This window comes from Pantoea sp. T14 (assembly GCF_036663535.1).
GTDB classification, from domain to species: Bacteria; Pseudomonadota; Gammaproteobacteria; order Enterobacterales; family Enterobacteriaceae; genus Pantoea; species Pantoea phytostimulans.
The window spans coordinates 57,672-115,342 of record NZ_JAWUEB010000024.1 but is presented as its reverse complement, the minus strand read 5'-3'; the positions used below and the strand labels follow the sequence as shown (position 1 = coordinate 115,342).

Annotated in this window: 44 protein-coding genes (1 of these 44 only partly in view); 17 read left to right on the top strand and 27 right to left on the bottom strand. The window is 52.4% G+C overall.

Annotated features, from left to right (window positions below; all coding sequences use genetic code 11):
- Positions 1 to 1,513: the 3' portion of a glucose/quinate/shikimate family membrane-bound PQQ-dependent dehydrogenase gene (locus tag SC127_RS11710; protein ID WP_215847856.1), read on the top strand. The gene continues 878 nt to the left of window position 1, outside the view; 1,513 of the gene's 2,391 nt are visible here — the last part of the coding sequence; its start codon lies beyond the left edge, outside the window; the stop codon is at positions 1,511 to 1,513.
- A gap of 574 nt (positions 1,514 to 2,087) precedes the next feature.
- Here SC127_RS11710 and SC127_RS11705 read toward each other — a convergent pair.
- The 3 genes from SC127_RS11705 to SC127_RS11695 form a co-directional block, all read right to left on the bottom strand.
- On the bottom strand, positions 2,088 to 3,290 hold the full coding sequence (locus tag SC127_RS11705) for an MFS transporter (protein WP_332626558.1): 1,203 nt from the start codon (positions 3,288 to 3,290) through the stop codon (positions 2,088 to 2,090).
- 110 nt (positions 3,291 to 3,400) lie between these two features.
- The gene (locus SC127_RS11700; protein ID WP_215847858.1) at positions 3,401 to 4,297 is read right to left on the bottom strand and encodes a LysR family transcriptional regulator; all 897 of its coding nucleotides are present in this window, start codon (positions 4,295 to 4,297) and stop codon (positions 3,401 to 3,403) included.
- A 729-nt stretch (positions 4,298 to 5,026) separates the two neighbouring features.
- Entirely contained in the window at positions 5,027 to 5,395 is a 369-nt protein-coding gene (locus tag SC127_RS11695) for a helix-turn-helix domain-containing protein (protein ID WP_215847859.1), read from the bottom strand.
- A 245-nt stretch (positions 5,396 to 5,640) separates the two neighbouring features.
- Between SC127_RS11695 and SC127_RS11690 the strand changes: the two genes are divergently transcribed.
- The 3 genes from SC127_RS11690 (at position 5,641) to SC127_RS11680 (ending at position 8,797) form a co-directional block, all read left to right on the top strand.
- Complete coding sequence (locus SC127_RS11690) at positions 5,641 to 6,300, top strand: response regulator (protein ID WP_215847860.1); 660 nt, start codon at positions 5,641 to 5,643, stop codon at positions 6,298 to 6,300.
- A complete protein-coding gene (locus SC127_RS11685; RefSeq protein ID WP_243078764.1) occupies positions 6,297 to 7,652 on the top strand; it encodes a sensor histidine kinase in 1,356 nt (451 codons plus the stop codon). Before SC127_RS11690 ends, SC127_RS11685 begins: the two co-directional genes overlap by 4 nt.
- A 278-nt stretch (positions 7,653 to 7,930) precedes the next feature.
- The gene (locus SC127_RS11680; protein WP_243078765.1) at positions 7,931 to 8,797 is read left to right on the top strand and encodes a nucleoside-specific channel-forming protein Tsx; all 867 of its coding nucleotides are present in this window, start codon (positions 7,931 to 7,933) and stop codon (positions 8,795 to 8,797) included.
- A gap of 62 nt (positions 8,798 to 8,859) precedes the next feature.
- Here SC127_RS11680 and yjdN read toward each other — a convergent pair whose 3' ends face one another.
- Together yjdN and SC127_RS11670 are read right to left on the bottom strand one after the other, a co-directional pair.
- Positions 8,860 to 9,297: a VOC family metalloprotein YjdN gene (gene yjdN / locus SC127_RS11675; protein WP_243078766.1), complete on the bottom strand. Its 438-nt coding sequence runs from the start codon at positions 9,295 to 9,297 to the stop codon at positions 8,860 to 8,862.
- A gap of 75 nt (positions 9,298 to 9,372) precedes the next feature.
- Entirely contained in the window at positions 9,373 to 10,272 is a 900-nt protein-coding gene (locus SC127_RS11670; RefSeq protein ID WP_243078767.1) for a LysR family transcriptional regulator, read from the bottom strand.
- A 114-nt stretch (positions 10,273 to 10,386) separates the two neighbouring features.
- Between SC127_RS11670 and SC127_RS11665 the strand changes: the two genes are divergently transcribed.
- The 4 genes from SC127_RS11665 to SC127_RS11650 all read left to right on the top strand — a co-directional run bounded on the left by SC127_RS11665 (position 10,387) and on the right by SC127_RS11650 (position 16,329).
- Positions 10,387 to 11,700 carry a M20 family metallo-hydrolase gene (locus tag SC127_RS11665; protein WP_332626552.1) on the top strand — a complete coding sequence of 438 codons (1,314 nt, stop codon included), beginning with the start codon at positions 10,387 to 10,389 and terminating at the stop codon, positions 11,698 to 11,700.
- The gene (locus SC127_RS11660) at positions 11,697 to 13,139 is read left to right on the top strand and encodes a M20 family metallopeptidase (protein WP_332626550.1); all 1,443 of its coding nucleotides are present in this window, start codon (positions 11,697 to 11,699) and stop codon (positions 13,137 to 13,139) included. The genes SC127_RS11665 and SC127_RS11660 overlap by 4 nt, the downstream gene beginning before the upstream one ends.
- Before the next feature lie 67 nt (positions 13,140 to 13,206).
- Positions 13,207 to 14,727: a p-aminobenzoyl-glutamate transporter gene (abgT, locus tag SC127_RS11655; RefSeq protein ID WP_215847863.1), complete on the top strand. Its 1,521-nt coding sequence runs from the start codon at positions 13,207 to 13,209 to the stop codon at positions 14,725 to 14,727.
- 189 nt (positions 14,728 to 14,916) lie between these two features.
- Positions 14,917 to 16,329, top strand: coding sequence for an MFS transporter (locus SC127_RS11650; protein ID WP_332626548.1), 1,413 nt, complete (start codon positions 14,917 to 14,919; stop codon positions 16,327 to 16,329).
- Between the two features lie 270 nt (positions 16,330 to 16,599).
- Here SC127_RS11650 and SC127_RS11645 read toward each other — a convergent pair whose 3' ends face one another.
- The 3 genes from SC127_RS11645 to SC127_RS11635 are packed head-to-tail and all read right to left on the bottom strand — an operon-like array spanning position 16,600 to position 20,446.
- On the bottom strand, positions 16,600 to 17,910 hold the full coding sequence (locus SC127_RS11645) for a c-type cytochrome (RefSeq protein WP_332626546.1): 1,311 nt from the start codon (positions 17,908 to 17,910) through the stop codon (positions 16,600 to 16,602).
- Between the two features lie 11 nt (positions 17,911 to 17,921).
- Positions 17,922 to 19,706, bottom strand: a complete 1,785-nt coding sequence (locus tag SC127_RS11640; RefSeq protein ID WP_215847865.1) for a GMC family oxidoreductase — start codon at positions 19,704 to 19,706, stop codon at positions 17,922 to 17,924.
- A 2-nt stretch (positions 19,707 to 19,708) separates the two neighbouring features.
- Positions 19,709 to 20,446: a gluconate 2-dehydrogenase subunit 3 family protein gene (locus tag SC127_RS11635; protein WP_243078772.1), complete on the bottom strand. Its 738-nt coding sequence runs from the start codon at positions 20,444 to 20,446 to the stop codon at positions 19,709 to 19,711.
- A gap of 275 nt (positions 20,447 to 20,721) precedes the next feature.
- Between SC127_RS11635 and sbmA the strand changes: the two genes are divergently transcribed.
- Positions 20,722 to 21,963 (top strand): peptide antibiotic transporter SbmA, encoded by a 1,242-nt coding sequence (sbmA, locus tag SC127_RS11630; protein WP_332626543.1) that lies wholly within the window; start codon positions 20,722 to 20,724, stop codon positions 21,961 to 21,963.
- Between the two features lie 233 nt (positions 21,964 to 22,196).
- Here the strand turns inward: sbmA and yncE are convergent, their stop codons facing one another.
- The 3 genes from yncE to SC127_RS11615 all read right to left on the bottom strand — a co-directional run bounded on the left by yncE (position 22,197) and on the right by SC127_RS11615 (position 25,195).
- Positions 22,197 to 23,249 (bottom strand): 7-bladed beta-propeller protein YncE, encoded by a 1,053-nt coding sequence (yncE, locus tag SC127_RS11625; RefSeq protein WP_332626541.1) that lies wholly within the window; start codon positions 23,247 to 23,249, stop codon positions 22,197 to 22,199.
- Positions 23,250 to 23,582: 333 nt separating this feature from the next.
- A complete protein-coding gene (locus SC127_RS11620) occupies positions 23,583 to 23,792 on the bottom strand; it encodes a DUF1471 domain-containing protein (RefSeq protein ID WP_215847867.1) in 210 nt (69 codons plus the stop codon).
- A 215-nt stretch (positions 23,793 to 24,007) separates the two neighbouring features.
- The gene (locus tag SC127_RS11615; RefSeq protein WP_215847868.1) at positions 24,008 to 25,195 is read right to left on the bottom strand and encodes an MFS transporter; all 1,188 of its coding nucleotides are present in this window, start codon (positions 25,193 to 25,195) and stop codon (positions 24,008 to 24,010) included.
- A gap of 106 nt (positions 25,196 to 25,301) precedes the next feature.
- Between SC127_RS11615 and SC127_RS11610 the strand changes: the two genes are divergently transcribed.
- Entirely contained in the window at positions 25,302 to 26,267 is a 966-nt protein-coding gene (locus SC127_RS11610; protein WP_215847869.1) for an AraC family transcriptional regulator, read from the top strand.
- Here SC127_RS11610 and SC127_RS11605 read toward each other — a convergent pair.
- From SC127_RS11605 to gltP, 5 genes are all read right to left on the bottom strand, one after another.
- Positions 26,264 to 27,808, bottom strand: a complete 1,545-nt coding sequence (locus tag SC127_RS11605) for a methyl-accepting chemotaxis protein (RefSeq protein WP_215847870.1) — start codon at positions 27,806 to 27,808, stop codon at positions 26,264 to 26,266. The two genes, SC127_RS11610 and SC127_RS11605, sit on opposite strands and share 4 nt — an antisense overlap.
- A gap of 343 nt (positions 27,809 to 28,151) precedes the next feature.
- Positions 28,152 to 34,232 (bottom strand): autotransporter outer membrane beta-barrel domain-containing protein, encoded by a 6,081-nt coding sequence (locus SC127_RS11600; protein WP_332626538.1) that lies wholly within the window; start codon positions 34,230 to 34,232, stop codon positions 28,152 to 28,154.
- Positions 34,233 to 34,716: 484 nt separating this feature from the next.
- Positions 34,717 to 36,150 (bottom strand): PTS N-acetylmuramic acid transporter subunit IIBC, encoded by a 1,434-nt coding sequence (murP, locus tag SC127_RS11595; protein WP_243078776.1) that lies wholly within the window; start codon positions 36,148 to 36,150, stop codon positions 34,717 to 34,719.
- Positions 36,150 to 37,061 (bottom strand): N-acetylmuramic acid 6-phosphate etherase, encoded by a 912-nt coding sequence (gene murQ / locus SC127_RS11590; RefSeq protein WP_243078777.1) that lies wholly within the window; start codon positions 37,059 to 37,061, stop codon positions 36,150 to 36,152. Before murQ ends, murP begins: the two co-directional genes overlap by 1 nt.
- Before the next feature lie 388 nt (positions 37,062 to 37,449).
- Positions 37,450 to 38,751 carry a glutamate/aspartate:proton symporter GltP gene (gene gltP, locus SC127_RS11585; protein WP_332626535.1) on the bottom strand — a complete coding sequence of 434 codons (1,302 nt, stop codon included), beginning with the start codon at positions 38,749 to 38,751 and terminating at the stop codon, positions 37,450 to 37,452.
- 586 nt (positions 38,752 to 39,337) lie between these two features.
- Here gltP and acs point away from each other — a divergent pair.
- From acs to actP, 3 genes are all read left to right on the top strand, one after another.
- On the top strand, positions 39,338 to 41,293 hold the full coding sequence (acs, locus tag SC127_RS11580; protein ID WP_332626533.1) for an acetate--CoA ligase: 1,956 nt from the start codon (positions 39,338 to 39,340) through the stop codon (positions 41,291 to 41,293).
- A gap of 133 nt (positions 41,294 to 41,426) precedes the next feature.
- A complete protein-coding gene (locus SC127_RS11575) occupies positions 41,427 to 41,756 on the top strand; it encodes a DUF485 domain-containing protein (protein WP_215848356.1) in 330 nt (109 codons plus the stop codon).
- A complete protein-coding gene (actP, locus tag SC127_RS11570) occupies positions 41,753 to 43,408 on the top strand; it encodes a cation/acetate symporter ActP (RefSeq protein ID WP_215847875.1) in 1,656 nt (551 codons plus the stop codon). The genes SC127_RS11575 and actP overlap by 4 nt, the downstream gene beginning before the upstream one ends.
- A 45-nt stretch (positions 43,409 to 43,453) precedes the next feature.
- On the opposite strand, the gene SC127_RS11565 is transcribed toward actP, so the two are convergent.
- The 4 genes from SC127_RS11565 to SC127_RS11550 form a co-directional block, all read right to left on the bottom strand.
- Positions 43,454 to 43,999: a YfaZ family outer membrane protein gene (locus tag SC127_RS11565; RefSeq protein ID WP_215847876.1), complete on the bottom strand. Its 546-nt coding sequence runs from the start codon at positions 43,997 to 43,999 to the stop codon at positions 43,454 to 43,456.
- A gap of 141 nt (positions 44,000 to 44,140) precedes the next feature.
- Positions 44,141 to 44,413: a hypothetical protein gene (locus tag SC127_RS11560; protein ID WP_332626530.1), complete on the bottom strand. Its 273-nt coding sequence runs from the start codon at positions 44,411 to 44,413 to the stop codon at positions 44,141 to 44,143.
- 90 nt (positions 44,414 to 44,503) lie between these two features.
- The gene (locus SC127_RS11555) at positions 44,504 to 45,199 is read right to left on the bottom strand and encodes an LrgB family protein (RefSeq protein WP_332626528.1); all 696 of its coding nucleotides are present in this window, start codon (positions 45,197 to 45,199) and stop codon (positions 44,504 to 44,506) included.
- Positions 45,192 to 45,617, bottom strand: a complete 426-nt coding sequence (locus SC127_RS11550; protein WP_332626526.1) for a CidA/LrgA family protein — start codon at positions 45,615 to 45,617, stop codon at positions 45,192 to 45,194. Before SC127_RS11550 ends, SC127_RS11555 begins: the two co-directional genes overlap by 8 nt.
- Positions 45,618 to 45,722: 105 nt before the next feature.
- Here SC127_RS11550 and SC127_RS11545 point away from each other — a divergent pair, with 105 nt between their 5' ends.
- On the top strand, positions 45,723 to 46,625 hold the full coding sequence (locus tag SC127_RS11545) for a LysR family transcriptional regulator (protein WP_215847880.1): 903 nt from the start codon (positions 45,723 to 45,725) through the stop codon (positions 46,623 to 46,625).
- Positions 46,626 to 46,764: 139 nt separating this feature from the next.
- On the opposite strand, the gene SC127_RS11540 is transcribed toward SC127_RS11545, so the two are convergent.
- The 4 genes from SC127_RS11540 to soxR form a co-directional block, all read right to left on the bottom strand.
- Positions 46,765 to 48,414: a Na+/H+ antiporter gene (locus tag SC127_RS11540; protein WP_243078782.1), complete on the bottom strand. Its 1,650-nt coding sequence runs from the start codon at positions 48,412 to 48,414 to the stop codon at positions 46,765 to 46,767.
- Positions 48,415 to 48,564: 150 nt separating this feature from the next.
- Entirely contained in the window at positions 48,565 to 49,914 is a 1,350-nt protein-coding gene (locus SC127_RS11535; protein WP_243078783.1) for an NCS2 family permease, read from the bottom strand.
- Positions 49,915 to 50,264: 350 nt separating this feature from the next.
- Positions 50,265 to 50,930 (bottom strand): glutathione S-transferase family protein, encoded by a 666-nt coding sequence (locus tag SC127_RS11530; RefSeq protein ID WP_332626522.1) that lies wholly within the window; start codon positions 50,928 to 50,930, stop codon positions 50,265 to 50,267.
- Between the two features lie 40 nt (positions 50,931 to 50,970).
- Positions 50,971 to 51,456, bottom strand: a complete 486-nt coding sequence (gene soxR / locus SC127_RS11525; RefSeq protein ID WP_215847882.1) for a redox-sensitive transcriptional activator SoxR — start codon at positions 51,454 to 51,456, stop codon at positions 50,971 to 50,973.
- A gap of 100 nt (positions 51,457 to 51,556) precedes the next feature.
- Here soxR and soxS point away from each other — a divergent pair, with 100 nt between their 5' ends.
- Both soxS and SC127_RS11515 read left to right on the top strand, forming a co-directional pair.
- Positions 51,557 to 51,982: a superoxide response transcriptional regulator SoxS gene (gene soxS, locus SC127_RS11520; RefSeq protein WP_215847883.1), complete on the top strand. Its 426-nt coding sequence runs from the start codon at positions 51,557 to 51,559 to the stop codon at positions 51,980 to 51,982.
- Between the two features lie 281 nt (positions 51,983 to 52,263).
- Positions 52,264 to 52,545, top strand: a complete 282-nt coding sequence (locus SC127_RS11515; RefSeq protein WP_215847884.1) for a YjcB family protein — start codon at positions 52,264 to 52,266, stop codon at positions 52,543 to 52,545.
- Between the two features lie 54 nt (positions 52,546 to 52,599).
- Here the strand turns inward: SC127_RS11515 and SC127_RS11510 are convergent, their stop codons facing one another.
- Together SC127_RS11510 and SC127_RS11505 are read right to left on the bottom strand one after the other, a co-directional pair.
- Positions 52,600 to 53,550, bottom strand: a complete 951-nt coding sequence (locus SC127_RS11510; protein WP_215847885.1) for an ATP-grasp fold amidoligase family protein — start codon at positions 53,548 to 53,550, stop codon at positions 52,600 to 52,602.
- Between the two features lie 8 nt (positions 53,551 to 53,558).
- Positions 53,559 to 54,815, bottom strand: a complete 1,257-nt coding sequence (locus SC127_RS11505) for an oligosaccharide flippase family protein (RefSeq protein ID WP_215847886.1) — start codon at positions 54,813 to 54,815, stop codon at positions 53,559 to 53,561.
- Between the two features lie 527 nt (positions 54,816 to 55,342).
- On the opposite strand from SC127_RS11505, the gene SC127_RS11500 reads away from it, so the two are divergent.
- Positions 55,343 to 55,738: a transposase gene (locus SC127_RS11500; protein WP_215847887.1), complete on the top strand. Its 396-nt coding sequence runs from the start codon at positions 55,343 to 55,345 to the stop codon at positions 55,736 to 55,738.
- Positions 55,739 to 56,671: 933 nt separating this feature from the next.
- Here the strand turns inward: SC127_RS11500 and SC127_RS11495 are convergent.
- Complete coding sequence (locus tag SC127_RS11495) at positions 56,672 to 57,631, bottom strand: DMT family transporter (RefSeq protein WP_243078786.1); 960 nt, start codon at positions 57,629 to 57,631, stop codon at positions 56,672 to 56,674.
- Positions 57,632 to 57,671 lie beyond the last annotated feature (40 nt).

The window sequence follows — 57,671 nt, the reverse complement described above, 5'->3', positions numbered from 1 at the left end:
CTATCTGCCAGTGAACGATGGTCGTCTGTTTGCGTTGGACGCAGAAACCGGTGAGCGTTGCCCAGCATTCGGCAATAACGGCGAGCTGGATCTGCAGCACAAGCAGCCGGTTACTACGCCGGGCCAGTATGAGCCTACTTCTCCGCCAATCATCACCGATACCACTATCGTGATGGCAGGTGCCGTAACAGATAACTACTCTACCCGTGAACCTTCAGGTGCTATTCGTGGCTTTGATGTGAACACCGGTAAACTGTTGTGGGTGTTTGATCCAGGCGCGAAAGATCCTAACGCGATTCCGGCTGATGAACACACCTTCACCATGAACTCGCCGAACTCGTGGGCCCCTGCGGTTTACGATCCAAAACTGGATACCGTTTACCTGCCGATGGGCGTTACCACGCCAGATATCTGGGGCGGTAATCGCACGCCAGAGCAGGAGCGTTACGCGAGCAGCGTGCTGGCTCTGAACGCCACTACCGGTAAACTGGTATGGTCGTATCAGACTGTTCACCACGATTTGTGGGATATGGACTTGCCTTCACAGCCAACGCTGGCTGATATCACCGACAAAGATGGCAACACCGTTCCGGTGATTTATGCTCCGGCTAAAACCGGTAACATCTTCGTGTTGGATCGTCGTACGGGTAAGCCAGTGGTTCCTGCGCCAGAAACGCCGGTTCCACAGGGTGCCGCCAAAGGCGATCATGTCTCTGCCACGCAACCGTACTCTGAACTGACCTTCCGTCCTAAACAGAATCTGACAGACAAGGACATGTGGGGCGCGACGATGTATGACCAGCTGGTGTGCCGCGTGATCTTCAAGCGTCTGCGCTATGAAGGTCCGTTCACGCCGCCGTCAGAGCAAGGTACGTTGGTGTTCCCAGGTAACCTCGGCATGTTCGAATGGGGCGGTATTGCGGTCGATCCACATCGTCAGATCGCGATTGCTAACCCAATGGCGCTGCCGTTTGTGTCGAAGCTGATCCCGCGTGGTCCCGGCAACCCAATTGAGCCACCGAAAGGTGCTGAAGGCGGTTCCGGTACAGAAACCGGTATTCAGCCACAGTACGGCGTGCCTTACGGCGTTGAGCTGAATCCGTTCCTTTCTCCGTTCGGTCTGCCGTGTAAGCAACCAGCATGGGGTTACGTTTCTGCTGTTGACCTGAAAACCAACGACGTAGTGTGGAAAAAACGTATCGGTACCGTCCGCGACAGCGCACCGGTTCCAGTACCGTTCAAAATGGGCATGCCAATGTTGGGCGGCCCAATCACTACCGCCGGTAAAGTCTTCTTCATTGGTGCAACCGCAGATAACTATCTGCGCGCTTTCAGCACCGATACCGGTGAAATGTTGTGGCAGGCACGTCTGCCAGCAGGCGGCCAGGCAACGCCGATGACCTATGAAGTAAATGGCAAGCAGTATGTTGTCATTGCTGCTGGCGGCCACGGTTCGTTTGGTACCAAGCTGGGTGATTATGTGATTGCCTATGCATTGCCAGACAGCAAGTAATACGCATTAAGCGAATGACACAAGGCGGACTTCGGTCCGCCTTTTTTTATGGCTAATGCTTTCCGCATGCGGCAGCGTCTCCTTGCCTAAATAGGGCAACGTCTCCTTCCTCAAATACGGCAACGTCTCCTTCCTCAAATACGGCAGCGTCTCCTTCCCCAAATACGGCAGCGTCTCCTTTCCCAAATATGGCAGCGCCTCCTTTCCCAAATATGGCAGCGTCTCCTTTCCCAAATATGGCAGCGTCTCCTTCCCCCGCTTCGCGGGGGAAGGCCGGGATGGGGGACAGCGAGTACCTTACCAAAGCAGCGAATACCTCACCAAAGCAGCGCATACCTCAGTAAGCTCAGTACGGAGCCGCCTGTCCCCCACCTCAGTCCTCTTGAGTGCGAGGTCGTTTGTCCCCCACCTCGGTCCTCCCCCACGCGTGGGGGAGGAAGATGCTGCCATATGCGAGTAGTGAAGCTGCATGTGGCAACGTCTCCTTACTCAAATATGGCAGCGTCTCCTTCCCCCGCTTCGCGGGGGAAGGCCGGGATGGGGGACAGCGAGCTCTGAGCGAACGCCAACCCCATTAATCTCGGCTACGCCGCCAGTTCAGCCAGCTACACATTGCCATCACTACGCAGGTGGCTAAAAATACCGGCCTCATTCCAAAAGCGCCGCCGACAAATCCACCAAACAGTGGCCCGCTGACCTGACCGATATACTGCGCCGAAGTCGAATAGCCCAGCATCCGTCCGACCTGCGTTTCCGGCACGTTGTGGCGGATAATCGCGGTGATGCAGGGCATTAATCCGCCCAGCGCCATTCCCATCAGGAATCGCAAAACCACTAATTGCCATGCCGCCGTGATAAATGCCTGCGGGATTAATAACAGCGCACACACCAGCAAACCTGCGGTTAACACACGCCAGTGGCCAATACGATCCGCCAGCTTACCCAGCCTCGGTGCAGAGAGAATGCTGCCCAACGCGGCGGCAGACATTACCAAGCCCGCCATGAATGTCACTGCCTGATCACCCTGCACAAACTGACCGATATAAAGAGTAATAATCGGTTCAATCGACATATTGGCGAAAATCAGCAGCATGCCCGAAAGCCACATTAACCGCACCAGCGAACGATTCACAGGCTGTTCCGCTTCGTGCTCTGTCGTGCTGGTTTTTTCTCTCGTTTTTGGTTTAGGGACTTCTTTTAATAAAAAGGTCGTCGCCAGGAAAGCGAGGAAAATCACCGCACCGGTCAGCCAGAAAGTTTGTCGAATGCCAATCAACGGCGGCAACGCACCGCCCAGCAACGGACCCACGACGTTACCGGCCATAATCCCTGAGGCCAATATTCCCAGTGCCCAGCCGGTCTGCGATTTGGGTGTTTGTGAGGCGACTAAGATGGTCGAGCCAGAGGCATAACCGCCTAATAATCCTGCCAGTAAACGTAGCGCAACCAGTTGCCACGGCGCGGTTGCCATACCAATCAGCGACATCGCCACCGCCATGCCGAGGCTGGCGCGGATCAGCATCAGTTTTCGTCCGTAGCGATCGGCCAGTTTTCCCCAGAGCGGCGCGGTCAGGGCAGCTGTAAAAAACGTGGCGCCATAAGCGATGCCTGACCAACGAGCAATTGCAGCTGGTTCACTTACGCCTAATTGCTGAACATAAAGCGGCAAGAACGGCAACAGCAGTGTCATCGCTACAATGGTGCTGAACGATCCCAATACGCAAACCCATAAGTTGCGCCGCCAGTATTGAAACTCCACAACTGCACTCTGTTCCATAGCAAATTCCCGATAATGATCAGGGAGTCAGGCTACCAATGGTGCATATTAAACAACAGTCGCGGCGTGATATTTACTCTGTAGCCCTTTCTGTTGCTACTGAACAACAATCACGCCGATGCTAATGCGTTAATTAACGTGTCGCAGAGTAAGCTGATGGGCGAAGTCGGCTGTTCTGCATCGTGTAATAGCAGATAGCTTTGCAGGCGATCCATTTGCCATTCCGGCAACAGCTGCTGAATTTCTCCCCGCGCCACTGCTTCCTGCGCCATATAGGAAGGCAGATAAGCAATACCGCTACCGGCGAGTGCGGCGTTTAATAGCGCCATGCTGTTGTTAGCACGAAAACGGCTGCGAACTTCCACCACCAGTCGCTGCTTATCTCGGCGAAACGGCAGTGCCGCCGTGTGCGCAGGGCCATGAAACATCAGCAAATCATGGCGTGGCAACATATCAGGATGGCTAATAGCAGGATGCTGCATCAGATAACCTGGCGCGGCGTACAATCCCCAATCGATATCGCTGAGGACGCGAAAATTGCCCTGCTGAGGTGCACGGGCGCGGATAACAATCGCCACATCAACCTGATCGCTGATTTCATCACTGTTGCGATCGGTTAAATCAAGATCAATATTGATATGCAGGTGGCGGCGAAGAAAGCGATTAAGCAGCGGCACAATACATTGGCAGCCATACGTTACCGGTGCTTGCAACCGCACATTGCCTGTAAGTTCCTGATGCATCTGCTGCACGAAGGCATCCGCACGATGCATCTCAGCTAGCATCCGCATGCAGAAAGGATAATAGGCCTGCCCCAGTTCAGTGAGCGCCATTTTGCGGGTGGTGCGTTGTAAAAGTTTGATACCAAGCCGCACTTCCAGCCGGGCAATTTCGCGACTGACGTGAGATTTAGATAATCCCAGTGCGCGTGCCGCCTCGGTGAAACTTTTTAACTCTACGACACGCGCAAACAACAGCATGGCGGTCAGGTTATCACTGTTATCCATTACTCATCCCTGGCTGATCTCTTTCGCATCATTTGAAATAAAAATATCATACGTTACGCTCAGGGCGTTAATTCGCGTTTATCGTGAGTTTATATTTAAATCAATGTCGTTTCACACGCTGAACTAACCAAGAAGGAAAATAAGAGAGTGGAGTCTTAAAGCGGTATTTTTTTGATCTGCTATCGGTAATTATGTCGATAAACCTGCCCAGAAACTAATAACGGACATTAGCGTATAAGGTTTAATTGAAGGCGATAAAAATGGCATTATCAATGCGGCAACAGGCGACGAAACCAGCAGAACCTCACCCGGTTAAAAATGCCAAAAAGTAGGCACAGCGGTGCTTAGGATGGTGCTATCTTCAGTGAAGCCTTCAACAGTGACTTCAACAGCAATGCCAATGCAGGAGCTCATTCAGAGGGAAACTGCAACCGAGCGAAAATATCCTCATCGCGGAAAAAAACAATAAAACTAACCAATGAGAAACAGCCTTTACTGTATTTTTTCATGCTCGCCGTTCTGTTATTTTCTCTTGCTCTGTCTAATACAAACGAATTTCATCTTGGCTAATATGTCTTACTCTCGTCAGTATCCCGCCTGTTTATTATTATTCGGGTACATGCCGAATTCGTACACCTGCCAATACCATCATTTGGCCAAAGGCGATCATTCCGACGTTCTCGATCAACAGCGTTTGCAACGCATGCCATGGCAAGAACGTCGGAATTTTCAGCTTGCCATAGCCAGCGGGAATAAAAGACGATCGGGTTCGACGCGTCTTTGACGACGCAGTTGCCCTGGCGTCACCATAAAATAGTTTTTAAAGGTACGCGTATACGCCTGCTGCGTATCGAAACCATAACTCATCGCCACCTGTAAAATGGCTTCATTGCTACTGAGCAAGGTCAACGCAGACTCGGTTAAACGCCGCTGACGAATATATTCAGCCAGTGAGAAACCGGTGTGCTGCCGGAATAATCGTTGCAGGTGCCAACGGGAATAGCCGGATCGACGTGCTACCTCGTCCAGATGCAAATCGTGTCCTAAATTGCCTTCAATCCACTCCAGCAAACTACGAATAAACTCGCGCTGATTCATGGGTTCCTCCTGATATCGCCTGATGTGCAGTGAACCCACTTTAACGCGTTAAATTTATCCCTTAATTAGCAGAAAATTAGCGCAGAATTAGCATCTGCGCTTTTCGGGTCTTAAACCTGACCTAAAACGTGCTGCGGCCACCTGTCTACCGCGTGAAGGTTAACGGCTATAATTCTGCGCTAACTATCCAGCGCTAAACTGCTGCCAGCGCTACACTGCCAGCAACTTTTTAGAGGACATCATCCATGCGTGTGTTGTTAGTCGAAGATGATGAAATGATTGGCGCAAATTTACAGCAGGCGCTGGAAGCAGCGGGCTGGTCAGTTGACTGGGTTCGTGACGGTGTTTTTGCCCATAATGCCTGGGCTGAGGGCGGCTACAGCTGCGTATTGCTCGATCTCGGTTTACCGCGTGATGACGGTTTGCAGGTGTTACGCCGGGCGCGCAGCCGTGGCGATGCGACGCCAGTGCTGATTCTCACCGCACGCGATACCGTGGCGCAGCGCGTACAAGGGCTGGACACCGGCGCAGATGATTACCTGCTTAAACCTTTTGATCTGCAAGAAGTGCTGGCAAGAATGCGTGCCATTACCCGACGTCGTCACGGCGCGGCAGATTCGGTGTTAGGCAGCGGCGATGTGCAGCTAGACATGTTGACGCGTGAAGTGATGTACAAAGGCCAGCGCGAGCAGCTTACCGCGCGTGAATATGCGCTTTTGTATGCCTTACTGGAGCGTCCGGGCGCCATTTTGTCTCGTGAGCAGTTGGAAAACCGCATTTACGGTTGGGGCGAAGAGGTCACCAGCAACGCGGTGGATGTGTTGATTCACGGTATGCGCCGCAAATTAGACAACGATGCAATCCGCAATGTGCGCGGGTTAGGCTGGCGAGTACCGGCAATATGAAACCTTTCACTTTTATGCGATCCCTGCGTAATAAATTATTGAGCACGCTGCTGATTATCCATTTATTGATGATTGGCGGCGTGAGCTGGTATTTCTTCAGCTGCTATGGCGACATGATTGGCACTATGAAGGATGATCAGCTCTCTAAAATCGCCGATGCCTGGGCAACCAACAAACAAATTCCTGCGTTAATGCCCCTTATGGTGCCAGCCGACAAGCTGAAAAGCGCGTTTGTGGTTCAGCTCTGGGATGCCGATGGTCAACTGCGCGCCAGCTCCTGGCCAGAGCTGCACGCCCCGCTGCAAGCGAAAAAAGGCTATCACGATGCCGATGTCGGCGGTTGCCATGATTGCGAATGGCGTATTTATACGCGACCCGGCCAACCCGGCAGCGATATCAAAACCATTCAGGTGATGCATAACCTGAGCTATATGAAAGAGTTGATGGTGAAGCGGGCACTCTCAGCGATCGTACCATTGATCCTAATGATGCCGCTTTCGCTGCTGGTGATCTGGTTGGTAGTGCGTAAGATCACCCGCGATCTCCGCGTCGCGTCGCGCCAGATCGCCGCCCAGGAAACACATCATCCCCACAATGTTTCGCCCGATGGCTTACCGGATGAGATCCTGCCGCTGGTTGCGGCTTACAACTCGCTGCTCGATAAACTGCGCGCAGCCTGGTCGGCCCAGCGTCAATTTTTGGAAGATGCTGCTCATGAACTGCGAACGCCTGTCACCGCTGTTACCTTACAGCTAGAAAATTTACGCCAACATATTCAACAGGGTGAAGCCAGCCGCCAGTTTGATCAGCTTGAAGCGGGCGTGACGCGCACACGTCATTTGGTCACACAGTTACTGAATATTTCACGTCAGGAAGATCAAACCGTGGTCGCCAGCATCGAGAATATTGAACTGGACGATCTGCTGAAAGAGAGCATTGAGCAGCTCATGGTTGTGGCAGATAAGCGTGGTATCGACATCGGTTTCAACGGCTCTACCCATTATCGTTTGCAGGCGAGCCGCTCCGAACTACGTAGCCTGTTCGATAACCTGATTGGTAACGCCATGTTACATACGCCAGAAGGCAGTTTGGTGGATGTTTTACTGCATCGCGTTGCGGGACAAACGGTGGTCGATATTGTTGATAACGGGCCGGGTATACCGGAATCGTTTATTGAGCGTGCTTTTGATCGCTTTGCCCGTTCGCCAGATGTGAAAGCCCAAGGCAGCGGTCTGGGTTTATCGATTGTGCGTAGCGTGGCGGAAAAGAACAGCATTCATGTCGCACTTTCCAACTGTTTCAATCCACAAGGCGCCATTTGCGGCTTGCAGGTTCGCGTTACCCTTCCCTGATCTCACCTGTTCAAAACGGAACCCGACAACGTAAACGGTTGCCTGGTTCCGTTCGCTACCCGCTATTAATGTGATCATCATCACATTTCAGCTGAATTATCATGCAACACATTTTGACAAACGTGAGCAAAATCTATTTTCTATCCCCTTGTTGCAGGCACGCTACGCGAGCTTAAAAACGCCTTTGGCTGATTAAAACAATTCACTGCCCATCAAGGGATCGATTTCACTCTGATCGCGCCAGTCGTGCAGCGGTCAAAAGCATGTGGTTAATGATAATGAAATTTAAAACGTTGGTAGCAGGTGCCTTGCTGGCATGTTCCATGAGCGGCGCTGCACAAGCGGCTGAAAGCGATCCGCAGTATGTTTCTGACTGGTGGCACCAAAGCGTCAACGTGGTGGGCAGCTACCACACGCGTTTCGGACCCCAGTTCAACAACGATGTTTATCTGGAATATGAAGCTTTCGCCAAGAAAGATTGGTTCGATTTTTATGGCTACCTCGACCTGACAAACTTCTTCGGCGTGGGCAACAGCAATGCCAACGGCATTTTTGACCACGGCTCACCGATGTTCATGGAGATCGAACCGCGCTTCTCTATCGACAAACTGACCGGCACCAGCCTGGCGTTTGGTCCATTCAAAGAGTGGTATTTCGCCAATAACTACATCTACGACATGGGCCGTAACAGCGATAATCGCCAAAATACCTGGTACATGGGTTTAGGAACCGACATCGATACGCACAGCGATGTTGGCCTTTCATTGAACGTTTATGCGAAATATCAGTGGGAAAACTACGGCGCGGCGAACGAAAATAGCTGGGATGGCTATCGCTTCAAAGTGAAATACTTTGTACCGATCACCACGCTGTGGGGGGGTAATCTGGGCTACGTGGGCTTCACTAACTTCGATTGGGGTTCAGACCTGGCTGAAAAAGGCGGCTCTTCACGTACCAGCAACTCTATCGCCTCTAGCCACATCCTCTCTTTGGGTTACGATCACTGGCATTTCTCTGCCGTGGCGCGTTATTTCCACAATGGCGGACAGTGGGCTGATGGCCGTGAGCTGAACTTTGGTAACGGTGATTTTGAAGTGAAATCTACCGGTTGGGGTTATTACCTGGTTGCAGGTTATAACTTCTAATGCCACAGGCGGCATTCGCCGCCTGCCTCGCTCTTCCCCACTTGGGGAAGAGCGCTTTGCCTTTATTCATGCGGCTTCAAAACATTGATGCGCCATGGAATTCCGAACTTATCGATGAACATACCAAACCCTTTGGCCCAGAATGTTTCCTGCCAAGGCGTTGTGATTTTCCCCCCGGCTGATAACTTTTCAAACCAGGCTTCACCTTGCGCCGTATCGGTTGTCGCCAGGCTGACCGCGTAACCTGCGTGCTCAGAAGCGGGCGGCTGATTAGGGTTGCCGTCACTTAACATCAGCTCCCCTTGCCCGATACGCAAATGCGCATGCATGATTTTTTCAGGGGGTAGCGGCGGCGCTGATTTATCGCCGACCTGCTCGCCCTGCTCCGGCATATCGCCAAAAGTCACCTTATAGAGCAGCTCGCCACCCGTCGCATTCAAGTAAAACTCGATCGCCTCTTCACAACGGCCGTAGAGAAACAGGTAAGGACTCACTTGCATCGTAACCTCCATTGGTGGGTTGGATGGATTAATTCACCACACTCCAAAGTGTAGACGATGAGAGCTGGTCACTTGTCACTGCTGGCAATTTCTACGGAATAACTGCGCCATGTAGCTGCTCATCGGCGTTAGCGCAGCGTCTTTTCGTTGAATCAAATAAAAGGTCGCTTTCGGCAGCGGTTCATCCAGCTCTAATGCCACCAACTGTCGGCCTAAAATAGGATCATCAATCACATCCACCGACAAGATAGAGACGAAATCGCTCTGCGCCACCAGGCTGGTGCAGGCCATAAAGGTTTCGCAGGTAACGACAATTTTCGGTGCCATGCCGCGATCGCCAAACAGATCATGCAGCAAGCGATAATAGCTGCCTTTGGGCGTTGGCATGGTCCAGTCACATTGCTGCAACTCTGCCAGCGAGCGCGCTTTCTCTAGCGGATGCCCTTTCCGCACGACCACTTTGTATTCGCGCTCCATCATGCGCTCGTACATCAACTCCTGATCGAGATGGCTTTGATCATAGGTATTGATGGTGAAATCCAGCGCGCCCTGGCGCAATTCATGCACCATCGACACCAACTGGCCTTCAACAATGCGTACTTTGACCAGCGGATATTCACGGTGAAATTGATTGATTACCTGCGGCATGATGGTGCGCGCAACGCTGCCGCCTACACCAATATTCACTTGCCCACCGCCCAACCCCAGGCGCTGCTGAATATCTTCTTGCGCTACCCGCAACTCCTCCAACACCAGACTGGCGTGACGAAAAAAGTTATCACCGATGTCGGTCAACACCACACCTTGCTGGCGGCGAACAAACAGCCGTGCGCCAAGAACCGACTCCAGTTCCTGAATCGCTTTCGTCAACGCGGGCTGTGAAAGGCCCGATAAACGGCTAGCCGCGCGAATACTGCCCTGACGCGCTACGTCAACAAACGCGCGTAATTGATGAAGTTTGAGATTAGCAGGCATGATTTTTGTGATAACCGCTGTTTATCAGACACAAGATATTCGCATCTTATGTGGGTGTTTACCATTGTGTAGATTCAGAACAATGCATAAAAAACCAACACCAGGAGATTGCCGATGAACACCCTTTCCGACCACGTCAGCGCATTGATTCCGCAGATGAAAAGCTGGCGCCGCGACTTCCATCAATTTGCAGAGTCAGGCTGGCTAGAGTTCCGCACTGCTACATTGGTCGCCGAAGCGCTACACAATCTCGGTTATCAACTGCAACTGGGTCGTGAAGTGATTAATGCGGATGCACGCATGGGCTTGCCCTCTGCCGAAGTGCTACAGCTTCAGGAAGCCCGTGCGTTGCAACAAGGTGCGCTCCCGCAGTGGTTATCTTACTTCTCGGGCGGATTTTGCGGCATCGTTGCCACGTTGGAGACCGGTCGTCCCGGCCCGGTAATGGGTTTTCGCGTTGACATGGATGCGCTGGATTTGAATGAAAGTCAGGCCGCGGATCACCTGCCGCAGCGCGAAGGCTTTGCATCCTGCAATCCAGGCATGATGCACGCCTGCGGACATGATGGTCACACCACCATCGGCCTTGGCGTTGCCTCACTGTTAATGGCGATGAAAACGCAGTTGAGCGGCACCATCAAACTTATCTTTCAGCCTGCTGAAGAAGGCGTGCGGGGTGCCAAAGCGATGGTTGAAGCGGGCGTGGTCGATGATGTTGATCTGTTCACTGCCATTCACCTCGGCACTGGCGTACCGGCAGGCGAACTGGTGTGTGGCAGCGACAGTTTCCTCGCCACCACCAAGCTGGACGTGAGCTTTACCGGTGTGGGCGCGCATGCAGGTGGCCGCCCCGAGGAAGGCCGCAATGCGCTGTTAGCGGCGGCGCAGGCCACCTTAGCGCTGCACGGTTTAACCCAGCACAGCGGCGGCGTGGCGCGCGTCAATGTCGGCGTGTTGCAGGCGGGAACGGGGCGTAATGTAGTCGCCGATTGTGCGCTGATGAAGGTGGAAACACGCGGCGTCAGCAATGAAGTTAACGACGACATTTATCAGCAGGCGCTGCGCGTCATCGCCGGTGCAGCCACTATGTATGGCGTTGAATATGAGGTGAAGCTGATGGGCGCTGCACGCAGCTCTACGCCAACGCAACCTTGGGTAGATTTCATCCACCAGCAGGCTGAAGCGCTCGGTGTGTTCAACTCGGTTGTCGATCGCAAACAGCAAGCCGCTGGTTCGGAAGATGCCACCTACATGATGGAGCGCGTTAAGCAGCGCGGCGGACAAGCCTCCTACGCCATTTTTGGCTGCGAGCTGGCCGCGGGCCATCACAACGCGAAATTCGATTTCGATGAGAAGGTGATGGCAACCGCCGTCACATTGCTCTCTACGCTGGCGCTGAATCAGGCGCAGTTTGGCGGTGCACGATGATTGAATCGTTTATTGCGGATTATATCGAGCAGCATCAGGCCCGCTTTAGCGCACTTAGCGATGCTATATGGGACGTGCCGGAAACCCGCTTCGCCGAAACCCGCTCCTCCGCGCTGCTGGCTGATGCGCTGGCAGAAGAGGGTTTTGACGTTGAGCGCGGTGTCGGCGGCATGGATACCGCGTTTATCGCCAGTTTTGGCAGTGGCAAACCCATTATCGGCATCTTGGGGGAATTCGATGCGCTGGCGGGCCTGAGCCAGCAGGCTGGCTGTGCACAACCGAAACCGCTGGTGGAAAACGGTAATGGTCACGGCTGCGGCCACAACCTGCTGGGTACCGCCGGGCTGGCTGCGGCGTTTGCGGTGAAAGCCTGGATGCAGCAACACAACACCGGCGGCACGCTGCGCTTTTATGGTTGCCCAGGCGAAGAAGGCGGCTCCGGCAAAACGTTTATGGTGCGTGAAGGTCTCTTCAACGATGTAGATGCCGCAGTGACCTGGCATCCTGAAGGTTTCAGCGGCATGTTCAACCTCAGCACGTTAGCCAATATTCAGGCGGCGTTTCACTTCAAAGGCGTCGCGGCACATGCCGCTAACTCACCGCATTTGGGGCGTAGCGCACTGGATGCGGTGACGCTGATGAATACCGGCGCCAATTTCTTGCGTGAACACATTGTGCAGGAAGCGCGTCTGCATTATGCGGTGACCAACAGCGGTGGCGTCTCGCCTAATGTCGTGCAGGCCGATGCCGAAGTGCTGTTCCTGATTCGCGCCCCTGAATTGCAACAGGCGCAGGATATCTATCAACGGGTGATCAATATCGCCAAAGGCGCGGCGCTGATGACAGATACCCAGATGTCAGTGCGTTTTGACAAAGCCTGTTCCAATTATGTGCCAAATCGCGCACTGGAAGCTGTGATGGAGCGTTATTTGCATCAGTTTGGCTTACCCGATTACAACGATGAGGAGCGCGCGTTCGCGGCAGAGATCCGCGCCACGTTAACGAAAGATGACTTACGCAATGCGCAGCTGAATGCGGCACGCACGGGTGGCGAAGCGGGTCAGGCGTGGGTTGAGACGCTGGGTGACAAGCTTTTCATGGATGAGGTCGCCCCGTATGCGATCACGCGTGAAATGCTGTATGGCTCAACCGATGTCGGCGATGTGAGCTGGGTTACGCCCACTGCGCAGTGCTTTGCGCCCTGCTTTACCTTCGGTACACCGCTGCATACGTGGCAACTGGTGGCGCAAGGCCGCACCAGCATCGCGCATAAAGGCATGTTTTTGGCGGGAAAGGTGATGGCGGCAACGGCATTAACCCTGCTCAACGATGACGATGCGCTGGCGCGCTGTCGCGACGAATTCAGCAAGGCACGTCAGGCGCAGCCTTACGCATGCCCAATACCGGACGGCATCACGCCGTCAAAATTGGCCGATTGAGCCACCGGCCGCGCCTCATGGCGCGGACCGAGATAAAAACAAGCAAACACAAGACGAGGAAGGACGGATGGAAGTCGCATCGGAGAACCGCAGCCCGGGTAAGGTATTCAGCTGGATTGAACGCGTTGGCAACAAAGTACCCAATCCCTTTTTACTGTTTGTTTATTTGATTGTGGCGTTGATGGTGGCAACCGCCGTGATCAGCGCACTGGATTTAGCCGTTAAAAACCCCAGTAACGGCGAGATGGTACGGGTCAATAATTTGCTTAGCGTGGCGGGCTTACAGTGGATCCTGCCGAATATCATCAAGAACTTCAGTAGTTTTACGCCGTTGGGATCGATTCTGGCGCTGGTGATTGGCGCTGGTCTGGCGGAAAAAGTCGGGTTGCTGCAATCCCTGATGGTGAAAATGGCCTCACGCGTTAGCCGCCGTTATGCCAGCTATATGGTGCTGTTCATCGCTTTCTTTAGCCACATCTCTTCTGATGCAGCTTTAGTGGTGATGCCGCCGCTCGGCGCGCTGATTTTCCTTGCGGTCGGGCGTCATCCGGTTGCCGGGTTATTGGCCGCGATCGCGGGCGTTGCATCCGGTTTTACCGCCAACTTACTGATTGTGACCACCGACGTGTTGTTATCGGGCATCAGTACCGAAGCAGCAAAAGCAGTGAGCGATACCGTGCACGTCAGCGTGATCGATAACTGGTTTTTCATGGCGTCGTCGGTGATTGTGCTGACCATTGCCGGCGCGCTGCTGACCGATAAATTCGTCGAGCCGCGCTTGCCGCAGTGGAAAGATGGCAGCGGCGAAAAACTTGCTGCATTGACACCGCTGGAGAATCGGGGCCTACGTACAGCGGGCATTGCCGCGCTGCTGTTTATTGGCTTAATGGCGCTGCTGGTGGTGCCCGAACATGCGCCGCTGCGCGATCCCAAAACCGGTTCGATCATTCCCTCGCCCTTCATTCAAGGCATCGTACCGATCATCATCCTGTTCTTTTTCGTGGTGGCGATTGCTTACGGCGTGGTCACAAAGCAGATCCGTCGCCCGGATGATATTCCGCAGCTGCTGGTCGATCCGATGAAGAATATGGCGGGCTTTATCGTGATGGTGTTTCCGCTGTCGCAGTTCGTGGCGTTCTTTAACTGGAGCAACATGGGCAAATTCATGGCACTCGGTCTGACCGACGTGCTGGAAAGCGCAGGAATCAGCGGTGCACCTGCGTTTCTGGGCCTAATGTTCCTTTCAGCATTTCTTTGTATGTTTATCGCCAGCGGTTCGGCCATCTGGTCGATTCTCGCGCCGGTCTTTGTGCCGATGTTTATGCTGCTCGGCTTCCATCCCGCGTTTGCCCAGATGATTTTCCGTATTGCCGATTCCTCCGTGCTACCGCTGGCACCCATGTCGCCGTTCCTGCCGCTGTTTCTGGCCTTTCTACAGCGCTACCAAAAAGATGCACAGCTTGGCACTTACTACATGCTGATTTTCCCCTATCCGCTGGTGTTCTTTATCAGCTGGATTGCACTGCTTCTGGTCTGGTACGCGTTAGGTTTACCGATTGGTCCAGGCGTCTATCCACAACTGCATTAATCCCGATTCGCCATGGACGGCGAAAACTGCAACGTACGTTGCTAAATACTCACCAACTTGCCTCTCGGCAACGATCCTCGAATTTATTATCCTGCTATCTCTTCGCTTGCTAACGGTTAATTATTTTTAAATCTAATCAAGACCGCTAGCGAGATTTGCAAACACTGCCACACCGAGGTTTACGTAAAAATGACAACAGCCTGCCCAACAGGGATGGCGCCGACGCACGCTTCGTCGGCACCCAACAACAGCTTAGCGGGACGCATTGATGCGCTGCCTTCCTCCGCCGGTTTGTGGCGTTTCATTTCTTTGCTGGCGCTAGGCGGCTTCTTCGAACTCTACGACCTGTTTGAAACCGGCTACATCAGTTCTGGCTTGCTGGCCACCGGCGTTTTTCATACGGGCAGCGCAGGCGTGTTTGGCTTTTCCGATCAGGCCGCTTTTGCTTCTGCAACGTTTCTGGGTCTGTTTTTTGGCGCAAGCCTGCTGGCGCCCTACGCCGATCGCTTTGGTCGCCGCCTGACGTTTATGTGCGCACTCATGTGGTATGGCCTGTTTTCGCTGCTGATGGCTTTTCAGCAAAGCGCCGAAATGATCATCCTGTTCCGCTTTTTAGTCGGTATTGGCTTGGGCATTGAGCTTGTCACCATCGATACCTACTTGTCGGAATGGGTGCCTACGCATCTGCGTAGCCGCGCCTTCGCGTTTTCATTTTTCATTCAGTTTCTCTCAGTGCCTGCGGTGGCTTTGATGTCGTGGTGGCTGGTGCCGCAAACCATCCTCAGCCTGGAAGGCTGGCGCTGGGTGGTGATTGCAGGCGCGCTCTGTTCACTGGTGATTTGGTTTATTCGCAAAAACCTGCCGGAATCGGCACGCTGGCTGGCGCAACAAGGCCGTCATCAAGAGGCGCATCAGGTGCTCTCGGCAATGGAAACGCGTTGTGGCATGACGCCGGGCGCAGATTTTCCACCCGATGATGCCGCGGCACAACTGCCGAAAAAAGGGCGTTTCAGCGAGATTTGGGCACCCGCTTATCGCAAGCGCACCCTGATGCTGGTGGTGATGAATTTCTTCCAGGCAATTGGTTTCTTCGGCTTCGGTAACTGGCTGCCCGCGCTGCTGTCGGGCAAAGGCACCACGGTCACACACAGTTTGCTTTATGCCTTTTTTATCACGCTGGCCTACCCGCTCGGTTCATTGATTTGCAGCCGTTACGCCGATAAGTTTGAAAATAAATGGCAGATTGTGATGTCGTCGCTGATGACGGTGATATTCGGCACGCTGTTCGCCTTCCAGACCAATCCGGTGCTGCTGATTATTTGCGGCTTTTTGATCACCTATTCCAACGCCTGGCTGACATTTAGCTATCACGCTTATCAAACTGAGATCTTCCCGACGCATATTCGCGCCCGTGCGGTTGGCTTTTGCTACTCGTTCAGCCGCTTATCGACAGTGTTCAGCAGCATTTTGATTGGCTTGATTTTGCAGTACGCCGGCACGCAAGGCGTGATCGCCTTTATTGTGCTGAGTATGCTGATGGTGATGTTGTCGGTGGGAATTTATGGCCCGAAAACGCGCGGCATTGATTTAGAGAATATTTAACATCTGCGCTTGTTTTTCTTAAGTGCGAGGTCGTTTGGCCCCCACCTCGGTCCTCTTGAGTGCGAGGTCGTTTGTCCCCCACCTCGCTCCCCATAAGTGCGAGGTCGTTTGTCCCCCACCTCGGTCCTCCCCCATACATGGGGGAGGAAGATGCTGCTACATGCGAGTATTGAAGCTGCATGTGGCAGCGTCTCCTTCCCCCGCTTCGCGGGGGAAGGCCGGGATGGGGGACAGCGTACTCCGTATAAAAAACGCGTACGCCGCCAAAAATCACTTGCCTTCCAGCACCTTGATATCTGCGCTACCAGTGCGATCCTTCACATCTTTACGCTGTTCGGCAACGTCTTTGGCGCTGACCTGTTTGTCGGACTTATTTCCCCAGCTGGTGCGGATAAAGTTCACCACATCCGCGACCTGCTGATCATTCATGCGCCAGCCAAATGCAGGCATGGTGATGGTTGATGGCGCACCTTTCACACCCGGCAATTCGCCGCCCACCAGCACGATATGAATCAGCGAGGTTGGATCGTCAGCCAACACCACCGGATTGCCGCGCAACGCAGGATAAAAACGTTGATAACCGCTGCCATCGGTTTTATGACACGCTGCACAACTGTCGACATACAGCGAGGCACCCGCCTGATGATCATCCCCTTTCCACAGCGCTTTCGCCGTTGCCTCATCAACGCTGAACACCGTTTGATGCGGATCTTTCGCACCCAATGATTTCAGATAACGCGCAATCGCCGTGATGTCGTTGTCGCTCAAGTGCTGCAAGCTATGCTCAACCACTTCGGTCATGCCGCCAAAGGCTGCGGTGTGATCGTTACGACCGTAACGCAGGAACTGGCTCAAATCGTCTTCACTCCAGCGGCCTAAACCATCGCGGTTGTCGCCGCGCAGGTTGCTGGCGGTCCAGCCGTCAACCGGTGCGCTGCTGCCAGACAGATAATCATTCCCTTCGTTATTGGTCAGGGCTTTCTCTTGCATAGTGATGCTACGTGGCGTGTGGCATGCGCCGCAGTGGCCTAAGCCTTCAACCAGATAACGTCCTCGTGCCAGCGTGGGATCTTCCTGCTCAGCCGGCTTGAAAGCCTTCACTTCCGGTGCAAACACAGTACGCCAAATCGCCAGCGGCCAACGCATCGAAAGCGGCCAGGGAATATCGCTGTCTTGATTAGCTTGATTAACTGGCGCAACGCCATGCATGAAGTAGGCATACAACGCCTTCATGTCGTCATCATTGACCACTGCATAAGAGGGAAATGGCATCGCCGGATAGAGCGTATCGCCATTTTTCGCCACGCCGTGACGCACCGCTTTTTGGAAGTCGTCGTAGCTGTAATCACCGATCCCAGTCGATTTATCCGGCGTGATATTGGTCGAATAAATAGTGCCGATCGGAGTGACCATCGGTAAGCCACCCGCAAAGGCTTTTCCGTCTTTGCTGGTGTGACACGCCACGCAGTCACCGGCACGCGCCAGATACTCGCCGCGCTTTACCAAATCGCTGTTGCTGTCGTCCGCCAGTGCAGAGAACGTCAATGTGCCCAGAATCAGGGCCAAAATGCCTTTTTTCATCGCCATGTTCCTTATGCCTGCACCAGTGGACCTGGATTTTTCAGGTACTGCTCGCGGATGGCTTTCGCGGACCAATACGTCAGCGCCGCCACCATGCCTGTTGGGTTGTAACCCAGCCCTTGCGGGAAGGCTGACGCGCCAGGTACAAACACATTCGGCACATCCCAGCTTTGCAGATAGCGGTTAACCGCGCTGGTGTTGGGATCTTCACCCATGATCGCCCCGCCATTCATGTGCGTGGTTTGATAAACGGTGGAATCGAAATGGCTGTCAGCGGTTTTCGCGGCGCCCATGATCAATTTAGGGTTCATCGCTTCCGCAATTTTGTGCATTTTGCTGACCATGAACTGCGCCATCTTGATGTCATTTTCCTGCCAGTCAAAGGTCATGCGCAGCAGCGGCTGGCCGTGGGCATCTTTGTAGTTAGGATCGAGATCAAGGTAATTGGCACGATAAGATTGGTGCGCGCCGTGGGCATCCATCGACACGTGATGGGTGTAAGTGTCCGCGACGGCGGCTTTCCACTTACTGCCCCAGTTTGGCGTGCCGGTCGGCGTCGGCAGACCCGAAATCGGTTTGGTACCCGCCTGGTTAACCCAGAACGGCGAACCACCGACAAAGCCGTGCGGGCCGTGATCAAAGTTGTCGGCATTAAAGTCATCCACACCTACGCCTGCGCCACCCGCACCAATAAACGGATTGGTGGTGGTGTTTTTGTCGAACAGCGCTTTAAGCGTGGAGATGTTTTGGTACGCGAAGTTGCGACCAACGGTGCCTTCATTGGTAATCGGGTTATAGGGCTTGCCAATGCCCGACAGCAGCATCAGATGCACGTTGTGGAACTGGAACGCAGAAAGAATCACCAAATCCGCCAGCTGCTCAACTTCACGGCCTTGACCATCAACGTACGTCACGCCGGTGGCGCGCTTTTTGTCATCGGTCAGATTAACGCGCAGCACGTAAGCGTTGTTGCGTAATTCAAACTTCGGCTCCTGACGCAGCGCGGGCAGGATGTTGACGTTTGGCGATGCCTTGGAATACATGTAGCACGCATAACCGCTGCAGTAGCCGCAGAAATTACACGGGCCCATTTGCGCGCCGTAGGTGTTGGTATAGGGGCCAGAGGTGTTCGCTGAAGGCAAGTCATAAGGATGATAGCCAACCGATTCTGCCGCCTGGGAAAAGAGCTGCGCCGAGTAGGTGCGCTTTTGCGCTGGCAGTGGAAACTTATCTGAGCGATCGGGTGCAAACGGGTTGCCACCGATCTCTTTGCCCACCACTTTACCGTTGATGCTCCACGGCGTACCGGAGGTGCCAAACACTTTCTCAGCCTTGTCAAAAAAGGGTTCCAGCTCGTCGTAGTTCACGCCGAAATCTTGAATCGTCATGCCTTCAGGAATGAAGTTTTTGCCGTAACGCTCTTCGTAATGACTGCGCATACGCAATTCAGTCGGATCAACACGGAAATGCACGCCAGACCAGTGCAGGCCCGCGCCGCCGGTGCCGGTGCCGGGTAAAAAGGCAGCCAGCTGACGATAAGGCACGGCGGTTTGCGACGCGTTATGGCGAATCGTTACGGTGCTTTTTGACAGATCCTGGAACAGCTTTTTGCGGATGTTATAGGTCAGTTCATCAATGGATTGCGGATACGATCCATCAGGATACGTATCGCGATGCGGACCGCGCTCTAGCGCCAGCACGGTTAACCCGGCTTCGGTCAGCTCTTTCGCCATGATTGCGCCAGCCCAGCCGAACCCAACAATCACCGCGTCTACTTTTTTATTTTCGTTAGCCATGCTTACGTTCTCTCTCCGCGAATCGACACTGACGGGAACGGATATTGTTCGCCGCGCTCTACCCAATCCATAAAGTCGGCGCGGGCGCCTGGGAAGCCAATCAGCTTCCAGCCCACCATGCCTTGATTGCCGCCGTGGATCGGATCGCTGAAGAAGCCTTCGCGGGTGTTTTGAATCAGGAACGCAAAGAAGGTTTTACTTGGCAGTTGTTTGAACTCGGCTTTGCCGCTTTCCATTGCCTGTAACAAGGCGTCTTGCTGGTCGCCAGTCAGCTCAGCGAACACTTTTCCATGCTGCTGTTTGCTATAGTCATCCGCATCGGCGAGGCCCAGCCGATAGATTTGCTGCGGTACCAGCGGTAGCTGATAACCCAGCTCTTTCGGCAAGTCAGGATTGAACGGTCCCTGCATGTACCAGGTTGCACCGGTCGCATAAGGGGTATTCATCTGACGATCGATAAATTCCGGTACGCCCGCTTCCAGTGCGCCGGGACCCCGATCATCGTTGGGGATCAGGCGCGCGACCGCCGCCTTAATAAAAGCGAACTCTTCGGCAGTAAACCAGTTGGGTTGATAATCACGCGCCTGTTGCGGGCCGGTTGAATTTACTTCTGCAGCCTGCGCTGCCATTGGTGTTGTGAATGCACCCATAGTAGCGCCACCCACCGCCATTGCTGGCGCCAGGGTGATGGTCTTCAGCAAAAAATCCCTGCGTGAATGACCCTTTTTTTGTTCTGACATGACATTGCCTCAGTACCGCATACAATGCGGCATGAAAGAGTAATTGATTGCGTTGTAATGGTTTTTATAAGCGGTTTTAGGGTTACAGCTTCATTGTTACCGGTAACAATTGCCGTTAGTGTAACACCGTTAGCCACAAAGATTGAGGGGATGGAAACAAAATCGCACAAATTCATTAACATCCATCGCCACGCATTCATTGTCTGATACATCACATCACTTACAGAGAGCAGCCAAAAACGTTATAACAGTCTGCACACAACAGCGGAGAACCTATGTTTAAGTCCTTTTTCCCCCGGCCAGCGCTGTTTTTTAGCTCAGCAGCGATTTGGAGCTTGCTGGCTATTTTTGCGTGGTTCGGTTTTGCCGATCATATACCTGCGTTATGGCCAGCTTTTGATGCCGCAATGAAACAGCCTTTACCGACCACGGCAGCACGCTTTATCGCTGCCAGTCAGCTATGGTTTTATGCCTATTACTGGATCATGGTGACCGTTTTCGCGCTGGCCTGGCGGGTGATTGATAATCATCCCTGGCAGCGTTGGTCAGTGTGGGGTTCAGCCCTGATTATCTTTGTGACCTGGTTTGGCGTGCAGGTTGGCGTGGCGATTAACGCCTGGTATGGGCCTTTCTATGACCTGATCCAGAAAGCGCTGACTAAAGCCGGTTCGGTACAAATCAGTGAATTTTATGGTGAAGTCAGAGCATTTTTAGGCATCGCATTGATTGCCGTAGTGATTGGCGTGATGAACTCATTCTTCATTAGTCATTGGGTGTTCCGCTGGCGTACCGCGATGAACAATTACTACATGCACAACTGGCAACGCCTGCGTCATGTCGAAGGCGCCGCTCAGCGTGTACAAGAAGACACCATGCGCTTTGCCACCACGCTGGAAGATTGGGGCGTGAGCTTTATTCAGGCAATTATGACGCTGGTGGCCTTTTTACCGGTGCTGGTCACGCTGTCACATCACGTTAAAGATGTGCCGTTTCTGGGTAACATTCCCTATGCGCTGGTGATCGCCGCGGTGCTGTGGTCAGTGTTTGGTACCGGGCTGTTAGCATTGGTGGGAATTAAACTGCCGGGGCTGGAGTTCCGCAATCAGCGGGTAGAAGCAGCATATCGTAAGGAGCTGGTTTACGGCGAAGATGATGCTTCACGCGCCTCGCCACCCACCGTGCAGGAGCTATTCAGCCGAGTACGGACTAACTATTTCCGCCTTTACTTTCACTATCTCTATTTCAACATCACCCGCATTCTTTATTTGCAGGTGGATAACGTCTTTGGCTTGTTCCTGCTGTTTCCGTCGATTGTGGCAGGCACCATTACGCTGGGATTGTTAAACCAGATTACCAACGTATTTGATCAGGTGCGTAGCTCGTTCCAGTATCTGATTACGTCGTGGTCAACGCTGGTGGAGTTGATGTCGATCTACAAACGTCTGCGCAGTTTCGAGCAGATTTTGCAGGACATTCCGCATGAAGAGATGATGCGTGAGGCGTCCGAAGAGGTGTAGTTTGGGCTTGGACTGTGGTCTAGTGCGAGGTCGTTTATCCCCCACCTCGGTCCTCTTGAGTGCGAGGTCGTTTGTCCCCCACCTCGGTCCTCCCCCATACATGGGGGAGGAAGATGCTGCAATATGCGAGTAGTAAAGCTGCATGTGGCAGCGTCTCCTTCCCCCGCTTCGCGGGGGAAGGCCGGGATGGGGGACAGCGCGCAGAGGACAGAGGACGCGCGCAGAGATCAGACTTAAAGCGCTATACGCATCACGCTGTCTGGATTTTTCGGTGGCTCTTTACGCGAACCCGGCTGCTTGACGCTAACAAACAGCGCTTTGCCATCGGCTGACAGCGCCAGGCTGTTCGGCAGACCCGGCGTTTTCACCGTACGCTTCACCTTGTAGCTGCTGGCATCAATGATGCTCACTTCGCCCGCTTTACGGTGTGTTACATACAGCTCATCGCGATCGGCATTGAACAGCACCGCCAGCGATTCCGGCACGTCAATCTTATGAATGACTTTTTGATCGCGTAAATCAACGACCAGCACCTGCGACTGTTTTGAATCGCTGAGGAACGCACGCTGACCTTTTGTATCCAGAGCAATATTCAGGAAGAAATGCTCTTTTTCCGCATCAATCTTCTGCTTTTTCTCAATGGCATTGGTACGCGTATTGATAGTGACCAACTCGCCGTCGCTATTGGTGACATAGATTTTTTGCGCGTCAGAATCGACGGCTAAACCGGTGCCCATTTTGCCGGTGTTCGTCACGGTGCTGATCAGTTGCAGCGTTTTACCGTCAACGACCCACACCACGCTTTCAGGGCCTAAACCCGTGACGTAGACGCGATCGGTTTTCGCATCAACGGCCACTTGACGCGGCTGCAGTGGACGCACGTTTTCGCCACGCTTGCGGCTGTCCAGCACCAGCGTGTTCAGCACTTTGCCGCTGCTGGCGTCAACAGAGGTTAACGAGCCATTCACGGTATTGCCGAAGTAAAGAATATTGGTTTGCGGATTAATCGCAGCGCCAAAGGTTTTCAGCTCAGTGTTGATTGATTGCTTCACCGCTAAATCCTGCGGATCAAGACGGAAAACGGTGCCGCCTTTGCCGTCAGCGTTTTGCGCAGTCGCCAGGAATAGTGCGTTATCTTTCTGGCTTACTGCCAGCTCGTAAGCACCTTTACCAATCGGTTGATTCAGATCTTCAGCTTGTGCAGCCAGTAGACCCGAAACAGAAAACAGTGCTGTTGCCAGCAGCAGAGGACGCAGCGCCCATTGCTTAGTCGTTAAAGCTTTCATAACTTCTCCATAGTAAATCCACCGCGAAAAGCAGCGGAAAGAAAGCCCATCATTGCAACCTGATAAATAAAGCAAAAATTCCCGTCATACTTCTCATAGCAGGCACGTTGGCTGCTCTCATTCACGCGAATCACTGACTTCAATATGCTCATCAGGATTTACGGATTTGCCGCCTTCCTACAACGCGAATTATTCAGGGTATAAAAAATGAGAATGGATATTATTTGAGAATAATAATTATTTCGGTGGGAAAGTGACAGGATTATTATTGCCAGGTACTGGCAGAAACGCCGACAGGACGCCCAAAGGCGTCCTGTCGGCGCAAGAGATAACTTATTTAGTCAATTCAGCGGTCATGTGTACGCCGTTATTGAAGTAAGCTTCAGTCACTTTATAGGAAGCACCAGTTTCCTGAGCCTGTGCAGCGATTTTCGCTTCTGCACCATCCAGCGTAGTGCCGGTAGCGGTCACGGTTTGTGCAAAACCAGCAAAAGGCAGGAGTGAAAGAGTCATTACAGCAGCAAAAGTTTTGATGGTATTCATGGTCAATTCCTTGGTCAATTTTTAAGAAGTTAGGCGTTGTCGCCTTGTTGATAGATATATTAGGTGAGAAGTTGATCAAGAAAAAGCGGAGAGATTTGCTGAACTCATTCAAAATAACTGATTATAAAAAGCACAATTAGCGCAGTAAAGACGCAAAAGGTTAATTCACTATGCCAAATAAAAAAGGCAGCATATATCGCTGCCATAGAAGAAAGTTATCCGTGGTGTCTCACGCGAGTAAAGATGGTGATGGCTGCCAGTAACATCAGCGCGCCGCTGGCGAGGAACACACCGCCTGCGCCTTGTAAATCGAACATCCAGCCGCCAGCCGCAGCACCAAAGGTAATTGCCAGCTGAATGGTTGCCACCAGCAAGCCGCCGCCCGATTCTGCATCATCCGGTACTGCACGAGAAATCCAGGTTGACCAGCCGGTCGGCATCGATCCAAACGCCATGCCCCACAACGCCACGCCTGCGCCGACCATCCAGCTTACATCGCCAAACGTCACTAACAGAAACGCCGTTGCGCTCATTAACAACGCCATGCCGCTTAAGGTTAACGACACGCTGCGCGTCACCAGATAACCTGCCAGCGAAGTACCGAAAAAGTTCGCGACGCCAAAGGCCAACAGCACCAGCGACAGCTGATTCAGATTCAGTAGCGCCACACCCTCAAGGAACGGGCGCAGATAGGTAAAGAAGGCAAAGTGACCGGTGAACATCATGATCACTGCCAGCATTCCCCAGCGCATCACTTTGATTCGCAGCAGATCTAACACGCCGCCGTTGCGCGCTTTGTTCTCTGCAGGCATCGCAGGCAGGGTAAAGAATTGCCACAACAGCGCCACCGCGCCCAACATCGCTGTCAGCAGGAAGATATTACGCCAGCCGATGAGGCCACCAAGATAGCTGCCTGCCGGCGTGGCGATAATCGTTGCCAGCGAAATCCCGCTGAACACAATCGACAACGCGCGCGGCACCTGATCGCTGGGCACTAGCCGCATAGTAATGGCGGTCGAGAGCGTCCAGAATCCCCCGATCGCCATGCCCAGCAGTACGCGGGCCAGCAGGATCACAGTCAGGTTTTCCGCAAACGCCACCAGCAACGCTGAGGCGATCATTAACAGTGAAAATGTCAGCATCACGACGCGGCGATCAAGACGGCGCGTGACGCTGGCCGTGATCAAACTGGTAAACAGCGCGACCAGCGCGGTAACCGTCACCGTTTGCCCCGCCTGTCCTTCTGAGACGTTCAAACTCGCCGCCATCGGCGTCAACAAGCTGACCGGTAAAAATTCGGCGGTAATTAAGCTAAAAACGCCAAACGCCATAGCAAATACCGCGCCCCACGCGGGACGGGCGGGTGAGGAAACCTCATCAGCCACTTCTGTGCTCAGACTCATGCTGCTTCTCCAGAGGATAAAAAAAAGTAAGTGTGAGCATAGAGGGCAGACAAAAGACGATCTATGATGCGTACACCGTGTTTATTGATAATTCGTCTGGAATCGCATGAGCCACTATGAAGATCTGACCAGTGAACTGCTGATGGGAATGCGCCTGTATGGTGTGAATTACCAGCGTATCGAAGTCTCTGCGCCGTTTGGACTGCGCTTTGATAACGCGCCAGGCCGCGCGCAGTTTCACTTTGTCGGGCGCGGTTCGCTGCTGGTGCGCAGCGCTTCCGGCAACATTTTTCAGCTCAACAGCGGCGATGCTCTGCTGGTGCCGCACGGCAAGCCGCACAGTTTGATCTCCAGCGAAGAAGCGTTATGCGAGTCGATTAACAAGCTGGAAAGCAAGCCGATCTGCGACAGCGTCTGTGCGATTGCCGCGCCCGCCGATGCGTGTAAAGACGAACACAGCGTGATTCTGTTTAGCGCCTGTATGGCGTTTGAATTGGGCGGCATGCAGCCGCTGATCAACACCATGCCAGACGTGATGCTGGTCAGCACCCTATTGTCACAATACCCTGAAATCAGCCCAATTTTGGCGGCGATGGAGCGAGAATCACGTACTCGACAGGCGGGTTTCGCCGGTATTTTGTCGCGCCTTGCCGATGTGGTCGCCGCCCTGATTGTGCGTGGCTGGGTAGAGAACGGCTGCGGTCAAAGCAGCGGGTTAGTGCAGGCGATGCGCGATCCGCGGTTGAGTCAGGCGATTGCCGCGATGCACCGTGAACCCGGCGAAAACTGGACAGTGGAACGTTTAGCCCGCGAAGCGGGTTGTTCACGTTCGGTGTTTGCGGAGCGCTTTTTGAATGCAACTAACATGACGCCGCTGCGTTATCTGACTGAACTGCGCATGCGGCTGGCGGTACAGCGTATCGTGAATAATGGCGAAGCCGTGGAAGCCGTCGCCTATCATCTTGGCTACGGCTCGCTGGCGGCGTTTAGCCGTGCATTTAAACGCATTGTGGGACAATCGCCCGGCGCACTGCGTGCGGGTCGAGACAGCACGCAGGCGGTGGCTTCTTAGCGGAACACGCTGATCGCTTCGACCAAACGGTTGGCCTGATGCGTCATGCGCCCCGATGCTTCGGCGCTTTCCTGTACGCGAGCAGCGTTCTGATGCGTAATATCATCAAGATCTTCAACCGCCGTGCTGACTTCACTGAGGGCGATGGATTGTTCGGCGGTTGCCGCACTGATCTGTGCAATCAGCGACGTCACGTTTTGCACCTGCGAGACGATATCCTGCATGGTTCGACCCGCAGCATCCGCATGATCACTCCCCGACTTCACGCGGCTGGCGCTGGTTTCCACCAGCGTTTTGATCTCGCTGGCGGCTTTGGCGCTGCGCTGCGCCAGGCTGCGGACTTCACCCGCCACCACAGCAAAACCTTTGCCCTGCTCGCCGGCGCGCGCCGCTTCTACAGCTGCGTTCAGTGCCAGGATATTGGTCTGGAAGGCGATGCCATCGATCACGCTGGTAATGTTGGCGATACGCTTAGAACTGTCGGCGATCTCCCCCATCATCCCCATCATCTCTTTCATCACTTCACCGCCTTTGATCGCGGCGCCGCTGGTGTTAGCGGAGAGCGAATTCACTTCGCTGGCGGTTTCGGTGTTGCTCTTCACCGTGGCGGTCATTTCGTTCATGGTGGCGGCGGTTTGCTGCACATTGGCCGCAGCCTGTTCAGTACGTCGACTCAGTTCGTTGTTGCTGCGCGCAATCGCATCGCTGGCGCTCAAGACGTTTATCGCCTGGCCGCTAACGTCATCTACCAGCCAGCGGAACATGAGGCCAAGCTGCCCAATAGCGCGCAGCGTCATGCCCACTTCATCAACGCGATCCATCTGTTCAACTTTATGGCTGGATCCGGTTGCCACGCTTAACGCTTGTTTGCACATGCGTTCGATTGGACGCGAAATTTGTTGTTCCAGCCATGCACTGGCCAGCAATAGCAGCATCGCCATGCCGCCCGCAAAGCAGCTGAGCTGCAGAGATGTCACGCCGAGTAGCCAGACACTGGCGACGGAAAGCGGCAGCAGTGCAAATAAGGTGCTGCGGATGCGCCAGCGCAGCGGCAGGGTTTTCAGGATGGAGCTAAAACCACGCCAGCCACTCCGCACGATCAATCCCTTATGAAAACGGCGTCCTTTGGCCTGACCTTCACGAAATTCGCGGTAGAGCTTTTCGGTCTGGCGCACTTCTTCTGTGCTGGGTTTGGTTCGCACAGACATATAGCCTTGCACTTTGCCTTCACGTACCACAGGAATGGCGTTGGCGCGCACCCAATAGTGGTCACCGTTTTTACGACGGTTTTTTACCAGCGCGGTCCAGGGTTCCCCCTGTTTCAGCGTTGCCCACATATCAGCAAACGCCTCAGACGGCATATCCGGGTGGCGCACCATGTTGTGCGGCTGACCGTCTACTTCTTCTGGCGAGAATCCACTGGCCTCGATAAACGCGTCGTTGGCGTAGGTGATGTGGCTATTGAGATCGGTGGTCGACATCAATGTCGCATGATCATCAAACACATACTCACGCTGAGATACGGGTTGGTTATTACGCATGGGAAATTCCTTGAGGCAAGCCGGCCAGGTAAAAAGAAAACGATTACGAATTGTTATCTTTTCGGCAAGTCGCCGCAGACTCTTTAGCGTTTCTGATTAATTTTCCCCATGAAAAAAGCCGCTTTGAGGCGGCTTTCACATTTTTTAGGCGTTTGAATCGATTAGAAGGGTTTGAGAGTAAATGAAATCCTTCTTTAAAACGCAGCAACCGCGAGAATGACAAAACTGCACGGCTCTACCCGAATAATTCGCGTTGCAGGAAGGCTCGCCGGCTTACTAAAGTAAGCGACGGGTGTGAAACTGCGTAGCCAACGCATCTGCAACGCGAAGAATGAAGGGTAGATTAGAATTGCCAGCGCACGCCAACGTTATACCGCCACCCTTTGGCGCCGTTGCTATCAATCTCTTTGCGGTAATCCGCTTCTGCATACAACGACAGATCTTTTTTCACTGTTGCGGTTCCGCCTGCGCCTAACTCCCACATTTGCCCGACGTGGCCGCTATCGAAACTCCCGCTGAATGAGGGATTATCGACGGCTGAAACCGTGCTTTTTACCGTGCCGCCCCAGCCTTTGTAGTAGTTCGCGCGTAGATAAGGTGTGTATTGGCGATGACTCTCGTCCGTCCAGGTGCGATCCAGGCGTGCACCGAGACGACCCAGAATCTGGTTATCATTGTCGTAACGCACCTTGTTGCCATCTGCATCAACAAAATCACTCATGTTGAGCTTCATGTACATCAGCTGTGCCTGCGGCTCTAACTTGATATCGTGTGCCAGCTCAAAGGGATAACCGCTCTCTAATGACGCGGTCCAGCCATTCGCTTTTAACGTCGCCACATCTTTCTTACTTGCGACATCGGTTTCACCGCGATGGCGATCAAACGACAACATGCCATCAAGATAGAACCCATTTTGGCGCTGCCAGGTGCCGTAAAAGGCCAGGCTGTCGCTGTCAAAACTGGTGCTGCTGTAACCGTCTGCAGCGTCAGGCCGAATACGCGTGTTACCGCGCGTGTAGGCTAAGCCGCCGCGCAGGCTATCTTTTTCACCATCAAGGCGCAGCAGATTACCGCCCACCTGAACCGCGCTGTAATCGAGGTCAAAATCGTAGCCGTAATCGCGGAAACGCTGGTCACTTTTGTATTTCAGGTTAGAACCGATGTAGCGCAAAAACATCTCGCCGCCATCGCCTTCTGAGCGCGTTTGCTCGTGGCGTAGTTCACCCAAACGCTTATGCAGATCGTCAATAATCGCGGCGGTGTAATAAGCCAATCCAACGGGTGCGGAGATATAGGATGGCACCTGCGGCACGACCGCTGGGCGTGATTCCGCTCGGCTACTGCTGATATTTTGGTTAGTTGTGGTATCAAACGGCGTGGTCACTAATGTTGAACAGCTGCTTTCTCCCTCGCAGACGTAGTAATTTGCCAGACGATAATCCCAGTAATTATTGCCCGTTCCACTGACCAGGCGCTGATTCGGATCGCTGCTGCCTGGTGCAAAGCTGTAGAGACGATATTGCCACGGCCCTGCCGCAATGTACCCGCCCGCCAGCGCCAGGCTGTTGCCGCTGGCATTGCCTGCGACCTGCGCCAATGAAATCCCTTCACCGGCATCAATGCCGCCGTTACGGTTGAGATCGGTCAGCATACCGGTGCTTGCCGCATCGAGCTGTACATCCATTAGCGTGGTGCCGCTGGCGTTCCCCTCAACATTGAGATGGTCAGTGAACTGATTGCTCAGCGCCCCGCCTTGGTTGAGACGGGTGAGCAAATTGAGCTGTCCGCCGTTGGAGGCCAGAGAACCCTCGATATCCAACGTATTTCCCGGTGAACCGCCGCCGTTGGTTAAATCGATAACGCCTGCGTTATTCACCACCAGCGAGTTATCACTGCCGCCCGCCAGCGTCGGATGCACATTGTTGCCTGCATACAGTATGGAATCGCTACCGATGTTGATGGTGCTGTGCGCCAGTTGCAGGTTATCGGTCAGAGTCCATTGCGAGCCATAGAAGTTTAGGGTGCTCCAGCCGCTGCCAAGGTTTACCCCTTTGCTGAGATCGTCGGCGCTGAATGAGCCGCCTCGTGCAGCGATATCATTAAAGGTCAGCGTATTACCGGTGCCGTTTCCGCTGGTGAGATGGTAAGTCGTGCTGAGATCAACACCGCTGACTTCAGCCAGATTGTTGTTATCGCCGCCCATCGTCAGGCTGCCGTTGAGCGTACCGCCGGTCCAGCGGAACGTATCGCTGCCGCCGCCAGGATTGATGTCGCCGATTACGCCGCCTTCGGTCAACAGGATCTCATCGTTGGCGTTGCTGCCCGCCACCGCGACGGTAGAAGGGTTGGCGGTGATGATCGTGCCAAGGTTTTCAAACAGAGTTTGTCCACCGCGCAAATCAACCACCGGTGAAGTCAGGCTATTTGATGTAAAAGTGCCGGTGTTCAGGATACTGCCTGCGGTGCTGGAAACCAGAGCTGAGCCGCCGGCGGTATCATTGATATTAACGTTGGCTGCGGTCATCACTCTGCCCGTGGTATTGGCGCGAATCCCAGTGCCGCCCGCGCCGTTGACGTTAAAGACGTAACCCGAACCCAACGTGAGATCGCCCTGCGTGGTTGAGCCGTCGGCATTGACGATATTTAAACCGGTCCCGCTGCCGTTGACGTTGGTGGTCACGGTTGAAGCGGGATCGAACGGCACGGCGGTTCGTATGCCGTTGCCATCACCCACGTTCACGGTGAGATTACTCAGACTCACGTTACCCAGCTCCGCACGGTTTTCGATGCCGTTGCCGGAGCCGTTAACATTGATGGTGGCGTCGCTGGCGCTGAGTGAAGACGCGCCGCTGTCCAGCAAAATGCCGTGCGCATTGCCATTCGTGGTAATCGCCGTGTCGCTGCCGGTTAAAGCCAGCTGTGCGCCATCACTAATGCGTACCCCCGCCACACCGTTGGCGACAGTGATCACTCCCCCTTTCGCCAGCGTCGATCCCGATCCGCTGACATCCAGCCCGGTTCCGTTTGCCACATTGACCACACCGTTATTGCTGATGGTGCTGCCGCTGCGCGAACGGATGCCGATATTGCTGCTGCCGGTAAGATCAACGTTGCCGTTGTTAACCAGCTCTGCGCCGTTGGTGACGTCGATACCTACCGCATTGCTGCCTGTGCCGTTAACTGAACCGTTGGTCGTGATGAGCGTCGGTGCGTAATCGCCGTTTAACGTGTTGCTGAGATCGGTACGCAGATTGTTAACCAGTACGCCGACGCTGCTGTCGCCGCTTAGCGTGATGGCGCTGCCCGCGTCGAGCGTGGCCTGTGCACCGCCTTCCGCGCGTATTGCGGTGCTGCCATTACCGCTGGCGTTGAACTGGCTGCTGCCGCTGTTCAGTGTGCTGTCGCTGCCAGAAACGATCACGCCGGTGCTGTTGGCGGCGCTGCTGGTTAATGCGCTGCCGTTGCTCAGTGCCAGCGTCGCACCATCATCAATACGATAACCGGTTGAGCCGCTGCTATTGACGTCAAGCACGGTTGCGGCGCTGTTGATGAGAGAACCTGAGCCGGCTGCGTGATAGGCAATTTGATCGCTGTTGTTAAACACCGGCGTGGAGGCTGATGAGACGTTAACCTGCGCACCACTTACTGCTTCTGCGCCTATCGCGCCAACGCCGTTGAGGTTTACCGCGCCGCTATTGAGATTAGCCACTGCACCGCTGCCGCTGGCACTCACGCCTCGAGTACGGCTGCGGGTGCTGCCACCGTTGACGTTAATCACGCCGCTGTTATTGGCAGTGGTGGTGGTGCCACTGCTGTTCACCGCGATGCCCGTACCGCCATCATTGATAGCGATATTGCCGCTGTTGGTGCCGGTTGCGCCGCTTTCAACGCGGATGCCGGTCGAGTTTGCCCCGCTGAAGTTGATATCCCCCGTGTTGGTTAACTGTGCGCGGTTACGGGCCAGATAGCCGGTTAGGCCATTTTGTGAAGCGTTCAGGGTTGCCGCTGAATTCAGGCTGGTGCTGGCGACTGGCGATCCACTGTTGCTGCCCGCGAGTGTGTGTTTTTGCCCATCAACAATCGCGCCAATCGCATTGCTGCCTGTCAGATTCATTCGGGTAGCGGCATCTATTGTGCCCAGTGCACCGCCTTCAATGGTGACGCCGTTCGCGCCGGTGCCGCTGACGTTGATCACCGCATTTTGGGTATTCACGCGGGTGCCGCCGGTTCCACTGCCCATCACGGCGGTTGAACCTGCGCCGGATGCGGTAAGCAACAGATTGCTGCCGTCGAAATCGGCGCCCTGCTCAACGCGGAACAGCGTGGAGTTTTGTGTGGTGACATCAAACGGATTATTGCCCGCCACGTTGATGCGTGCGTTGGGTCCGTAAGCAAAGAAGGCAATTTGATTGCTGCCGTTGGAGAAAGTCGGTACCGCTTGCTGCGCAACTTGTACCGTGGCGTTGCCGCGGGCATGCACCCCAATTGCGCCAATGCCGCTGAGGTTGATCGGGCCATCAACGGTAGACTGCGCCGTGCCAGTGCCTTGCCCTTCTACCCATACGCCGTAATTGCGTGTTCCGCTGGCAGGATCGGCGCCGCCCGCCACGTTAATGGTTCCGGTAGAGCTGGCGCTGGCGGTGTTGCCGTTGGTTGCCAACACTTTCAGGCCGGTGCCGTTAACACCATTCAGGTTGATGGTGCCATCGTTAACAATATTGCCACTGCTGTTGATAGCCGCTATGCCGATGTTTTCACGCGGAACCGTTGCTGCTGCGCCGTTCACGTTAATCGTGCCGGTATTCATCAAGGTGGCGTTGTTGGCATTGGTTGCAGACATGCCCGCGCCGTTCTGTACCCGTGAACCGAGAGTGATATTGCCTGCGTTAATCGCGGTGCCGTTCGCCACCAGCGCGATACCGCTGGTCAGGCCGCTCTGGTTCATTGCGGTGTCGGCCACCGCTTCACCGGTGCTGTTTTGTGGCCCACGACCAATATAGATATTACCGCTAGCGGTATTGGTAAACGTGGCGCTGGGATCGGTCAGTAACACGCCAGACGTGGTACCGCGCGCGCTGGAACCGTTAACGCCAACATTAATATTGCCGCTGTTATTGGCCGTGGCGTTATCTGCCAGCGTGATGCCCGCTACGCCATATTGAGAATTGCTGCCGGTGGTCGCCAGATTAAGTATTCCATTGTTATCAAAAGTGCTGCCGCTCTGCACCGCTACCCCGTTTGCGCCATAACCGGTCGAGCCAATACCGGTGCCATCTTGCCGATTGAGAAAACCGCCGTTAATAACACCATTATTGGTGCCTTTGCTGTTATCGGTTAACACCAGCGCCGTACCGTTGTTAGTCACGGCTCCCCGGCTAGCGAGCTTGCCATCGATCACCGCTTCTGCGCCGTTGGCCGCTCTTATTGCTCCACCTGTTGCGCCCACCACTTCCAGCGTTTTTCCTGCCGCCAGATTTACTCGCGCGTTAGCCCCATCAGCATTGATCACAATGCGTTGCCCAATACTCTGCGTAACTTCATCCGGTGGCGTGGCGCTGACGTTGTAAACGATATTGGCGTTAGTGAATGTCACCGCCTTGTTGAATTCAGCCTGATAGCGTGTTTTATCAAGGTTGCCCGCTTTGAGTTGGTCAATCAGCCAGTTGTTGTAGGCTCGCAATTGGCTGGCATTGGTGACGGTGAAGTTGGTGCTGCTGCCATTCAGGGTGGTAACACTGAATGCGCCGTTGTATGTGGCTAAATTCTGTACCTGATAGCTGCTGGTTGCACTCGCGCCATTCGGCGTGGCGGCGCTACCAAAAAAGCTGATGCGGTTATTACTGTTCCAGTTCACCGTGCTGTTGGCACCCACATCAAACAGTTGTGTCTGTTTAGCTGCCATTGACCAGCTATTCGTGCCGGCGCTGCTGGCAGCGTTTGCCTGGCCGATATTCACATTTAGCGTACCGCCAGTAACATCCGCGATGCGTGCATTGATATATTGCTCGCCCAAGACATTTTGTACATCAGGAACAGGGGTGGTGCCAGTAACCGGCGCTAAAGCCGTTAGGCTGGCAGGGTTATAGACCTGGAAAGTCGTATTTGAACCGGTGGCTGCATCGGGGATCGTAATCGCGAAATTTTGCGGGCCGGGATCAAGACGATCTTGATTGAGATATTGCGATCCCTGCGTGATGACAACCTGCCCTAGCGCGGTAGTAACAGCACCGTCTGTTCCCGCCGTGAAAGCTTGATTGCCGCTCAACGTTTCTGTGCCGCTGTTCACCACCAGCTTGCCAACCTGATTATCATTTACCTGCGGCGTATAAGTGCCCAGTGTAGCCGCCTGAACAGACATAACTGGCGTAAACAGCAGTTGTGCTGTCATCATCCCTAAAGCAATCGGGTTTAATTTCAACCTCATTTTTATCTCCAAAAAAGGCGTGCAGGAATCACCTTACCAGGCAAGGTTTAAAAAGGATGGATATGATAAAATTGCAGGAATTAACGCTTCCCAGATTGCTGAAAAAAAGTCGGGATCAGTGACTGATTATTATTTTATACAGCCGAGCATTACTGAATAAAATTAATCACTCAAGGCTGAAAATATTATGAATTGATATATAGACGTAATTGCTACGTATTACAAAAGCGTAGCGGCAGGATATTCAGTGATTAGTTGTGAAGTAACCAGAAAAAAAAGTGCTGAATCAAAACAGCCTATAACCCTTCTCTTTATATTGACATGAGACTTTAGTGCTTATAATACCTTAATGTTTTTTTTACAGCTTACTTACGATTGGCTCTGATTTACCACTGCGCTTCCCGGTAAATTTATTTTAACCAGACGGCGTAAGTGGAACTTAGATCACTTTACGCCGTCTGGGTTACAGTATGATTTGGCCCGGTTAGCTGAGATCAACATCACGTGTGCCAAACCACCAGGTCAGTAAAAATCCGCCGATCCAGGCCACGATTAAACCCACCAAATACACCGCCATGCCCGCAAAAATACCCTGACTGGAGGTCATTAACGGCAAAGTGACTAAACCTGAAGGCCCAAATACCGTGTTCATCCCCACCGGTAAGCCCAGCCATGCCACCAAACCAATGAAAAAACCGCCCAATGCTCCACCTCCACATGCGGTGATAAAGGGTTTCAAACGTGGCAGAGTTACCCCATAAATTAGCGGTTCGCCAACACCTAACAGGCCCGGCACAATTGCCCCTTTGATTTGAGCCCGCAGCAGTGCGCCCTTTTCCGCTTTACACCAGAGTGCCAGCGAAGCGCCAACCTGGCCTGCGCCCGCCATCGCTAATATAGGGAACAGCGAATTGAAGCCTTGCGTTTCCATCAGGGCAAAATAGACCGGAATAAAGCCCTGATGAATACCGAACATTACCGCAATTAAAAACAGCCCAGCAAGCAGCGCACAACCGAACGGATTGTTATTTAAATGGATGAATAACCACGACATGCCTTTAAATAATTCGCCACCGATCGGCATAATTAACAGATAGGTGATGGCGCCGGTAATGATCAAGGTGAAAAGTGACGTGAGAATCATATCCAGATTATCGGGAATGATTTTTCGCAACTGTTTTTCAACCCACGCACCGAATATTGTCGCCAGTAAAACGCCAATAATATTGCCGCGGGGATCAATGCTCAGCCCATAGAATGTTTCCATTCCACTGAAATAACCCACCTTGGCGTCAGGGTGATAACCCAGAATAAACAGCGAGGCGATAATCGCACCATTGACGCCCGTGCCGCCGAAAGCCTTCTGCGCGTTGTACCCAATCAGGATGCTAAGAAAAGTAAACAGCCCTTTGCCGAACACTTTCATGTACGCCACGGTATGCAGCAACCCAGGGGCGTGATCCCCAGGCGCGGTAAGATGAAAGCTTTGCTCAATCAGCGTGGCGAAACCCAATAATAAGCCTGCACCGATAAACCCTGGAATCAACGGCGTAAAGATAGTGGCGAAACGTGATAAAAACTGGTGCAACCCGCTGGTTTGTTTCGTCTTGTATTGCTGTTTATGCTGCGCTGCCACGGCTTTTAGATCGGATCCAGCGTCACTGTTTATCAACAGTGCTTGCATCATTTCAGCCGCGGTCTGCGCTTTTCCCGGACCCAGGACAATCTGCAACTGCGCATCGCTGTCAATCACACCCAGCACGCCCGGCAGCGTTTTTAATTTACCGATGTCGGCCAGTTCGGCGTGGTTGAGTGTCAAACGCAGACGCGTCATGCAGTTGCCGCACACCGCGACGTTTTCTGCACCGCCCACGGCCTGCAAGATGTCACGTAACAGCGCGTCGGTGATTTTCGCCATCAGCGTGCTCCTGCGTCATACAGCGCCTGTCGAATAAAGCCCTGATGTTTAGCGAGCAAGGACTTTGCCTCATCAGCGTTTAATCCACCCAACACCATCACAATGGCGGTTTTACAATGGCCCGCACACGCCTTCAGCGCTGCGCTGGCGGTGGCTTCATCGCAATCGGTCGCCTGCATCACGATATTGACCTGACGCTGTACCAGCTTCTGGTTAGTCGCTTCAACATCGACCATCAAGTTGCCATACACTTTGCCGCTGCGGATCATCGCGCCCGTGGTGAGCATATTCAGCACTAACTTTTGCGCTGTACCTGCTTTCATTCGTGACGATCCCGTGACCACTTCCGGCCCCACCACCGGCGTTAAGGCGATGCGGGCAATCTGCGCCATTGCGCTGTTGGGATTACAGGTGAGCGCAGCGGTGGTCGCGCCCAAACCGTTGGCATAGTCAAGCGCGCCGATCACGTAAGGCGTGCGCCCGCTGGCGGCGATGCCGACTAAGACATCGTCACGGCTAAAGTTGATATCGACTAAATCCTGTGCGCCCTGCTCACGATTATCTTCTGCGTTTTCGACCGCCTGTAAAATTGCAGTGTGCCCACCCGCAATTAACCCCATAACCTGGCTGCGCGGCGTGCCGAAGGTAGGTGGACATTCGCTGGCATCCAATATGCCTAAACGTCCAGAGGTGCCCGCGCCACAATAGATCAAGCGTCCACCCGCCTTAAACGCCGCGCAAATTGCATCAACCACCTCAGCAATTTGCGGCACAATCGCTTCAACCGCCAGCGCGACTTTTTTGTCTTCGTCATTAATGACACGCAGCATCGCTTCAGTAGAGAGTTCATCAATATTGTGACTGGCTGGATTACGGCCTTCGGTAATCATCTGGCTAAGATCGAGGTTCATGACAGGCTCCGTTTAGGAATAATTTATTCGCTTAATGTTTTATCATAACGAATGATTAATTCATCGAGTGAGATCAATTTTTTATTGATGCTGTGGCAAGGGTAAAAAAGGAGGTGAAGTCTGGGGTGCGGCAACCTTCAGATCGGCCCGCCGTAACGGGGAAGGTTTTTACTGCGCAGTTTCGAAGTGAACGTGCGGCGACTTAGCGTTGAAGGCGACACACCTAAATTTCTGGCCAGCGAGCGAAGACTCACCTTAACGTCTTTGGGGTATTTCGTAATCAGGCTTCCCGGTAAAAAACAGCTTACCCGCGTGTTTCTTACCGGGAAACATCCAAATAAAAAGGGGCTCAATTTCCGTTGAGCCCCTTTCATAGAGAAAGCAGTGATTAGATTGCGGTCTGTGTCCGCAGCTTTAATTCATATTCTGCTGCCTGTTTCGCATCGAACTGGTCTTCCCAGCGCGCGATAACCAGCACCGCCAGCGCATTACCGATCACGTTCAAGGCGGTACGTGCCATGTCCATGATGCGGTCAACACCCGCAATAAAGGCCAAACCTTCCAGCGGGATACCGACACTGCCCAGCGTAGCCAGCAGCACCACAAACGACACGCCCGGTACACCCGCAATGCCTTTTGAGGTCACCATCAGCGTCAGCACCAGGATAATCTCGTCGGTCAGCGACAGGTCGATACCGTAAAGCTGGGCGATAAAGATGGCAGCAATACTCTGATAAAGCGTTGAACCATCCAGGTTAAATGAGTAACCGGTAGGCACAACAAAGCTGGTGATAGCTTTCGGCGCGCCGTAGGCTTCCATCTTTTGCATGATACGCGGCAGCACGGTTTCAGAGCTTGACGTCGAATAAGCAAGAATCAGCTCATCCTTCAGAATGCGCATCAGCGTGGTAATACGCAGCTTGCAGAAACGCGCAACCGACCCCAGCACCACAAAGGCAAAGAACAGAATCGCGGCGTAAACCAGCAACACCAGTTTTGCCAGCGGCCAGAGTGAAGCAAAGCCGAAGTTAGCAATAGTGACCGCGATCAACGCAAACACGCCAACCGGCGCATAACGCATGATCATGTGCGTCACTTTGAACATGGTTTCAGAGATACCACGGAACACATTCACCAACGGATCGCGTTGTTCTGACGGCAGCGCAGATAAGCCCATGCCGAATAACACTGAGAAGAAGATGATAGGCAGCATGTCGCCTTTCACCAACGAGGCAAAAATGTTCTGAGGGATCAGCGACAGAATAGTGGCAACCAGGCTGTGTGGGCCGTTCTGCACCGCTTCGGTGGTGGCTTCGTATTTGGAAATATCTACTGTGACCAACGTTGACATATCAATGCCGCTGCCGGGCTGGAATACGTTAGCCAGCGTGATACCGACCACAATCGCAAGGGTGGTGATCACTTCAAAATAGAGGATAGTTTTGACGCCAATGCGTCCCAATTTTTTCGCATCACCGACGCCAGCAATGCCGACCACCAGCGATGAAATCACAATGGGCACCACAATCATCTTGATCAGATGAATGAAGATATCGCCCGCCGGGCTGAGAATATTGGTGATTAACCATTCACGATCTTCTGGCTGATTATGCAACACGGTGCCAACCACGATGCCAAGCACAAGCGCAATCAGAATCTGCCAGGCAAGGGTGATTTTAAAACCTTTCATAACGCGTAATTTCCTCAGTCAAAACCCGTTTTTCTCTAACTGCGAAGGTGCAGAAGACAATACACACAGGGAAGTGAGCAAAAAGCCCGGTAAATTAGAGGGTGTTTGTAGACAGCGCCTCGCACAGAAATGCGATGATTCCCATACCCATTTTCAGACGCGGTCTGAGTTGATACCTGTAGAACAGGGGCGAGATAAGTACCATTTTCACTGAGGTAAATGCAACCCTTGGCGACTTCGTTTAAATCTTCACCACCAAAGCAGCATAATGTGCTGATTGCACACTAAAACCCTAACCTGCTGTTATGAAAAGTATTAGTTAGATGAATTTACGCATAGCTATGCAGGAATGGCTAAAAAGGCGTCGGGTTCGTTTGCTGTATTTTTAAACAGAGAAAGACACAAACATTTGCAACTTTATTCCCTATTTTGCGCAAGGACTTAGGCTTAACAGAGAGGGGAAATGCGTTAGCAGTCGCTTAAAGATTAACGCGTGATCTATGGCGCAAAAAAGAAACAAAGCTTCAGGCTGGGCTTCACTTAACCTTTGATTGACATATCATTAACATCTTCAAGGAGATCCGCCATGAGCCAAATACATAAACATCCTGTTCCTGAAAATATTGCAGCAAACGCGCTGATCACAGCCGAACAGTATCAAACGATGTATCAGCAATCTGTTGACGATCCTGACGCTTTTTGGGGCGAGCAAGGCAAAATCCTCGATTGGATCAAGCCCTACAGCCAGGTGAAAAATACCTCCTTTGCGCCAGGCAATATTTCTATTCGCTGGTACGAAGATGGCACGCTCAATCTGGCGGCAAATTGCCTTGATCGACATTTAGAAACGCGCGGCGATCATCCCGCGATTATTTGGGAAGGCGACGACGCCAGCGAGAGTAAAACCATCACCTTTCGTCAGCTTCATGCCGACGTTTGTCGCTTTGCCAATGTACTGGAATTGCTTGGCGTACAAAAAGGCGATGTGGTGGCAATTTACATGCCGATGGTGCCGGAAGCCGCAGTTGCGATGCTCGCCTGCGCGCGTATTGGCGCGGTACATTCGGTTATTTTTGGCGGCTTCTCTCCCGAGGCTGTAGCGGGTCGCGTGGTGGATTCAAACGCCAAACTGGTCATCACCGCCGATGAAGGTATTCGTGCAGGACGCAGCATTCCACTGAAAAAGAACGTTGATGATGCGCTGAAAAATCCCAATGTGACCAGCATCAACAATGTGGTGGTGTTTCAACGCACCGGTAAAGAGATTGATTGGCAAGAGGGCCGCGATGTGTGGTGGCACGACCTGATGAAGGATGCCAGTCACAACCATTCCGCCGCCGAGATGCAGGCCGAAGATCCGCTGTTTATCCTTTATACCTCCGGTTCAACCGGGAAACCCAAAGGCGTGCTGCACACCACCGGCGGTTATCTGGTGTATGCCGCTACCACCTTTAAATTTGTCTTCGATTACCATCTGGACGACGTCTACTGGTGTACTGCTGACGTCGGCTGGATCACCGGCCACAGCTATTTGCTCTACGGCCCGCTGGCATGTGGTGCCACCACGCTGATGTTTGAAGGCGTACCGAACTGGCCAACGCCAAGTCGTATGGCGGAAGTGGTCGATAAGCACAAAGTCACGCTGCTTTATACCGCGCCGACGGCGATCCGTGCGCTGATGGCAGAAGGCGATAAAGCGATTGAAGGCACCGATCGCAGCAGCCTGCGTATCATGGGATCGGTCGGTGAACCGATCAATCCCGAAGCCTGGGAATGGTATTACAAGAAAATTGGCGACAGCCGCTGTCCGATTGTTGATACCTGGTGGCAGACCGAAACCGGCGGATTTATGATTACTCCGCTGCCGGGCGCCACCGAACTGAAAGCCGGTTCGGCGACCAAGCCATTTTTCGGCGTTCAGCCTGCGCTGGTCGATAACGAGGGCAATCCACAGCAAGGCGCAAGTGAAGGCAATTTGGTGATTACGGATTCGTGGCCTGGCCAGGCGCGCACGCTGTTTGGCGATCACGAGCGCTTCGAACAAACTTACTTTTCGACCTTTAAAAACGTCTATTTCAGCGGTGACGGCGCACGACGTGATGAAGATGGCTATTACTGGATCACTGGCCGCGTGGACGACGTGCTCAACGTTTCGGGCCACCGTTTGGGGACAGCGGAGATTGAATCGGCGCTGGTTTCTCATCCTAAAATTGCCGAAGCCGCGGTGGTGGGCATTGCGCACAGCATCAAAGGCCAGGCGATTTATGCCTATATTACGCTGAACCACGGCGAAGAGCCCTCGCCAGAACTCTACACCGAAGTACGAAACTGGGTGCGAAAAGAGATTGGCCCTATCGCTACACCAGACGTGTTGCACTGGACTGACTCTCTACCAAAAACCCGCTCCGGCAAAATCATGCGTCGCATTCTGCGTAAGATCGCGGCGGGCGATACCAGCAATCTTGGGGATACCTCAACGCTGGCCGATCCGGGCGTAGTGGAAAAATTACTCGAGGAAAAACAGTCCATAAAAATGCCGTAAGTTATCCGGCGGGAAGCCTCATGCTTCCTGCCCTTCCATCCCTACGTAGTGTGTTTCTGTAGTCACATAACAATATGCCCTATTAGCACGATTGTGTGAGGTTCACGCCTGCAAATCCTCTGGAGAAACTGTGATGAATGACGCCCTTTCAAGTCAGGATGCAATCTATCAACAGATCGAACGTAATCCTCGCTTTCATGAGCTGGTTCGCAAGCGCCAGGCTTTCGCTACGCTGCTTTCGCTGATCATGCTGGTGCTTTACGTCGGCTTTATCTTGCTGATCGCTTTCGCCCCCGCCTGGCTCGGTACACCGCTTCATGAAGGCACCAATGTGACACGCGGTATTCCGATTGGCGTGGGTTTGATTGTGGTGTCGTTCGTGCTGACCGGCATTTATGTCTGGCGCGCCAATGGTGAATTTGATCGTCTAACTAAGCAGATCCTCAGTGAGGTAAAATCATGACGCGTTTCTCTCTGTGGATAGTGGCGCTGCTGTTGCCCTTCTCTGCGCTGGCTGCTGACGCGATTACCGGCGCGGTACAAAAGCAGTCGACGAATTATCAGGCGATTATCATGTTTGTGGTGTTCGTCGCCTTTACGCTCGGTATCACATATTGGGCGTCGAAACGTACCCGCTCTCGCAGCGATTATTACACGGCGGGCGGTAATATTACCGGCTTCCAAAACGGCCTGGCGATGGCGGGTGACTTTATGTCTGCAGCCTCGTTTTTGGGCATTTCTGCACTGGTTTATACCTCTGGTTATGACGGGTTGATTTATTCACTCGGTTTCCTGGTGGGATGGCCGATGATCCTGTTCCTGATTGCGGAGCGTTTGCGTAATTTAGGCCGCTATACCTTTGCGGATGTCGCCTCGTATCGCTTGAAGCAGAAACCCATTCGTACCCTATCAGCCTGCGGATCGCTGGTGGTGGTCGCGCTCTATTTGATTGCGCAGATGGTGGGTGCAGGCAAACTGATTCAGCTGCTGTTTGGGTTGGATTACCACGTTGCCGTGGTGCTGGTAGGTATTTTGATGGTGATGTATGTGCTGTTTGGCGGCATGCTCGCCACCACGTGGGTACAGATTATCAAAGCGGTGCTGCTGCTGTTTGGCGCCTCGTTCATGGCCATCATGGTGATGAAAACGGTGGGTTTCAGCTTCAATGCGCTGTTTACCGAAGCGATGGCGGTGCACCCGAAAGGCATTGCGATCATGCAGCCTGGCGGGTTGGTCAAAGACCCTATTTCTGCGCTGTCGCTGGGGCTTGGGCTGATGTTTGGTACGGCTGGATTACCGCATATCCTGATGCGTTTCTTCACCGTGGCAGACGCCAAAGAGGCGCGTAAAAGCGTGTTTTGGGCCACCGGTTTCATGGGCTATTTCTACTTCCTGACCTTTATTATCGGCTTCGGTGCCATTTTACTGGTCGGCGCAAACCCTGCCTTTAAAGATGCCAGCGGCGCGCTGATTGGCGGCACCAATATGGCGGCGGTTCATCTTGCCAATGCCGTTGGCGGCAGCACTTTCCTTGGTTTTATCTCTGCCGTGGCTTTCGCGACCATCTTAGCGGTGGTGGCGGGCCTGACACTGGCGGGCGCTTCTGCGGTATCGCACGATCTTTACGCCAGCGTGTACCGTAAAGGCCAGGCGAGCGAGCGGGATGAACTGCGGGTGTCAAAAATTACCGTGCTGGTGCTTGGCGTCGTGGCGATTGGGTTAGGGATTCTGTTTGAGAATCAGAACATCGCGTTCATGGTTGGCCTGGCATTCTCGATTGCCGCCAGCTGTAATTTCCCGATTATTTTGCTTTCAATGTACTGGTCTAAGCTAACCACACGGGGTGCGATGGTCGGTGGCTGGCTGGGTTTGATTACTGCAGTGGTGCTGATGATCCTTGGGCCAACAGTTTGGGTCACCGTTTTGGGCCACGCGAAACCGATTTATCCGTATGAATATCCGGCGCTGTTTTCGATGCTGATCGCCTTTGTCGGGACATGGTTATTCTCAATTACCGATCACTCCGCACAGGGTGCAGAAGAACGCAGCCGCTTCCGGGCGCAGTTCATTCGTTCGCAAACAGGCGCAGGGATTGAGCAAGGTAAGGCGCACTAAAAAAAAGCGGCTACCCAAGGTAGCCGCTTTCTCATTTCAGCAGGATCAGAAACGCAGTGATGCGCCCACATAGGGGCCGTCGACCAGCACGTTATCTTTACGTCCGCCTTTGTTGTTCAGCTCAATGTACTGATAGCCGACACGCAGATTCAACAGTGAAATTGGCGTGAAGCTTAGGCCGCCCCCGGCTTCCTGATAGCTGTCGAGGTGATCGGTGAAGCCTTCTGGCGCGTAATAATATTCGCCATATAAGCCCCACATGGTGTTGAAGTTGTAAGCTGCACCCGCACCCAGCGCCAGCGCAAAACCGTCTTTTCCATCTTCAGGATGGGTGAAGATCGCCTTTGCGGTCGGCGCTAAACGCAGCGGGCCCACATCTACGTTGTAACCCAAGCCTGCACCGTAAGTGCTGCCATCGTGATCGCTACGTAGCCAGTTACCTTTTAAAAACAGGCCTGGCGACGTTGTGCCCAGACCCACGTTCAGGTTGGTGTTGTGTTCGCCGACATCAACGCTGCCTTCGATTGCCTGTGCCGCACCGCTCAATAAAACGAGGCCCAGTGCGCTCCCAGTAACAAGTTGCTTAAACATGATTCCACTCCATGAAAGGACAATTAATTCGGCGCAAAGGTTAACAGCCTGAAATGTGGAGACAACTAAATTTGGAAAGCTTTACGTAAACAGACATGTCGTTAGGTTGACGGCAGCGGATTTCTCGCTGCCGCCCTTTGCTCAGAAACGCCACGCGGTGCCGATGAACGCGCCACCAATGAAGCGACGATCTTGCTGCCCAACATTGGCGTCGGTCGAAAGAGCGCGATAACCCGCAGAGTGGCTTAATGAGGGTAGCGCATAATAATGGATACCGGCTTCAAACGGGTACGCAGTGTGATCGCTTTCAAGATTCACACCTATCCAGCTATTGCCACCGCTCACACTGAGTTCGGCTGCATCCACATCGCATGCTGCCAAAAGCAGGCCGGCGACGACTATAAATTTCATCATTGTGTTCTTCCTTGTGTGTTTAAAAACAGCACGCACTTTAAGGAAAGAACAAGAGGTGGAATATAAGCACCGGCTTGAAAAAGTCTTAACTCAGATAGCCCACATTACATGGCCGATCATTGGCGCGGCTATCACGGTTAGCACACCTGAAAGCATCATCACCAGGCTGGAAACCACGCCTTCTTGCTGGCCTAACTGATAGGCGCGAGCCGTGCCAGCACCATGTGAAGCCGCACCGAAACCGGCCCCTTTTGCCACGCCCTGTTTGATGGCAATTCGCAAGAATAAAACGTCGCCTACCGCCATGCCAAAAACGCCGGTGATCACCACAAACAGCGCCACTAAATCGGGTTGACCCCCAATGGGCCCAGCAGCGGCTAAAGCAAATGGCGTGGTGATAGAACGCACCGCCAGGCTGCGCTGAATAGATTCCGGCAGCGTCAACAGACGCGCCAGCCAGACTGAGCTGCACACCGCGACCAGGGTTGCGGTGAAGACGCCAGCACTTAATGACATCCAATGCCGTTTGATGATCGCCATGTTTTCATATACCGGCACGGCAAACGCCAGCGTGGCGGGCCCCAGCAACCACAGCAACCAGTGACTTTCGGCAATGTAATCCTGCCAGCTAATGTGTGTCACCATCAGCAAGGCCACCAGCACCAGCGGTGTCATCACCAGCGGCATTAACAACAAGGTGCGCCAGCGGCGGTAGAGATGTTTATTGAGGTAATAGATCAACAAGGTAATGACCACACACAGCAGGCTGAGCAATAAATCACGCATTATTGCCCTGCTTACGCGCTGCGCGCGCCACTTCATAGCGATAAACGCGATCCACCACTAAGGCTGTCGAGGCCAGGACCAACAGCGTACTGATAGCAATCACCAGAAAAATGCGCCAGCCTTCAATACGTAGCAAATCGCCGTAGTTCACCACCGCGACCACCGCAGGAATAAAGAACAACAGCATTTCCGCCAACAGCCAGTTTGAACCCGCCTTCACCCAACCCAGCGGCACGATGCGTGTCACGATTAAAACCAACATCAGCAGCATGCCGACGATATTGGCAGGCAACGGCAAATGCAGCCAATTGACCAGATGATCGCAGCCTACAAACACGCTGATATAGAGCACCAGCTGCAGTGGCAATCCAAGTCGTTGCAGCATGCCCATTCTTCGCGGACTGATTGCTAACGCCATTTTTTTCTTCTCCCCCGTCAATTCAAGGTGCTCAGTATAAATCCCAGACAGAAGGTGAAAAAAATGAATTAATATTATTAAAATCATGCCAAAAAGGAATAGCTCATGGATGTCCGCGCGTTGCGTTACTTTACCGAAGTGGTTCGCCAGCAAAGTTTTACGCGCGCCGCACAGAAACTGTATGTGACGCAGCCAACTATCAGCAAAATGTTGCGTCAACTTGAGGAAGAGCTGGGCTGTACGTTGATATTACGCGATGGTCGCCGCTTGCATCTCACCGACAGTGGGCAGGCGGTTTATCAGCGTGGCCTGGCGATTTTGCAGGAGTTTCATCAGCTAGAGGCGGAAATCGGCGACATTAATCAGTTGAAAACCGGCGAGCTACGATTGGGCATTCCTCCCATGGTGGGTATGCAGATAGCCGGTTCAATTTCCGCTTTTCGCCGTCGTTATCCTGGCGTAGCACTAAAAATTTCTGAGTTTGGTGGCTTAACCGTTCAGCAGGCCGTGCTGGCGGGCAGTTTAGATATCGCGCTTACCGCGCTACCCGTGGAGGCAGATTTACCTCTTAATACGCTGCCGCTGATGCATCATCCCCTTTGCGTGCTCCTGCCGCGCCGCGCCGAGTGGCTCAATCGCAGCCATATTGGTTTGTCCGAATTGGCAGAACATCCTTTACTGATTTTTAATGAAGAGTTTTCGCTTAATCGCCAGTTAATGCAGGCGTTTCAACGTCTCGGCATTACGCCAACGATCGCAGTGAGAAGCGGGCAATGGGATTTTCTGGCTGCAATGGTACAGGCCGAAATGGGAGTAGCAATTTTGCCGGAGCCGATCTGCCAAAGGCTGGATAAACAGTCGCTGCTGTGGCTACCACTGGAATCAGAACTGAAGTGGAGTTTAGGGCTGATTTGGCGTGAGGGCAGCTATTTGTCTCGCAGTGCGCAAGCATGGATTGATTGCTGTCATGAACATTGGCCCGATGACGCTCCACGTCTTTCAGTGTGACCCGCCATCATTCACGCTACTGTTGCGTTGGCTTCACTTTTTTCCCCGGTCACTTACCTGAGTAAGCTTCCGAGGATAAACACGCTTGCCGCCTTCCTGCAGCATGAATGATGCGGGTTATTTCATTCTCGTAAAAAACTTATTCTTCTTTCTCAATCAGTAACGCTTCCAGCAAATCGAGATCGTGCAGCAGTTTCTGCATGGTTTCGTTGGAAATCTGTTGAGTAGCACGCAAATGATAGACCTCGGCGCGTTCAGCACGCAGCGCTGTCAGACGGAATCGACGCTCCAGATTCTCGGCGAACAGCGCGTGATCGATATCATTTTTACCTTCTGCACGACGACGCAAGTTGCCAATCACGCGCAAGCTGACCTCTTTCAGCAGTTCAGGATCGATGTTCTCGGTGGTCTCATTTTCCAAACGAGACTCCATCTTCTGTAGGCTCTCAATGGCCACGCTGGCCATGACCGCGCGGGCATTTTGCAACTCACGGCGATGACTGGATTTATCGATACCATCATAGCCACGCAGCAGAATAGGCAGAATGACCACGCCAATCAGCAGCGAGAACAGAATCACACCGGTGGCGATAAACACCAGTTCATAACGGGCTGGGAACGGGTCGCCATTGCTGAGAAACAGCGGAATAGATAACACACCCGCCAGCGTAATGGCACCACGTACACCCGCGAATGAAGCAATCAGCAGCTCTTTAAACGAGTAGTTGGAGAACTCCAGCGGCTTTTTCTTCAACAGGCGCTTACTGAAGCGCTGCATGATCCATAACCAGCCGAAGCGCACCACCATCAACGAGACATAGACCAACCCGATATCTGCAAACAGCATCCACAGCTCGACATTAGGATCGGCGTTAGCCTGGTCGATGGAGGTTTGCAGAATGTCGGGCAGCTGCAGGCCAAGCATCAGGAACACCATGCCGTTAAAGACGAATTCCAGCATCTGCCAGACGCTGTTAGCACGTAAGCGCATCGCCAAAGGAGCCTGACGGATGATGCCAGAGCGCGTAATGGTCATACCCGCAGCAACCGCAGCCAGGATACCAGACACACCCAAATGTTCAGCAATCAGGTAAGAGGCGAACGGCAGCAGCAGCAGCAGAACCGTCTGTGTAGCCGGATCATCACCACTCCAGCGGCTCAGCAGGCGCAGCGATTTTCCGTAAAGCCAGCAGATTGCAACACCGGCAACCAAACCGCCTACCGCAACCTTGAGGAACTCAACGCTGGCGCCGCCCCAGGTAAAGACCATTGTGCCCATGGCGACGGCAACAGCAAACTTGAGCGACACCAGGCCGGATGCGTCGTTCATCAACGCTTCGCCCTGCACAATCGACATGATTTTTTTCGGGATACGCCCTTCACCGACAATGCCTGAAAGTGCGACGGCATCGGTTGGTGACAGCACCGCCGCCAACGCGAAGGCGGGAATCAGTGGAATGCCGGGCACCAGCCAATAAATCAGGTAGCCAATTCCCACCACGGTAATCAGAACCAGCACCAACGCTAATCCAATAATTTCTCGACCGTGATGCAGGAACTCGCTAATCGGTGTTTTCCATCCATCAGCAAACAGCAGCGGCGGAATGAACAGCACTAAAAACAGTTCTGGATCGAAGTCAACATGCAGGCCAAACGTTGGCCAGGCGAGCAGCGCACCGGCCGCGATCTGCACTAATGGCAGCGGTATTTGAAAAGGGAGAATGCGAGCAGCAACGCCAGAAAGCGAGACCACCAGCGTCATAATGAGAATAGTAAAAAAGATTTCCATGCTTTCCTTAAGCGCCTTAAAGTCTCTCAAGCAATGTCGTAAGCGCTAAAGTGTAAAACAAACCCAAGGTTGCTGGGATTACTACACGTGCGACAAGGGGTAAAAAAAGAGAATAATCCTGGACGCGCCTCTGCGCGCCCACTTCTACAGTCAGATCGCCCAGCCACCAGCGTAAAAAGCCACTAAGGCTACCGCAATCACCACGGTTCCTGTATTCAATTTACGCCATTCGCCAGCAAAAATGCGTCCGACCACCAGCGCAGCAAAACCGAGCATGATGCCGGTGACGATGTTGCAGGTCAGCACAATAATGACCGCCGTCAGCAGGCCAGACATCGCATCGACAAAATCAGTAAAGTCGATTTTGGCGACGTTACTCAGCATCAGCAGGCCAACGTACATCAGCGCAGGCGCTGTGGCATACGCCGGGACTAAGTATGCCAACGGCGACATAAACAAAATCACCATGAACAGCAAACCTACCACAATTGCCGTCAGACCGGTTTTACCGCCTGCAGCCGTGCCCGCCGCAGACTCGATATAAACCGCCGCTGGCGATGCGCCGACTAAGCCAGCAAACAGACTGCTGACCGAGTCGGTGGTTAAAGCGCGACCGCCGTTGATGATCTGCCCGTCTTTATCGAGCAGATTCGCCTGGCCAGCCACTGCGCGGATGGTGCCGGTGGCATCAAATACCGCTGTCATCACCAACGCTAACACGCTAGGTAACACGACTGGCTGCAAGGCGCCCATGATATCGAGGCTAAACACCAGCGATTGACCGTTGGCATCAGCCAGGCTCGGCAGCGCAAACAAACCTTGATAACTTACCGCGGGATCGAAAATGAGTCCTAATACCGAAATGGCAATAATGGTCAGCAAAATGCCGCCCGGCACCTTACGCTTTTCAAGACCAATAATCGCACCCAATCCCAACAGTGACATCATGACCGGGAAAGAGTTGAAATGACCCAGCGCTACCGGCAAACCCGGAGCCGGGTTTTTTACCACTAAACCTACGCCATCCGCCGCGATCAGCAGCAAAAACAGCCCGATGCCGACGCCGGTACCGTGCGCAACGCCCATCGGGAGATTGCGCAAAATCCATGAACGGATACCGGTCACGGAAATCAGCGTAAACAATACGCCCATCAGGAATACCGCACCGAGCGCGACCGGCACGCTGATTTGCTGCCCCAGCACCAGACTAAAGGCGGTAAAGGCGGTTAACGAAATGGCGCAGCCAATCGCCATCGGCAGGTTAGCCCACAAGCCCATAATGATGGAGCCAAAGCTGGCAACCAGACAGGTCGCGACGAACACAGCGGTTGGCGAGAAGCCCGCTTTGCCCAGCATACCTGGCACGACAATCACCGAATAAACCATGGCTAAAAACGTGGTTAGCCCCGCCAGAATTTCCTGGCGAACGCTGCTGCCACGAGCAGAAATTGAGAACCAGGCGTCCAGTTTTCCACTGGCCGGTCGTGATTCGTTTGACATAATTGAGCCTCAAAGAGTTTTTGTTGTGTAGATCGCTCTGCGACCGCCGCCCTGAAATCCCTGGGTAAGTTGTTTGCGCCAAACGGCGTCAAACAGAAGGCAAACGTTTACCTTGCCGCAGATAAGTGACCCTTCAAAGATGGGCAAATAAAAAGGCAAACGATTATCCGGCGTTTGCTGGCACATTTTCAACTGCTTGATGGTCATTAATCAGGATAAAGATTTCACTGGATCGCGTATGACGTAGACTTGCTCTGTTGCGTAACACGCGTTTCGCTTTGAAGTTGCAGGATTTTATGAAGAGGAGAAGAGGTTGCGCAACGGCAAGCATTACGCAACAAAAAAGGGATTCAGCCTTGCAGGTTAATGTCGCCGCCCTGCTGAATGGCGCGTTGCCAGGCGGCGCGCTGTTTCACCGTTTCCAGCCACTTTTGCGTCGCGGGCATCTGCTGCAAACCGGCACGCTTATTCAGTGCCAAAAGCGGGAAACTCATTTGAATATCCGCGATGCTGAAACGCTTGCCCGCAAACCACGGATGCGCGACAAGATGGTTTTCAATCATTTGCATGTGCGGCTTCAGCTGTTTATCAAGAAAGGCTTTTTGTACGCCTTTACCAAACATGCCGCCAATCGGCCGCAATAGCCAAGGCACCGGCGCTTGCCCGAGTCGAGCAAAAATCAATTTCATTACCAGCAATGGCATCAATGAACCTTCGGCATAGTGCAGCCAGTAACGAGATTGCAGCGCCTCTTCCTCATCAGTAAGTTTCAGTCGATATTCGGCATCATATTTATTTTCGAGATATTCGAGGATGGCACCCGATTCGGCAACCACGCGATTTTCGTCAGTAATGATTGGCGATTTACCCAAAGGGTGAATTTTTTTCAGCGCCTCAGGTGCCAGCATGGTGGATTCGCGCTGATAGCGTTTGATCTGATAAGGCACTTCCAGCTCTTCGAGCAGCCATAACACGCGATGCGAGCGCGAATGCTCAAGATGGTGAACGGTGATCATCGTGATTCCCTGTTAGGTGATTATCAGCCAAGTATAGACATCACTCCCGCCCTGACAGTTTGTCATCCTGCTCGGGATCAAGCAGTACCGCACCTGAACCTTGCTCTCCCAACCGATCGCCTGGATTGCGTAGTGGGCAGTCACGCATCGAAAGACAACCGCAGCCGATGCAGCCATCCAGATCGTTGCGTAAGCGGGTCAATGTTTCGATACGTTTATCCAGTTCCTCACGCCAGTGTTGCGTCAGTGCATCCCATTCGTGGGTCGACATACGTTTATTAGCAGGGATATGTTCGAGACTGTCGCTCACCGTCGCCAAGGGAATACCAATGCGCTGGGCAATCTTGATTATCGCCACACGTCGCAGCACGTCTCGGCTATAACGGCGCTGGTTGCCGCCGTTGCGTGTGCTGAAGATAAGCCCTTTGTTTTCATAAAAATGCAGCGCAGAAACAGCAACGCCGCTGCGTCGTGCGACTTCGCCCGGCGTCAAAACCGGTTTTGGGTAGTTGCGATCTTTTTTCATTTGGACCTTTACCTCAAGTTAACTTGAGGAATTATACTCGCTTCCCATCAGAACAACGAATTCCTATACCGCATTGAATTATCACCAGAAGGATGAGGCTATGATGCAAGAAGAGATCATTCACTCCCTGACACACTGGATTGACCAAAATCTGGACAAGAGTTTGTCTATTGATGAAGTCGCAGCAAAATCAGGTTATTCGAAATGGCATCTGCAGCGTATGTTCCGTACCGTGACGAAACAAACGCTGGGTGGATATATTCGTGAACGTCGCCTGACCTTAGCGGCTGAAGCGTTGAGCCTGACGCAACGTCCCGTATTTGATATTGCGATGCAATATGGCTACGACTCGCAGCAAACTTTTTCACGCGTATTCCGTCGCCAATTTTCACAAACGCCAACCGCTTATCGCCACACCATGCGTCGTCAGGCCATTCAGCGCCCTCGCCTGTTGAGCTTTGATTGCAGCGAAAGCATGGCCAGCTTTACCCAACGAACCACGGGCGAATGCTGTCCCGTTAGCTAAATTTGATTTCGTCTTCAGTGCGCCCCAAGCGGGCGCGCCTTCTTAATTGTTTTTCCTCACCTTTTCTTCCCCGCCACTTTCTGCTCAAACTTCAATCAAATTTTTTGTACCATACCAGTTGCAAATTTTGTTCAAAATATAAAATCGAGTGATATAATGTGAGCCAAGTCACATTATGACCTTGGGTTGACGACGGAAAAGCACGACCTGACACGCTTTTTCGCCGCCGGTGATGTCCGCAGATTGTCAGGAATAATCACTGATCTATTGAGGTTGAGTCGATGGCTACGTTAACCACCAGTCTTATCGTTATGCGTTGGGAATTACTTAGCGCCGTTATGATGTTTTTTGCCAGCACCTTGAAAACCAAACTTCGTCAGGATAGCCATCACGTTATGGCATTCATGTGTGGTGGCATCGGTTTGGGCATGACCTGCTGGTTTGTCACCGGTTTAATGGGCATTACACTCACTATGGAGAGTGTGCACAATTTCATGTCCATCTCTAAGGATGTGTTTATCCAGGTGATGAGCCAAGCGCCTGCTGAATGGCCAATGCCTTAAAATTTTCCAATAAAAAACCCCGCTACGCGGGGTTTTTTATATTGCTGTGTATTCTTAAATTTTCTTCAACATGGCAGGGATATTAACATCCTGCACTGTGACGCCCGGTCTCTGCGTTCCGCGACGATCTTGAATCCACATGTCTCCCATCATTTGATTGAGTCCACGATCTAACCCTGTCACCAAACCTGCGCCTGGTGTAAACGTCAATTCACCAAAATAAATACGCTCTTCATGGATATACCAGTCAACACGCACATAGTCGAAATCACTGGCCAGCTTTTTGCTCATATCGAGCGCATGTTGCAGTGACGGCATGATGTTAGTGACATCCAGCCCGGTATCACGGATCTTGTGAAACGCCTCATTAAGGTTATTCACATAGAAATTCATGGATAACAGCGGCTGACATCGGTTGTAGATGACTTGCAGCACATATTCAAACTTGCCATCACGCTTGTTGAACATATGAAACTTGTAATCAATCGGCGCACTTTTTCCATCACCGATGTATTGCTCCACCAAAATACGGGGCTTGATGTAGCGATAATGGATTTCACGCGCTTCATTAGCAAAATCCGTTTTCAGCCAGCGATAGCAATCATGGATGATTTGCTGCTTACGCAACGCGTCCGGTTCTTCCAACAGAATTTCTACCATGTTAGACGCGTGGTTCGGTTTAATCACCGTTCCTTTCCAACAAGGCAAACTATTCAGCGTGGTCGGATCGGTGGTTTCGTGTACCAACGGGATCAGGTATTCGTTGCCAATCTTCTCGGCAATGAATTCGCGCACGCTAAACTTATCTGACAAGCGACCATAATTTTGGTAATCGCCGTAGATAAATTTGCGGTACAGCACCTTTTCGTTAAACACTTTAGGCTGACGAAGATTGGGCAGTTTTCTGAACTTATGGAAGTAGTAGATGCGATCCTGATAGGACCAAGGCATCTTCTTGATGAAATACTGCACACTTCTTCTGAGTTCTTCTTTCAACTTGAGCATATCGGACCTCATTTGTAGGTTTTGTAGTTGAGTGAGGAAACTTGAATCTTTTGAATGACGCCGTTTTTGAAGAAGTAATTCATTACGGTAAGGGACAACAGTTCTGAAAGGAAAACGCTCCACGCGGCCCCCATGACGCCGTAGTCCTGGATTAGCCACCAGGAAAGCGGCACACTGATGACCATCAAACAAATGATTTTCCTCAGCAAATAGTTAAACCCACCTTCTTTTACCATGTAGCGATACGCTACAGTCCCCATTGCCGAAAAGCTGGTTGCAATCGACAGCAACGTAATGAGGCTTCCTGATTGTGTGTATTCTTTACCGTATAAAGCGATGATGATCTGCTCACCGAACAACGCAATGATCAGCAACATCAACAATGAAACACCCACGACATACCCGTGTAGCCGTGCAGCTAATTTTATCGCTGCATCGCCGCGCTCCCTGAAGATCTCGCTAAAGCAGGAAGTAATCAGCGCGACGGGGATAAAAATCCACGAAGCGGCAATTGTGTTGGCGGCAGCGAACAAGCCAAGATCACGTGCTGAAACAATCCCTGCCAGAAACATCTGCGCCGTTCTAACCTGCACAGAAATAAAGATGCTGGAGATGGCTAACGGCAAGCCGGCGTACATTAAGTAACGCAAATAAGCAGCGCGCTTTTCACGCGGCGGCATGAGATCCTGGTGTTCGCGATAAAAGTTGTAGCGTTTGATGAAATACGGCACCAACGTCACCGCCACAATAGAAAGCGTGAGCCACAGTGGATTCAGACGCTGCCAGGCAATGATGAAACTGATAGTAAAACTCAGCACCATGCCAATGGCGTTAGCGATGGTATTTAACCGTGAGGCAAGCCGCGCATTGTTATAAACGCTGAACGTGTCTTGAGTGACAAAAACCGATGCCACGAATGAGGCCAGTGCAAATGCCAGGAAATTTTCCTGCATGTTGTACCAGACCCAAATCAGCACAGGTATTGAGGTGAGCAACAATAAAACCATTCGCATGGTGCGCGCGATCGTCATCAGGCGTAAGCCTTTTGACGCATTTTTACTCACACGTTTAAAAAGAATGGTTTCGGTGCCAAATATTGCAATGGTTTGCACCATGGCAAATAAAGAGGTTGAGAAGGCCATTTGACCAAACACCGTTGGGCCAAACGATTTAGCCACGTAAGAAGTCACAAATATGACGCCAAACACAGAGATGAGCTTCTCAGACATCATCCAGGCGGCATTAGACATTACGCTCAATTTCATCGACTCTTCCTTAATATTACTGACCTACAACCTCTTCGGTACAACATCCCTGTAACGAATTAATAAGCGCTCAGTGGGCCTGGCGAAAATTAAAGGCTTCAAACCAAACTGGTCCGAAAAAATGAGAATCAAAGCACGATTCAGAGAATGAATTCAGGATTATTCTTATTATATTTGGCGCGAATAACTTGAGATGGAAACGATTTCAAGCTGAAATGAGCGCAGTTTTGTAGAGTCATAACCTGCGTATTAATCAAGGCGGTTATGCTAAATATCCAATGTACGTAGAATTTTTTCGTATTTAGGATGTGAAGAATCTATATCAAAAACCCTTCTCCAGGAAGGCGTCCTAACCCGATCAGAATAAAATAAGATTTATCCCATGATGATATTTATTCTAAATATCTTAATTTAACCTTCGCAATTCAATTCGAGCACTTTAATACTGCATTAATAGAAAACTTACAGTGCCAGGATTTATTAAAGTCATTCTCATCCATTAATCGATAAGAAAGGTAAGCGCATTTATGAGAAAGTCACGATATAGCGAAGATCAAATCACAAATGCCATTAAAGCTTCTGAATCAGGTGTAAAAGTCAGGGAGATTTGTGAGGAGCTTGGCATCTCCGAAGCAACCTTTTATAGCTGGAAGAAGAAGTTTTCTGGGCTATCTTCGGAAGAAGGTAGAAAAATCAAAGAGCTGGAAGAGAAATTGCAAAATCTTTCCCGCGAACTGCAAACGCTGAATTCAGATAAGGAGATGCTCCAGAGCGTATTGAAGAACTTCTTTACGACCAATGAAAAACGTCAAGCAGTCAACTTCTTACAAGATACCTTTGACATCGGGACGCGCCGTAGCTGCCGCTTACTGGATATTAGCCGCAGTGTTTATCATTACCCGTCAGGGACTGAAAACCGTTAATTCCAATGCTACCGCTTTTCCTGGACTTAAAGCTGAGATTTGTTCTTACCAGAAGAGATGAAGATCATTTAACAGGACATTTGTAGCTACTCTTTCCGCACCATTGATTCCTAATGAATGGATTTGCGGCTAAGCTTCTTTTTTTGCGGTAAAATTGATTCGCAACAGCAAAAAGTCTCGCTTTCTACGCTACTTCCCCCTAGCCCAGTCTCATTTCGGTGAGATTGGTGCTTCTTAATTATTAGGTTAATCCTGCTAACCAACGGAACTGAATACAGACAATTCTGTTAAGCCAGTTTAAACAAGTTTAATAAAATCGATTCTTACCTCTCAGTTTAGAGTGGATCTAAGCCTTTTTCTATTGAATGAATTTCAACCATCACTAGTGGATAAACCAAAAACTTTCTCCAGGAATAATCCAGGATAAATAGTTTATAGATACTTACCACTTTAATGATCAGCATAGGGTTTGTCTGTTTAAAATAGTGTTCAAAGGTACTAAATATTAATCTTTTAAAATAAGCGAAACGGTAACTGAACCCGACGTTTTTCCAATTCACTGAAGTAAAAACTGGTTTATCTCGCTGTTTTATCAGGGCCAATAGCCAATAAAAACGCAGAGGCTGGCCATAAATATGCACAAACAGGGCTAATTCACTGACTTAAATGGCTAGTTTTTCCACAACCAATGATTTAAAGAATAGCCGGAATGGACTTTAAAAGTCTGAAACCGGTTAACAGAGCGTTTTTCTTCCCTCTCAAACAGGCTTATTTTGGCTATTGAAGGTTGAACGGAGACGATAGAAACAGAGAAAGAAACGGTAATTAAGGAAGAAAGCGGATAATAGGGGCTAAAAAGCAGTACGGCAAATTCTTAAAATGCTTCAAAATCAGTGAGTCGCGCTGACCCTCAACACTGTCAGCGCGAGTACGTTAGACATCGACTTTAGACACCTGCGATTCAGGCTTAATTCGCATTGCCCAAATTACACCGGCAATCAAACAAGCAATACCGACTGTGGTTAAGAGTGGCGGCCAGCTTTGATGCCAAAGAAATGTCCACAACAAGCCAAACAGGATTTCGAAAACGATCAAGGGGCCCATGAGCACGGTTGGAAGGCGCTGGCTTGCAGCGTTCCAGCATAAGGTGCCCAACCAAGAGCACAACAGGCCAATCGTCAGCATTAATGGAACGAAAACCTCAGGGTGCGGGCCCAATGGCAGTTCAAACTCTGGGCGTTGCCAGGCAAGCTGAACACTCACCAACGCATACATGATCAACGCCAACGGCAAGGTGACTAAGCCTTGCGCGGTTGCCCAAGTCGATGGTCTCAGCTGGGGATGCGTACGCATCCAACGGGCATTGCGCAGCGGATACCATGTCCAGCATCCCACCGCCATTATTGCCAAGGCGATGCCAGTCAGATAGCGGCTTAATTCAAAATCTACGCTCTTTGTCCGCAGTTCCGCCACGTTCACACAGAGCAATCCCACTGCAATGATAATGAGTGCGGGGATCAGTCGACGCCAGGAGAGCCGTCCTTCAAGGTGCCCGTAACGCCAGTTTGCTGTCACCGCGATGACGACCGGCAACGTGCCGATAATCATGGTTGAAACGGGCGCGCCGGTGCGTTGGATCGCATTGGCGAGAAACGCATAATAAAGAAGGTTTCCTATCAGCGAGAGTTTCAGCGCTTCTCGCCAGTCGGCAGGTAGCAGTTTGCGCAGGCGCTGACGATCGTGCCATGCCAACGGAAGCGCAATCAGGCCAAAGGCGACATAGCGCCCGGCTGACTGAAGCGTGCCAGGATAATCGGGCACCAGCAGCGGGCCAACAAAGATTAACCCCCACATCAACCCTGCTGCGAGGGCAAACAATACGCCAGCAAACATCTTTTTCTTCCTTTATAGAGAAACCGGCGCAGTGTGGCGA

Excerpts from the sequence above, each read along its gene's own strand:
- SC127_RS11700 (WP_215847858.1), bottom strand. The coding sequence starts at position 4,297 with ATGGATAACAGTGATAACCTGACCGCCATGCTGTTGTTTGCGCGTGTC.
- murP (WP_243078776.1), bottom strand. The coding sequence starts at position 36,150 with ATGGCGAAAATCACCGACGCGCTGTTACGTGACATCTTGCAGGCCGTG.
- SC127_RS11605 (WP_215847870.1), bottom strand. The coding sequence starts at position 27,808 with ATGCGTAATAACCAACCCGTATCTCAGCGTGAGTATGTGTTTGATGAT.
- SC127_RS11555 (WP_332626528.1), bottom strand. The coding sequence starts at position 45,199 with ATGCGTGATTTATTGCTCAGCCTGCTGTGTGTGGTCATTACCTTGTTG.
- actP (WP_215847875.1), top strand. The coding sequence starts at position 41,753 with ATGACGCGTTTCTCTCTGTGGATAGTGGCGCTGCTGTTGCCCTTCTCT.
- yjdN (WP_243078766.1), bottom strand. The coding sequence starts at position 9,297 with ATGCAAGTGAGTCCTTACCTGTTTCTCTACGGCCGTTGTGAAGAGGCG.
- SC127_RS11575 (WP_215848356.1), top strand. The coding sequence starts at position 41,427 with ATGAATGACGCCCTTTCAAGTCAGGATGCAATCTATCAACAGATCGAA.
- SC127_RS11650 (WP_332626548.1), top strand. The coding sequence starts at position 14,917 with ATGACAACAGCCTGCCCAACAGGGATGGCGCCGACGCACGCTTCGTCG.
- SC127_RS11685 (WP_243078764.1), top strand. The coding sequence starts at position 6,297 with ATGAAACCTTTCACTTTTATGCGATCCCTGCGTAATAAATTATTGAGC.
- SC127_RS11665 (WP_332626552.1), top strand. The coding sequence starts at position 10,387 with ATGAACACCCTTTCCGACCACGTCAGCGCATTGATTCCGCAGATGAAA.
- SC127_RS11660 (WP_332626550.1), top strand. The coding sequence starts at position 11,697 with ATGATTGAATCGTTTATTGCGGATTATATCGAGCAGCATCAGGCCCGC.
- SC127_RS11680 (WP_243078765.1), top strand. The coding sequence starts at position 7,931 with ATGAAATTTAAAACGTTGGTAGCAGGTGCCTTGCTGGCATGTTCCATG.
- acs (WP_332626533.1), top strand. The coding sequence starts at position 39,338 with ATGAGCCAAATACATAAACATCCTGTTCCTGAAAATATTGCAGCAAAC.
- SC127_RS11560 (WP_332626530.1), bottom strand. The coding sequence starts at position 44,413 with ATGATGAAATTTATAGTCGTCGCCGGCCTGCTTTTGGCAGCATGCGAT.
- SC127_RS11690 (WP_215847860.1), top strand. The coding sequence starts at position 5,641 with ATGCGTGTGTTGTTAGTCGAAGATGATGAAATGATTGGCGCAAATTTA.
- abgT (WP_215847863.1), top strand. The coding sequence starts at position 13,207 with ATGGAAGTCGCATCGGAGAACCGCAGCCCGGGTAAGGTATTCAGCTGG.
- SC127_RS11535 (WP_243078783.1), bottom strand. The coding sequence starts at position 49,914 with ATGTCAAACGAATCACGACCGGCCAGTGGAAAACTGGACGCCTGGTTC.
- sbmA (WP_332626543.1), top strand. The coding sequence starts at position 20,722 with ATGTTTAAGTCCTTTTTCCCCCGGCCAGCGCTGTTTTTTAGCTCAGCA.
- SC127_RS11510 (WP_215847885.1), bottom strand. The coding sequence starts at position 53,550 with ATGCTCAAGTTGAAAGAAGAACTCAGAAGAAGTGTGCAGTATTTCATC.
- SC127_RS11600 (WP_332626538.1), bottom strand. The coding sequence starts at position 34,232 with ATGAGGTTGAAATTAAACCCGATTGCTTTAGGGATGATGACAGCACAA.
- SC127_RS11640 (WP_215847865.1), bottom strand. The coding sequence starts at position 19,706 with ATGGCTAACGAAAATAAAAAAGTAGACGCGGTGATTGTTGGGTTCGGC.
- SC127_RS11500 (WP_215847887.1), top strand. The coding sequence starts at position 55,343 with ATGAGAAAGTCACGATATAGCGAAGATCAAATCACAAATGCCATTAAA.
- yncE (WP_332626541.1), bottom strand. The coding sequence starts at position 23,249 with ATGAAAGCTTTAACGACTAAGCAATGGGCGCTGCGTCCTCTGCTGCTG.
- SC127_RS11540 (WP_243078782.1), bottom strand. The coding sequence starts at position 48,414 with ATGGAAATCTTTTTTACTATTCTCATTATGACGCTGGTGGTCTCGCTT.
- SC127_RS11705 (WP_332626558.1), bottom strand. The coding sequence starts at position 3,290 with ATGGAACAGAGTGCAGTTGTGGAGTTTCAATACTGGCGGCGCAACTTA.
- SC127_RS11505 (WP_215847886.1), bottom strand. The coding sequence starts at position 54,815 with ATGAAATTGAGCGTAATGTCTAATGCCGCCTGGATGATGTCTGAGAAG.
- SC127_RS11620 (WP_215847867.1), bottom strand. The coding sequence starts at position 23,792 with ATGAATACCATCAAAACTTTTGCTGCTGTAATGACTCTTTCACTCCTG.
- SC127_RS11635 (WP_243078772.1), bottom strand. The coding sequence starts at position 20,446 with ATGTCAGAACAAAAAAAGGGTCATTCACGCAGGGATTTTTTGCTGAAG.
- SC127_RS11670 (WP_243078767.1), bottom strand. The coding sequence starts at position 10,272 with ATGCCTGCTAATCTCAAACTTCATCAATTACGCGCGTTTGTTGACGTA.
- SC127_RS11515 (WP_215847884.1), top strand. The coding sequence starts at position 52,264 with ATGGCTACGTTAACCACCAGTCTTATCGTTATGCGTTGGGAATTACTT.
- murQ (WP_243078777.1), bottom strand. The coding sequence starts at position 37,061 with ATGAACCTCGATCTTAGCCAGATGATTACCGAAGGCCGTAATCCAGCC.
- SC127_RS11530 (WP_332626522.1), bottom strand. The coding sequence starts at position 50,930 with ATGATCACCGTTCACCATCTTGAGCATTCGCGCTCGCATCGCGTGTTA.
- SC127_RS11615 (WP_215847868.1), bottom strand. The coding sequence starts at position 25,195 with ATGAGTCTGAGCACAGAAGTGGCTGATGAGGTTTCCTCACCCGCCCGT.
- gltP (WP_332626535.1), bottom strand. The coding sequence starts at position 38,751 with ATGAAAGGTTTTAAAATCACCCTTGCCTGGCAGATTCTGATTGCGCTT.
- SC127_RS11645 (WP_332626546.1), bottom strand. The coding sequence starts at position 17,910 with ATGAAAAAAGGCATTTTGGCCCTGATTCTGGGCACATTGACGTTCTCT.
- SC127_RS11545 (WP_215847880.1), top strand. The coding sequence starts at position 45,723 with ATGGATGTCCGCGCGTTGCGTTACTTTACCGAAGTGGTTCGCCAGCAA.
- SC127_RS11495 (WP_243078786.1), bottom strand. The coding sequence starts at position 57,631 with ATGTTTGCTGGCGTATTGTTTGCCCTCGCAGCAGGGTTGATGTGGGGG.
- soxR (WP_215847882.1), bottom strand. The coding sequence starts at position 51,456 with ATGAAAAAAGATCGCAACTACCCAAAACCGGTTTTGACGCCGGGCGAA.
- SC127_RS11610 (WP_215847869.1), top strand. The coding sequence starts at position 25,302 with ATGAGCCACTATGAAGATCTGACCAGTGAACTGCTGATGGGAATGCGC.
- soxS (WP_215847883.1), top strand. The coding sequence starts at position 51,557 with ATGATGCAAGAAGAGATCATTCACTCCCTGACACACTGGATTGACCAA.
- SC127_RS11565 (WP_215847876.1), bottom strand. The coding sequence starts at position 43,999 with ATGTTTAAGCAACTTGTTACTGGGAGCGCACTGGGCCTCGTTTTATTG.
- SC127_RS11550 (WP_332626526.1), bottom strand. The coding sequence starts at position 45,617 with ATGGCGTTAGCAATCAGTCCGCGAAGAATGGGCATGCTGCAACGACTT.
- SC127_RS11695 (WP_215847859.1), bottom strand. The coding sequence starts at position 5,395 with ATGAATCAGCGCGAGTTTATTCGTAGTTTGCTGGAGTGGATTGAAGGC.